The organism is Ruminiclostridium hungatei (assembly GCF_002051585.1).
GTDB classification, from domain to species: domain Bacteria; phylum Bacillota; class Clostridia; order Acetivibrionales; family DSM-1351; genus Ruminiclostridium; species Ruminiclostridium hungatei.
The window spans coordinates 57,672-115,342 of the sequence record NZ_MZGX01000016.1 but is presented as its reverse complement, the minus strand read 5'-3'; the positions used below and the strand labels follow the sequence as shown (position 1 = coordinate 115,342).

Below are 57,671 nucleotides of genomic sequence, written 5' to 3'. Positions count from 1 at the left end.
TGGCACTGCCAGTCAGTCAGGCTATAATGACATGCTCAGAGAAGCCTCAATATTTAAAACCTCAATGAACTTTAAAGAAATCATAGATGAATATATCCTGAAAATAGAGCAGGACTTTATACCAAAAAAGGATCTTATGCTGGGTACTAAAGTAATCTATACCTATGAAGAAATCAATGATATTTTTCTGACACAGTATGGAATGTGGCCTATTGCCCAGAGGATGAATGAGATAAAAAAGAGCCTGAATTCCAGGCTGAAAACGGCCAAGCAGCAGTTTATCGCTCAGATTGAGGCCGAATGTGATAAGAAGGTTGCTATGGCCAGAATAAAAGCAGCCAATGAGGAAGAACGGCAAAAGGCTGTAAGGGAGGCCTTTGAAAAGAGGGACAGAGTTTTAGGCAAAATTGAAAAGGTCTCAAAGACGCTTGTTAAGGAATACCTGGAAGAGCTGCCGAAACTCAGCCCTTATCAGTATTATGTTGAATTGATGGAGGACGGTGAGGGTTTTAACCTCCTGGCAGGCAGGTATGCCGGCAGGGAGGTGTGTGAGTTCACCAGGAAATACACCCTTGGAATACTGGGCAGCAAGCAATTGGAACTGGAGGACCTGGCGCCCATAATATATCTGAAATATAAAATATACGGAATTGACGAGAAAGTGCCTGTAAAGCACATTGTCATTGATGAAGCCCAGGATTTTAGTGCTTTTCAGTTCTTTGTGCTGAAAAGGATTGTTAAGGACAGTTCCTTTACCATATTGGGAGACTTGTGCCAGGGCATACATTCCTACCGGGGTGTACGGCAGTGGGAGGAGATAGTCCATGAGGTTTTTGACGGCAGGAAGTGCGAATTTCTGACTCTGGAGCAAAGCTACAGAACTACGGTTGAAATAATGGAAGCTGCCAATGGTGTTATGGGCAAGCTGAAGGAACTGGCAAAGTTCAGAGGGACCCCTGTCATACGGCATGGTGAAGAGGTGGAGTATATTCAAGGGGATTCTTTTGAAAGCGTTGCAGGGAACATTTCCAAGAGGCTCACAGCTTTTAAAAATAAAGGTCTTAAGACAATGGCGGTAATCTGCAAAACCATGGAGGAATGCCGGCAGCTATTGCCGTTATTGAAGAAGAAGCATAAGGATATTAATCTGATTACCGGAAATGAAATGGAGTACAGGACAGGTATGGTTATTGTGCCATCTTATTTGTCAAAGGGTCTGGAGTTCGATGCAGTGCTGCTGTCAAATGCCAGCAGCGAAAATTATTCTGAAAATGCTCTGGATACCAAACTTCTGTATGTTGCAATGACCCGTCCCCTGCACAAGTTGTGTATATACTATATAGGGGAAAAGTCGAAGCTGCTTGAATGATATTTGAGTGGTTTAATATGAGCTTGGAGCCGTATATGCAGGTTTTGCCAAAAGAAAAAATATGAAATTGCCCATGCAATTTCATATTTTTTAGTATCTGCAGGACTATCACAGCACAGCAATACTAATAAAAACAGGTATGCTATATTGTGAATGCCTAGGCTTCATCAGTGTTTTTACTGTTGCGGGCCGCAATTTTGGCGGCGCGAGCCTCTTTCTTAGTCATTTTCGGTGCCTTCTTTGCACTGCCTTTGTCACCCATTAAAATTCTCCTTTCAAATATCTGATTGTGCTAGTAGGTAATTTCCGGTTACAACTATTATTTCCAGACATTACTATTAAAATACACAATTTATGTAATATTCATCATTGAATATAATAAGTGTTTACCGCCTTGTCATAGCGGCATGTCAAACCCAACTGTCCCACAAGGGCGTCCAGCTTCAAATATGGAAGCCCTTTGAGAGAAATCCGGGAGGCACTGAGTTCTTCTTGTATAGCTTTGTCCAAACTGGCGAAATCAAGGGCTTGCGCGTCTTTTAAGGAAATATAGCTGGTGCCGTCCACAGAAACAATATTCTGACTCAAAACCACAAGGGATTTATTAAAAATCAAAGCGGTTTTCTTATCGTCGTTAAATTTTGTCTGCTTCAGCAATTGTGTTGCAGTTCTTACAGGAACAAGCCTGTTTTTGTCCCATACCGAATTGTACCACGACCACTCCACCGGCTTGGATAATCCTCGTTTTCCTCCAATCTCCAGGGTAAAGGATGGAATTTTCAGCTTCATAACACACCAGTCCTTAAAACCAGAGGTAGAGGATTTATAATTTGCCGGACTGACAAGTGTATAGCCTGTTAGATTTTTAAGCATATTTGCATATGCAAGGTCTCTTTCCTTGTCGGCCCCCTGCTGCCCGAAATACCAGTAAATAATATCGCCTGCCGCGTGATACGCCATAGTCAGGTCAAATTCAATATTTTCACACAGAGCCTTGACGGCCTGAGTTTCAGGCTCCGAGAAGGGCTTTTCACCAGTGGAATAGGTGCTTGTAATTTCCTTGAACCAAAGGGCATCATAATTATGGTTCAGATCAACCTTATTGGCATTGAAGTAATATGAAGGCGTACCGCTGACACAGATCTGCACACCGTCTGGATTGACGAGAGGCTGAAAATAAAAGGATACCTCCTTGTCCAGAAGTTTTTTTATGTTATAGTTATCAATGGTCTTATTGGCTGCGTATGCCTCAAGTATGTACTGGATCTGGTTCAGGGTAAGAATGGTGCCCATATATTCCCTGGGATGGTGAGAGGCATTGATAAAAAGCTTTTTTGGACCGTTTCCTACTTTTAGCACAGTCAAATTGCGGTTCTGAACGGATTGTCCGATTTTAAACAAGTATGTAATACTGCTGTAGTTTCTGCTCAGTTCGTTTAATCTGGTTTCTGTGTCTTTATACACGTCCTTGCTTTTATATATCTGCTCCAGTGTTTTTGAGTAAGCAGGTTTTGCAGTGACTGAAGTATATGCTGTGAAGGAGGTGAACATAAAAATAACAGCCAGGAGAAAAAACTTTATCTGTTTCGACATAAAAGCCCCCAATAGATTGAATAAATAAGTAAATTTTATCGAAAAAGTACATTTTTAATTTTACAGGAAAACTTCCGAAATGAATAGATGGTTACGGCAATATATGGCTTTCTTGCCGCATAATAAAAATAGAGCCGGCAGTAACTCCGGCTCTTGAATATATCAGACTTTGGTTTTCAGGTAAGTTATAAAATGCTGGGCAGTTCTGCCGGATAAGCCGCCATGGCGCATTTCCCACCTGTTGGCTTCCAGCAGCAATTGGTCTTCAGGAAGTGAAATGCTGTTTTTCCGGGCTAAGACATTTACAATATTATTGAATTCCTTTTTGTTTGGAGAGATATATAGGATGGACAGCCCAAACCTCGCAGCCAGTGACAGCTTCTCCTGCACGGTATCATTGGTGTGGAGGTCGTCATCCCTGTCAGCCTTATCGCTCCATTTTTCACGTATGAGATGTCTCCGGTTGGAGGTGGCATAGAGCAGGACATTCTGCGGGTGTATTTCAAGTCCTCCTTCAATTATGGCCTTGAGATACTTATATTCGGTTTCATATTCTTCAAAGGAAAGGTCATCCATATATATTATAAACTTATAATTACGGTCTTTGACCTGTTGAATTATCTCCTGCAGATGCCCGAACTGATGCTTGTATACCTCTATCATTCTGAGCCCGCGGCTGCTGTACCGGTTGAGGATAGCCTTGATGCTTGTGGACTTTCCGGTACCGCTGTCACCATATAACAAAACATTGTTTGCCCTGTGGCCGTTTATGAAATCCTCGGTATTTTTTATAAGTTCTTTCTTTTGAAGTTCGTAGCCTACCAGGTCCTCAAGAGTAATGGGCTCAGTATTGGTTATTGGTGCAATATCTGCCGGTTGCCCTGACGAGGGTCCGCCGGAAATTACCTTGAAGGCCCTGTATATTGCAAACTTACCCACTCCAAACTGGCGGTAGAAGCTGCTTATTTGATTATAAAATTCCTGGCTGTCGGATGCGGAGCCAAGTAATCCTGTAAGCTCTTTCAAAGCCCATACTGTCTGCTGATCTATTATAGCCTTTGAACTGTCGGAATTGACAAAGTCAGAGATAAAGCAAAGGCATTTGATTCCAAGAACCTTATCAATTAAACTCAGGTCAAAATCGTAAAGCCTTTTGAACAACGAAAAGTCATTTATGGCTAGCTGTGAAATGGTGCCCCCCGCTGAACCCTCAATCTCCAGAGACTTTGAAAAAGAATTTTCATTATTGACCAGGGAATACGTCAGAAAACCATGCCATAAGTTTCCTTCAAAGCCGTAGCGGACACCAAATTCAACCAACTCATTGGCACATTGATAAATATTCTTTTTGATTTCTTCATAGTTTATACTTTCGTAATGATTGATTATACCTGCAAAATTTTCGAAAAGGGACTGATCTTCAAAATTCCGGTACAAAAACAGTTCATTTATATCTGCATACATATAGTTTCCTCTACCCCATACTGCCTGATTATATTCAAGCAGGTTTTTTATTATTTTATAACATTTGAGGCACAGGATGTCAATCTTTCTGCCTGTTTACTTTTCTGAAAATATTTTTTGGGCCTGGATGCTGTCCAGTGTGAAGCCATATATCAAATTTCTGCTGTTATAGGCCTGCTTCTGTTTGTACAGGATGTCTACAATGTCTCTACGGGTATACTGGCCGTCTTTTGACTCTAATGACTTTAGCCTTGCAATCTCAGGAGTGGTGGTATAGGATAGCCCTCCCAGGTGGTAGATATCCAGGGTTATTGCATCTGGGCTGCTGATATATCTGTCAATATTATACCGGGCTATTATCCGTTCTGTATTAGTAAGGCTTAAGATGCATACACCTGCCACAACAGTGATGCCTATCAGTTTTATTACATCTACGGACGGAATGAAGCATTTGATCATCATCCACACCAGGCACAGTCCTATAATACACATGAACCAGAGGGTCAGGACACGTTTTACGCTCAATCCATAGACATCAACATAAAGGAGCATTCTTTTCATGCCCGATACAAGCAGGACTCCATTGCACAGGCATAGAGAAACCGTACAGAGCTTAACCCACAAGGGCAGCCGGGAATCCTTCTTCTTTGTCATTACCGTAACGAAAAGAGCGATTGAAAATATCAGGCCTGAAGCTGCAGTGAGCTCAAAGAAGCCCCTTCTGGCATATTCTGCATAAGTCATATTTGTCAGATTGATATTGCTGGTGCCTCCGAACAGGTATGCAAATTGAAAGCCTACGAAGGCAATCAGAAGAATATTTATTATGGTCAAAAAGGTTCCTACAACCAGACTGTCAAGACAATTGCCCACCGTACCGGCAGGTTTTTTCTTTAGCTCTTCATATTTAAGGCCAAGCAGAGCAGCGGATAAAAGAATTCCCCCGAAGAAACCCACAAAGATGTCAGCAAAGGTATTTCCGAAATCTACTCCCATATAGTCGATCAAGCTGTTGACTGCATTTTCAAATACGGCATCGGCACTCATAAACAGCCCAAGCAGGATTAATGCAACGGGAAGTGAGACTGCCAGGCCAATAAAAATCAAAATAGCATTTTTAGAGGTTTTGCTTTTTTTGCCCCTCAGGTACTCCAATGAGATAAAGGGCATGGCAAGATTGGTAAAAGGTCTGCCTATTACATTTGCCAGGACTTTCAACAGCATGTCAAAGGAGAAAAGCTTTTCACCCGGATTGTTTCCAAGCATTACAAGCTGTATGCACACCAGACTGATAAGAGTAAGCCAGGTTATAAACTGGGTGCTGGGGTTATAATGGAGAAAAAAGCTGAAGGCCAGCAAGAACACCGGAAAAGTCAAATATATTGCAGGCCTGTTAAAGGGTTTGCCGCTTTCCTTGAAATAATAGAAGAGGGAGGAATAAAAAGCAAGGGCAAATACAGGAACGGAAATTCCGGCAGCGCCAAGAAAAATGGTTTCAGTAAAGAGGATTGCAAGCAGTATGCTCAGTACTGTAATAGTAACACCCTTGGACGAAATTACCCTGGCCTTGAAGGCCTGGTATTCAGGAGTCTTGTCACGGGGAATATAGGGGCTGTAATAGGTTACTCCGGGGGAAACTGATGTTAAGGCCGGATTATTCTCCCGGTTGTCAGGCGTTTGTTTTGTCAAGTCCTCATGCTGAGGGTTTTTCTGATCTTCCATGGGTTATCGCTCCTTTTATGGTTTCACCGACTTAAATGGACGGCATAATTTAAGACTGGGTTTGAAAGCTGATTATTTTTTTAAAGCAGCGTCCTTTTCCGGTACGTATTCCAGAATATCAGCAGGCTGACAGTTCAGCGCCTTGCAAATTTCTTCCAGGGTGGAAAATCTGATGGCCTTTGCTTTATTGGTCTTAAGTATTGAAAGATTTGCAGTTGTAATTCCTATTTTTTCGGCCAGTTCGGTTGAACTCATCTTCCGCTTGGCCAGCATTACATCAACATTTACAATGATGGGCATCTTCCGTCTCTCCTTTACGCTAGATAGTCAGGTCGTTTTCCTGCTTGTAGTTGACTGCCTGGTAGAATAGCTGCGATATTATGAATATGCAGGCAGAGAGAAATAAGAAGGTAAGTCCAACAAGAAGAACAAAGGCTGAGGGTATAAAATATATGGCAACAAGGTAGGCCACAGCAATGGGCAGACACCAGTAGGCTATATATTTGATCCGCTTTGCCGTATCAAAGGTAAACGGGTCCTTTTTATTGATGTCGTGAAGTATTTTTTTTGCCTGTACGAGTATTGAAAAGGCACATACACCGGACAGAAATAAAAGAACCAGCATTGAATAGTACACATTTCCGGATACGTAGCTGTTTTTAAAGAGGAGATAATTGTTAAGCGTCCATGGCAAGGATGCTACGGTGATTACTCCCAATATCTGAAAGACAGTGCACAGAACCTCTACCACATAGCTGAGATTTTTTTGCCCGGGCAGGTGAAGCTTCATATAAACCTCCGTAAGTTACTTTGATGTTAGTGGTTAGATGTTACAGACCACTAATGATATAATAATATATTATCAACCTAAATGAAATATAACCCAAAAATTATTGTTTGTCAATAAAAAAATAATAATAAATGATAATATTTAATTGAGATACGATTATTTATAATGAATTACGGACAGTGGAAAGAGATTCTCAAAACAGAAAGGCAATATGAAAAAAAATATTTGATTAAATGTGATAAAATAGTATAATTTAAACAAACGCTTTTGGACATTTTATTAGATATATTTGCTGGTTGACATAAAAAAATCTCTATAGTAAAATACGCATACAAAGGCTTTTAATCCTGTAAAAATTCATATTAAAAAGGTCATGATCAAGAACCAGTAGCAGTGTGCAATCCTTTAGAGAGCCTTCGGTTGGTGAAAGAAGGCGGATAAAAATGCTGTGAATTCATCTTGGGAGCTGTACACTCAAAGGCGCTGGCCCTGTAGGTGTTTTCGGGATTCGCCCGTTATAGTGTGGGAACAAGACAGTTTGTTCGCTGAGGTTGTGGAAACAATGAAACAAGGTGGTACCGCGAAGCTAATTCGCCCCTGTATATTAACGGGAGGCGTTTTTTTATTGTCCGTAAAAGGATATGTGTTTTGAGAGTTCAAAATTGTCCCCTGGGGATGGTTTGAATAAATAAATATTAATATGTAGAACGGAGGAACGGGTATGAAAAAAATTAATAGGGGTTTATTAGTAGTACTGTCTGTGGCAATGCTGGCAGGCGCAGCAGGCTGTGGAACCGACAGCCAGAATGCTGGTTCAAAAAAGCTGAACATAGGTATTATTCAAGGTATGGAGCATGTTGCTCTTGATTCGGCGCGGGAAGGCTTTGTCGAGGCGCTGAAGGATAATGGCTATACTGAGGGACAGAATATTTCAATTGATTTGCAGAATGCACAGGGTGATCAAAACAATCTTTCAACCATAAGCGACCGCTTTGTAAGCAACAAGGCAGATCTGGTGCTTGCAATAGGAACTCAGGCAACACAGTCAATTGCAGGAAAAACTACAGAAATACCAATTGTCGCTACAGCCGTCACCGATTTTGAATCAGCAAAGCTTGTGGATTCAAATGAAGCTCCCGGAGGAAATGTGACAGGAACATCAGACATGAATCCTATAAAGGAGCAGATGGATCTCCTGGTGAAGCTGGTACCTGACGCCAAGAAGGTCGGTGTAATGTACAACTCCAGTGAAGTTAACTCAATAGTGCAGGCAAAGGTTGCCAAAGAGGCTATTGAAAAACTTGGGCTCACATATGTTGAAGCAACAGTTACCAACTCAAATGATGTTCAACAGGCAGCTCAATCCATAGTGACCGAATGTGACGTAATATACATTCCTACAGACAATACCTTTGCATCTGTAATGCCTCTCGTCAGTGGTGTTACCACAAAAGCAAAAATACCGGTTATTTGCGGTGAGGCAAACATGGTGGTCAGCGGGGGAACAGCAACTCTTGGCATAAATTATAAGGATTTGGGCTACCAGGCCGGCCTTATGGCTGTCAAGATACTGAAGGGAGAAGCTAAGCCTGCTTCCATGCCTATAGAAGGCTCCAAGAACTTTGACTATGCAATTAACGGCACTGCGGCAAATGAGATCGGACTGAAGATACCGGCTGATTTGGAACAGTATATTTTGAAGGAAAAATAAAACTGGTTGGACGCCTGACCGGCAGGTCGGGATTTAAATCTATGAAAACGGGTGAATTGAATGTTGGATATAATTCTTGGTGCAATATCCCTTGGCCTGCTTTGGGCTGTAATGACCATAGGCGTATATATTACCTATCGTATCCTGGATATTGCGGATCTGACTGTTGAGGGCAGCATCGCAATGGGTGCGGCCATTGCCGCGAAGGCAATAAGTGCCGGCATAAATCCATTTGCTGCAACGGCTTTGGCTCTGGTGGGAGGATTGGCAGCGGGCCTGATAACAGGGCTCCTGCACACAAAGCTTAAAATACCGGCTCTCTTGTCGGGAATTTTGACTATGATTGCTCTGTATTCTGTAAATTTGCATATAATGGGAAAGGCCAATATAGCACTTTTAAGGATGGATACGGTCTATACACCTTTTATCAGGCTTGGTATGGATAATACTGCCGCCGTGATTTCACTGGGACTTGTTTGTGTTTCGGTGGTGGTGGGATTACTGTACTGGTTTTTCGGGACAGAACTGGGCTCTGCAATCCGGGCAACCGGAGACAATCCAAACATGGTTCGTGCCCAGGGCATCAATACCAACGTAATGAAGATAGTAGGCCTGATTATCAGCAATGGCCTTGTAGCTGTGAGCGGAGCCCTGATTTCTCAAAGTCAGAGCTTCGCAGATGTACAAATGGGTACAGGGTCTATTGTAATCGGTCTGGCATCTGTAATTATAGGCGAAGTGCTCTTTGGAAAGAGGAACTTTTTCAACAGGCTTATTGCCCTGGTTTTAGGCGCCATTACCTACCGTATAATTATAGCCCTGGTATTGAAACTGGGTATGCCGGCCAATGACTTGAAGCTGTTTACTGCAATTACTGTTGCAATTGCTTTGGCATTGCCCGAACTAAAAAAATATTTCCGCCCTGCAAAAATATCCATCAAGGAGGGTGAGTAAATGCTTAAAGTAAATGGAATATACAAGGTGTTTTATCCCGGAACTGTAAATGAAAAGATTGCTCTTAAAAATTTAAGCCTGGAGCTTGAGGAGGGTGATTTTGTCACCTTGATTGGTGGAAACGGTGCCGGCAAGTCGACTTTGCTGAACAGTGTGGCAGGAGTTTATCCCGTAGACAAGGGCTCCATTTTCATAGATAATACCGAGGTTACAAAATATTCGGAGCACAGGCGTGCAGCGTTGCTGGGCAGAGTATTTCAAGACCCCATGATGGGCACTGCTGCAAATATGGGTATTGAAGAGAATCTGGCTTTGGCATACCGGAGAGGGCAAAGCCGAGGATTAAGCTGGGGTATAAAAAACAAGGAAAGAGCTTTATACAGAGAATTGCTCAGCCATCTGGACCTGGGTCTTGAAAACAGGCTGGATGCAAAAGTCGGGCTGCTTTCAGGGGGACAGCGGCAGGCTTTAACCCTTTTGATGGCAACACTAAGGAAGCCTAGAATTCTGCTCCTGGATGAGCACACAGCCGCACTTGATCCCAAAACTGCCGACAAGGTATTGAAATTAAGCGACAAATTCATTGAGGATGATAAACTGACGGCTTTAATGGTAACCCATAACATGCGTGATGCCATTAAGCACGGCAACCGGTTGATAATGATGCATGAGGGCAAGGTTATTCTCGATATAAAGGGTGAAGAAAAAAAGAAGCTTACGGTGGAAGACTTGCTCAAGCGGTTTGGGAAAGCCAGCGGAGAGGAATTTGCCAATGACAGGGCACTTCTTTCGTAGTATAAGGAAACGCATAGGATAAAAACGTATAACGTATAGAAAAAAACCCATCCGGTTCAGATACCGGATGGGTTTTTTTCTGGAAATAATTCCAGCTTGCTTTTTATTATTTAGCTATAACTGCCTTTGCTTTTGCTGCTATGTTCTCAGCAGTGAAGCCATAATGCTTGAAAAGCAGTTCGGCAGGGCCGGAGGCTCCAAAAGTGTCTATTGTTACAGTTTCACCCTTCAAGCCCGCATATTTGTGCCAGCCGAAAGAGGTTGCCGCTTCCACTGCAACTCTGTTTGCCACCGAGGAAGGCAGAACGCTTTCCTTGTATTCCGCGGACTGTTTCTCAAAGAGGGCCATTGAAGGCATGCTTACCACTCTTGCATCTATCCCTTCTGCCTGGAGCTGTTTTCCTGCTTCAAGGGTTGCATGCACCTCTGAACCGGATGCTATAAGAATAACCTGCGGAGCAGCATTCTTGGAATCCAAGAGTGTGTAGGCACCTTTTAAAGCTATTTTTCCGTCGATATCAAGGACAGGAAGATTCTGTCTGGTCAAAACAAGACAGGTAGGTGCAGATGTACTTGTAACGGCTGTAAACCAGCCAGCAGCGGTTTCATTTGCGTCAGCAGGTCTGAAATCAACGAAGTTCGGTATGCTTCTGATTGAAGCGAGCTGCTCTATTGGCTGATGGGTTGGTCCGTCTTCTCCAACTCCGATGCTGTCATGCGTCATTACATAGGTAACAGGATTTTTCATAAGGGCTGACAATCTCATAGCGCCCTTCATGTAATCTGTGAAAACAAAGAAGGTGGAGCAGTAAGTCTTCAAGCCCCCGTATATTGCCATGGCATTGGCTATGGCCGCCATTCCGTGCTCTCTTACGCCAAAGTGAAGGTTTCTTCCGCTGTAATCGGCAGCCGAGAAATCTCCCATATCCTTCATATATGTCTTATTTGAAGGAGCCAGGTCGGCGGAACCTCCAACAAAGTTTGGAAGCTTTCCTGCAAGATAGTTTATAAGGTTGCCGGATATAGCTCTGGTAGCATTTGGCTTGCTGTCAAATTTCCAGAAGTTTTCATCATTTAAGAGAAGCTCTTCATAGTTGCTGTTCTGCCATAATTCCCATTCCTTTGCAAGGCCGGGAAACTCAGCGGCATACTTTTTAAACATTTCATTCCAGGCTTCTTCAGCTTTGATGCCCGCCTGTATAAAATCCTTTGTAAAACCTGCAACCTCATCCGTTACGTTGAAGCAGTCATCCTTGCACATTCCCAGGTATTCCTTGGTTTTACCCAGAGCTTCCGCTCCAAGGGGTTCTCCGTGAACTCCGGAGGTACCTGCTTTTGGTGAACCGTAACCGATCTGGGTATTAACTATTATAATGGAAGGCATGCCTGTTTCAGCTTTTGCCTTTTCTATTGCAGCACTGATATCATCAGCACTGTTGCCATCCTCAACTCTGAGAACCTGCCAGCCATACGCATCAAAACGCTTAGCCACGTCCTCGGTAAATGCTATGCTGGTATCTCCTTCAATAGTGATCTTGTTGCTGTCATATAAAAGAATTAACCTGCCAAGCTTCAAGGTACCTGCCAAAGAAGCTGCTTCAGATGCGACACCTTCCATAAGGCAGCCGTCACCTGACAATACATAAGTATAGTTGTCAACTACATTATAGCCTTCCTTGTTGAACTTGGAAGCCATCAATCTTTCTGCCATTGCAAAACCCACACCGTTTGCAACACCCTGTCCAAGAGGACCGGTGGTGATTTCAACACCTTCTGTGTGACCGAACTCAGGATGTCCCGGAGTTTTGCTTCCGAATTGTCTGAAGTTTTTAAGGTCTTCAAGTGAAACATTGTAGCCGAAAACGTGCAGAAGTGAATATAACATTGCTGAACCGTGACCTGCTGAAAGAACGAATCTGTCCCTTCCTGCCCAATTTGGATTCTTTGGGTTGTGCTTCATGTGCTTGGCCCAAACAGAATATGCAATTGGCGCAGCGCCCAGCGGCAGGCCCGGATGTCCGGAATTAGCTGACTGAACTGCTTCGGCAGCCAAAATCCTTATGGTATTTATACATGCTGTGTCTAACTTACTCATTACTAAGTCCTCCCCAATAATCTATTTTTACAACAGCCATCGCAGCCCCTGAACTGAAATGTACCGGATTTTACGATAGATGTTATAACTGTTATTGATAAATGTTTTTAAAAAGGTTTTGAAAAACTTTAAATCACTAATATATTAACACAAACACAAATAAAAAATAAATATAAAATAGCTACTTGTTAAAAAAATATCTATTAATTCTAAAAAACATACAAAAAATACATGCAAAATCATAAGCATTATACAAACAGTCTCTGTCAGTGAAAGCCTATTTATTCCGCAAGCTGAAATAAAGCGCAGAAAAATATTTTTTTTAAGAAAAATCCTTAGCTATTTTTGGTATAATATTTAAATGGGGTTTAATTTGCAAAAGATACTTTGCGGCTGAAGTACTGACGAGCCGGGTTGAAAGGACTTACGACATGGCACAGATAAATGCAAGACACAGGGAGAACTGTGATACCAACAGGATATGCAGCGGGTACTGTTGCACACAGATAAAGAATTTCTCCGTCAGGGTTGGAAGGACGGAGATTTTGAAGGACGTAAATCTGCATTTGCACTGTGGGGAGCTTACGGCACTCATAGGACCCAACGGGGCGGGGAAAAGCACGCTGCTGAAAGCAATCCTGGGGGAAATAAAACACGAAGGTTCTATAATATTTGCCGGCTCAAATGGAGAGAATTCAGTCAAACCAAAGGTTGGCTATGTACCTCAGCAACTGGAATTTGATACGGCGGCGCCGGTCAGCGTGAAAAATCTGTTCTCGGCCTGTATGGGTAAAAGACCTGCCTTCATGAAAACTTCCGGACAAATTACACAAAAGGTAACGGAGTGCCTTGCAAGGGTACAGGGAGAAGGGCTTATTGACAAGAGGCTGGGTGCCCTGTCGGGAGGAGAGCTGCAAAGAGTTCTTCTGGCTCTGGCCCTGGAGCCGGTTCCACAACTGCTGTTGATGGATGAACCGGTATCAGGCGTTGACAGGAAAGGGCTGGAGGTATTTTATGAAATAGTCTCACAGATCAGGGAAAAGTATGACCTTACAATAATACTTGTCTCCCACGATCTTGACCTGGTAAAGAAGCATGCCGACAGAGTTGTTCTTCTGAATAAGACCGTAATATTGAACGGCCCGCCGGAGAAGGTGTATAACGACAGGAAGCTGCATGAGACCTTCGGATTGTCAGGAATTATCGGTGATAGCGGAAATAAAGGACCCAGCTAGCGGCAAGGACTGGTGCCGGCTGTGGAATACCTGGCGCGAAAGTGCGACGGCGATATAAAAAGCCTGAAGGTAAGAAAAAAGGTGAAGAGGGGTAGTAAATTTGAACCAGATATACGGTATATTAAATACAATTCTGCCATTTGGATGGCTTGAGTACGATTTCATGAAAAACGCACTGCTGGCTGTTTTACTGATAACACCTGTATTTGGGATTCTGGGAACAATCATTGTTAACAACAGAATGGCATTTTTCTCAGATGCGCTTGGCCATGGCGCCTTTACAGGCATTGCCATAGGAAGTGTAATAGGACTTGTACGTCCTGCCTGGTCTGCAGTCATTTTTTCCATTGGCTTCTCTGTACTTATAACAATAATAAAGAACAGAACAAAGACTTCTACAGACACGGTTATTGGTGTATTTTCTTCCGCGGCAATAGCAGTAGGTCTTGTATTGGTGACCTCGGGAGGCTACAGTTACAATTCCTACCTTGTGGGCGATCTGCTCAGCATAGCACCCGCCGAGATTGGCGCACTGTTTTTACTGGCTGTGCTGATTATCCTCCTATGGCTTGTATTCTACAACAAGGTACTGATGGTCAGCGTGAACATTTCGTTGGCAAAAAGCCGGGGAATCAATACTCTGGCGGTTGAACTTGCATTTACTGCAATAATTGCGGTTGCCGTAACCATAGTCATCCAATGGGTGGGCCTGCTCATAGTAAACTCTCTGCTAGTCCTGCCTGCCGCCGCTGCCAGAAATGTCTCAAACAACGCAAGGCAATATAATGCAAGTGCCATAATGATTTCTGTGTTCTCCGGTGTCCTGGGGCTTGTACTGTCCTATTACATGGACACAGCAACGGGAGCTACCATAGTTATCATATCTGCGGTTATATATTTTATAACATTGGCAATGAGGAAAAGATTTGCCTGAATTGCCGGTTTCTATCCCATTACAACCAGGATGCTGTTCCTCTCAGCAAGCTCCGAATAGTCCACATAGCAGCCGGCAATGGTTTTGCCGTTGACAATCAGGTGCTTGACTCCTTTTTCCATGCCGGCGGAATTATCCACCTGAATATCAAGAAGCTTTCCACGGAAGATCTTTTTTATTGTAAATGAGCTCCAGGATGAGGGTATGCAGGGGTTGATATTTATTCCCTCATATTGAGGCTGAAGACCCAGAATGCCGTTGACTATGGAGACCATTACCGTGGAAGCCGTTCCTGTGAGCCAATGTACATGCGAACGCCCGTGGTTAAGGGTATCCACGCCCTCGGTGGCCTGCCCGTGAACATAGGGTTCCAGGTATCTTATTTCTGCATGCTCATTCATTGCTGCCGGATTTATTTCATTAAAGTACTCGTAGGCCCGGTTACCGTTACCCACCATAGTCTCTGCCAAAATCAGCCAGCCCTGGGGCTGGGAAAAAATACCTGCATTTTCCTTTGTGCCTTCATTGAACAGAATCATTCTTGCCACCGGCAGGCCGAACTCTTTGAAAGCAGGATAGAAGAGCATGGCTCCATATTTGGTGTTCAGCTTGTTATATACCTGATCAAGAGCAAGTCTGGCTTTTTCACCCCCGGCTGCACCGCTGATTACGGACCAGGTCTGGGGATTGAGCCATATATTGGCCTCCTTGTTGTTCTTAGAGCCTATGGTGTATCCAGCCTCTGTAAAGCCGCGTACATACTGGTCATCCTCCCAGGCATAATTCTCAAAGGCATTATCCAGCCTGCTCATGTGGCTGCCGGCCCATGCAGCATCCTCCGGCTCGTCTTTTCTTTGAGCAAAATCCTTGAAAATAGAAAGTGCGTAATACAACTGAAAGGCAACGAACATGGATTCGCCCTTGGTTCCCAGCCGCAGGCAGTCATTCCAGTCTGCAAACAGACCTGCAGGGAAGCCGTGGGAGCCTTGACGGTCCAAATTAAATTGAATTGCCTGCTTAAGATGTGCATATACGGATGCCTCACCTTTGTCGGCATATGGAATAACTTCATCAATAAAGTTCCACTGTCCGCTCTCCTTTATATAGGTCATAACAGTGGGGAAGAGCCACAGAGCGTCATCTGCCCGGTAGAAGGACTGGCCGGTCTTTTTTGAATACTCCGACTCGTCGGGAGTAACTTCCTTTCCGGGTATATGGTTGAATTTAACCAGAGGAAGCCCTCCTCCGTTTGATACCTGGGCCGAAAGCATCAGAGACAGCCTTTCCCTTGCCAGATTACAGTCCAGGTGGATTATACCCTGAATATCCTGAACCGTATCTCTGTAGCCCAAGCCGTTTCTGAGGCCACAATATTGAAAGGAGGCGGCTCTGGACCAGAGGAAGGTAATAAAGCACTGATAGGCATTCCACATATTGACCATATTGTCAAAATTGCGGTCGGGAGTGGATATCTGAAGGTTTTCCAGCCTTGAGTGCCATAATGTCTTGAGTTCGTTCAGTTGCAGGCCTGCCAGGTCGCTGCCGCCTGAGAGCGCTGCTTTATAGCTATTGATAACCTGACTGGCAACTTCCTCATTTCCCGCCCCCAGCAGAAAAACTATTTCTCTCTCTTCACCGGGCTTCAGGGTAAGGTCTATCTGAAGGGCACCGCAGGAGTTACAGTTGTAGGCAGGGGTATTTGAGCATTTGCCTTTTTCCACGGCTTTAGGGTTGCCGTAAGTTCTATAGGCACCTAAAAAAGCATCCCGCTCTCCGTCAAAGGCCGATACTTCTGCTCCGGCCACGCCAAAAAACCGGCAGCCCGGCTCACCCATCACATCACAGCTTCCCTCAACATCGGAGGAGGCTTCGCTGCCATTTTCATTTATAACCTGCAGTATATGATCCCCCTTAAAATAGGTTTTGCTTATAAACTGCGAGTATTGAAGGTTTACGGTATCATTTTCATAATGGTCATGATTGGTGAACTCCACCATGCCGAACAGGGAAAGCTCACGTGCAGAAAGGCCCGTATTTTTTATCTTGAGCTGCCACACCTCATAATACTTGTCCATTGGGACAAAATATGCAGTCGAAGTTTCAATATTCCTGTATTGTGATTTTATTACGGTATATGCGGTACCATGCCTGCACTCGCTGCCATATGTATCCAAATCCTTGCATACAGGCTGCCAGGAGCCGGACCAGTAGTCGCCGTCCGAATTGTCACGCAAATATATATAACGTCCCGGCTGATCATTGGATGCAGAATTAAACCTGAACCTTATGATCCTGCCCGAGGCACCGGATTTAACAAAGCTGTAGCCTGCAGCATTATTTGATATGATAGCGCCGTATTCCACAGAACCCAGGTAATTGCACCAGGGCGCCGGTGTATCGGGACGTGTTACCACATACTCTTTATTTGATTCATCAAAATGTCCATATCTCACTGGATATCGCACCTCCAAATTATGAAACCGTGTTCATAAATATAAAAAATAATAAAGTTCGAGACTTATGAAAAAAATAATATCACAACTTATGGAAAATCTCTACAATTTTATAATTATTACGATAAAAATTTAAAAAAAATCACTATAATAATACTTTGAAATTTATGCAAAAAATGGTAATATAGATATAAAATATTTTGTAAAAATGCACTGCTGAAAATAGTCTTATTTTAACAAAATACGGCTAAATCAAATGAGAGATGGGAGATAATGAAATGGATGAAAAACAGGTAAAACAATTAACGAACAAAGTAGTACTGATAATTAACTGTTTATTAAGCCTCTTCCTGGTAGTAGGCTATGTAGGGGAGTACATCAAAGGTGTTCGTACGCTATTGTATATTGTTGTCTTTGTTACAGTTGTCGTTGTTCCTATTACGGCTGCCATAGTTGTCTACAACAGAAATAAGCACAGCGGGATACTTAAATATATCACGCTTATAGGTTATCTGGTTATATACACTATTGCACTGACCACTTCACATTCCGCCCTGTCTTTCGTGTACATCTTTCCGATTATTGTCATGTACATACTGTATTTTGATTTAAGGCTCACGGTAGTAAGCATAATATACGTTTTTGCAGTTAACACGGGAGTTATAGCCTACAAGATAATTTCCGGCGTGGTAACTACAAAGACCTCAACTGACATCACAATACAGTTTGCAGCAGTAACACTCTTCGGAATAGCTCTTATTTTATCAACAAAGCTCTCAAACCTGTTCAACTATACCAAGATAAAAAGTCTTAAGGATCAGCAGCACAAGCAGGAGGAGATACTGTCCAATACCATGAAGGCCGCTCATATAATGGAAGCTAATGCAAAGGAACTGCAAAATTTTATGAACAAATTGAATTTGTCCATGAACCAGGTGACGGGAGCCATCGACGAAATTTCCAAGGGTGCTCAGGAAACCTCTGAAAATATGACACAGCAGTCAATTTATTCACAAAAAATCAGCGAGCTGATTGACGTCACATCAAAGTTATCCCAGCAGATGGGGGAGCTTTCCAAAAACTCTGCCGAGGATGTGGGAAAGGGCCTGGATATAGTCAATCAGTTGAATGAAAGGGCAGTTATAGTAAACGACCAAAGCCAGAGAGTTGAGGCCCTGATGCTGGAGCTCAAGGAAAAAACCAATGAGATTCTTGGAATCACTTCCATAATATCCGGAATAAGTGCCCAGACTAATCTCCTGTCCTTAAACGCTTCTATTGAAGCCGCAAGGGCGGGTGAGAGCGGGAAGGGCTTTGCGGTGGTTGCCGATGAAATCAGGCAGTTGGCTGACCAGAGCAAACAATCCACCTCAGAAATCTCAAAAATAATAAATGATTTAAGTACAAAGGTAATTGAATGCTTTAACCAAATTGAGAATACCAAGACTGCAAATATAGAGCAAAACGATAATATCAAGGTTACCAAGGAAGTATACGATAACATAAGCAATAACACAAATAAGCTTTTTGGCAACATAGAGGAAGTCAATTATAAGATAAACACCATTGTGGAGTCCAACGACCAGATAAAGGAAAGTATCAATAAAATTGCAGCAGTAAGCCAGCAGACAGCCGCCAGCTCTCAGGAGGCAAATTCCATGGCCTATGAAAACATGAACAGCGCAGAGGAATTAATGAAAAAGATAAATGAAATAATAGCTGTAGCTGATGAAATGAAGAAATATGCCATATAATTGACTTAGGGGAATACATTATGAGAAAGAATCGTCCTCGGGAGGAGATTCTTTCTCATAATGTGAAAATTCAGCTTATATCTGTTCTTTACCGATGCTTTTAAACTTTGGGCCTACTTATGGTCCAACAGGTGGTTCATTAAGGTGCGAAGCTTTGGAACAGTTGCACCGGGAAGGTACTCATGTCCAAAATACCTGAAGACTGCTATTTCCTTGGAGCAGGTGAGATGATTATAGGCAGAGAAAACTGTGGAGGGAGGAGTAATATCATCTACCAGCCCGGAGCTTATCCAGGTATGACACCTGATTTTTGGAGCCAGGTTCATAACATCAAAGTAGGAAAGAGTTTTCTTGGCCTGCATTTCTATTTGGGGTGACGGATTTTTTCTGAAATAGTCGTTGAATTCATTATATGGTCCGTTAGGCGTAATATTTATGGCTCTCTCAAAATTTGACAGATAAGGGAAGTCGGCTACAGCAACCACCGGAATGCTGCTGAGCGCCGCCGCTGCCAGCGTGAGCCCTCCGCCTTGGCTTCCACCGTGGACACCGATTCTTGCGGTATCCACACCTTCAATAGCTGACAGAACTTCCAGGGCTCGGACAGCATCAAGATATACGGCCCTGTAATAATATTCCTTGGGGTCGAGGATTCCCTTGGTCATCCAGCCTGAGACCCCGCCGGTTGTTGAGGGTACATTGTCGCAACTGAAGCCCTGTTGTCCGCGGACAAGCATTTGAAAGGCTGCATAGCCGTGCAGTGCCCAATTGACGGTATCGTCGATTTTTCCATCCATGGCCCAGTTATAGCCATGATAGAGCATAAGGCCGGGATGTGGGCCTGTTCCGTCCGGAATAGCAAGATAGCCCTGGATATTGGCATTATTAAAGCTTAAAAAGTTAAGTGTATATACCTTAACGCCTCTTACCGGATAGTCATAAGGGGTTAGTGTATATGTAAGAGGAACTTTGGACAGCTCTTCAAGCGAACTGCTCCAGAATTCCTCAAAGTCGGGCTGCCTGGTCAAATCCGGCTTAAATACTTGTAACTGCTCCAGAGGTAAATCATATGGTTGAAGCATACTGGTCACTCCTTATTTTAGTATATTAATACAATTATACCTTTGCCGCTTTAATGTAACAAGTAGTATGGAAAGACCTTCATAAAGCCTTTCATTTCTTATTTTATTGCTAAATTTTTCAATATTTTGTACTATATAGTTATAAATATAAATATAGATCAGGAGGCTAAATCGTGTTTAATAAAAAAGCAACTATACTGATGCTAGTGATAACTATTGCTATGTTAGTCGGAAGCTGCAGTGAGACAGGTAAAACCGAGACTGGAAAAACTGAAGTGCAGGCTGTAACCTCTTACAATTTGAACGATGAGTTAGAATCCTTATATGATGCAAGTAAACCTATTTCAGAAAATATTTCAAAGCTTCTTAACGAAATGACACTTGAAGAAAAAGCCGGTCAAATGATTCAGGTGGAACGCCAGGCTATTTCCTTCAGAGATGTTCAGAATTTCTTTATAGGGTCTGTTTTTGCCCAGGGAGGCTCGGCGCCTGGTATTAATTCGATTGATGAATGGTGCAAGATGACGGAGCAATTCAAGGCTGCCGCCCGGCAGACAAGATTGGGCATTCCGCTTGTCTTTGCAGTAGACGCCGTCCATGGGAACAATAATCTCCAGGATACCGTTATTTACCCGCATAATATTGGTATAGGAGCCAGCGGAGACAGTGAGCTGGTTGGAAAGGTCGCCGGAGCAATCGCACAGGAACTAAAGGCGGTGGGAATCGACTGGAATTTCTCTCCGTGCGTTGCCGTGAGTAACGATATCCGGTGGGGAAGGACTTACGAAAGCTTCAGTGAAAATCCCGATCTGGTAAGCATTCTGTCCATACCGTATATAACAACACTTCAAAAACGGGGGATAATTGCCTGTGCAAAGCATTATGTGGCTGACGGTGCGGCAAAATACGGTACAGGAGACAGCGGTTATCTCATGGATCAGGGCAATGCAAACCTGAACCAGAAGGACCTGAATGACAATTATCTGTCTGTATACGAGGAAGCGGTGAATGCCGGAGTAAAAAGTATAATGGTATCTTACAGCAGCATAAATAATGAAAAGAATCACAGCAACAAGTACCTTATCCAGGATATACTCAAGGACGATATGAAATTTACAGGCATTGTAATAAGTGACTTTGAGGGGATTCATCAGCTAAAGGGCGACAGCCTGTATGACAAGGTTGTCCTGGCTGTGAACGCAGGACTTGATGTGCTTATGGAAGCATCTCAGTGGAGAGAGTGCTATGAGGCAATTGTGGATGCTGTGAGCAATGGAGATGTGCGGATGGAACGCATAAATGACGCTGTAGCAAGAGTACTCAGAGTCAAGATGGAGATGGGTAAGTTCGGAGCAATTACTGCGGCACCCCAGGGCAGCTATACCATCAGGAACGAAGAGCACAGGAAAATAGCGGAGGAAGCGGTTAACAAGTCGCTGGTGCTTTTAAAAAATAAAAACAATATAATACCTTTCAGCAACAAGCAGAACCTTGCTGTAATAGGTCCTGCTGCCGATAATATTGGCGTACAGTGCGGAGGCTGGACTAAAACCTGGCAGGGGGGACAGGACGACGCCAGTGGACGCTGGATGAGCGGGACAACTGTTTTGGATGGATTCAAGGAATATGCCATAAAGAATGGAACCAATATAATTACGGATATGTCCAGACTGAACGAGGCTGATGTCATATTAGCGGTCATAGGAGAACATCCCTATGCAGAGGGAAAAGGCGATGACGGCAGTTTGAGCCTCTATGATGACACTGCCCTGGAAGAGAATAAACAGGCCCTGAAAGCGGCATATGCAGCTCATAAGCCCATCGTCGTCATACAAATTTCAGGCAGGCCGAGGCTTGTAACTGAAGAATTGGATAAATGGGATGGTTTTGTGGAAGCGTGGCTGCCGGGAACAGAAGGCGGGGCTATTGCCCGAATGTTTTACGGAGAAGTGGATTTTACTGCAAGACTTCCCGTCACCTGGCCAAGAAGCCTGAAGCAGCTTCCTATAACCTTCAACAATCAGTCTGACGGATATAATGCTCTCTTCCCATACGGGTTTGGATTAAGCACAAGAGATTAAATTGTCCACAGGGCTGAAGAATGCTTTTTTACGTTATTCACAGACTTATGCACATTATCCACAAACGGAATCCTGCAAATCAAAGGAAATGGGACACCAGGGCAAACGCCTTGTTTTATAGTGGTTCCAGAGAATAAGTCCATATTCAATAACAGGGTATTTCACATATCCACACCTGCCTGTTTAGGCAGTTATCCAAAAGTTATTAACAATAAAAGGCGAGGAACAATCCTCGCCTTTTATTTATCTTTAACTGATATTCTCTATAAATCTTCATCTTTATCCGGATCATCGTCATCATCAAGCAGCGCATCTCCTACCGCAAGCTTTTTCTCGCTATCGTCAAGTCTTTCAAGGTAGTCGTCAATAAGGTCTACCGCCTCTGACTTACTCATAACTTCAAAATTTACTTCGCTGATATCTTCTCCCAACTGTTCTGCCAGTTCTTTAATATATTCGATCTGCTGAGTGGTTGCTAATTCAACCATGGATTTAACATGCTGATCGCACTTTTTGTTTGTACAGCTGCCGTTAATCTTTAAAGAACCACATTTGTTACAAAATTCCATAAATAAATCACCCCGCAATTATTAACTATAGCATATTACCTGATAACCGGGCCAAAAGTGCCCCCGTGCCGGGCCGCTCAAGCACCTGTCAGCTAAAACAATTGATATTATATATTATAATACGTGCTAATGAATTCAATGTAAATATATAATTTTGTTTTTTGATAAGCAACTATCACAATATTATGCATTGCAGCAATAAATTACAAGCGTTTATTGAAAATTTCCCTACTTTTGGGCTATACGGAGCAGTATGTTTCCCGCAGACTTGAATATCAGCAGAAATACTATGGAATTTATACCTGCTTTCATAAGATTGAAGGGCAAAATTGCAGGAAAAACAAGCTTTACCACAGCATCAAGAGTCATGCCGTAAAAGATTGGATCAAGTGCCAGATTCAAAACAACCATAACTGCGGTCATGGCAAGGCTTCCAATTACCACACCTGTAATGGCACGCGTAAAGGTTTTTTTCCTGTAGTAAATGACAGAAGAAACCCCAACCAGGGCGGAAGTGGCTAAAATGTGCATTATACAGCCAAAGACACCATCCTTGCCAACAGTTAATGACTGTACTATTGATGTGATTACGGTCAGCAGAACTCCTGCTACAGGTCCAAATACAAAGCCCCCCACAAGAATTGGCACGTCACCCGGTTCATATACCAGAAACGGTGCGGTCGGAAACGGGAATCTCAATGGAGAAACCACGAGAATAATTGATATTGCTATTAAAATTCCCATTATTGTTATTTTCTTTATTTTACTGCTTGCCATACAAAAATACCTCCCCAGGATTTGTGTATGCGTTCTTTCAGAAGACTGATAAAAAGAAATAAGTAAAGCTCTGTGATTATACATCAACAGAGCTAGGTAACAGCATATAAAAACGCCAATTCTTCTTTCATCCAGACTGTACTGTCGGCCACGGAATCTCACCATGTCTGCTTTCGCTCGCGGGCTAATGCATTTCCTGCATATTACCGCCGGTAGGGATTTTCACCCTGCCCTGAAGATACGCAATATTAAATTACAGTTTATAATATTATGAGAACCGATTAATTATTCCCATATGTATTGTTAAATTATATCATTTCGGGAGAAGGAGCGTCAAGTATTTTTGTGTACCGGTAATGTTTTTGTTTCAGAATAGAGTAAATACATAATATTGTAATAGAATACATAATATTAAAAATTTTAGGGGGTAATAATAGACAGAAGGTTGTTTGACTGATAGTAAATGTGCTAAAATTGGAAATAGAAAAGCAGAGAAAATAAAGTATTTTGGAGGAGTTATGAAGGTAAGAAAAGCGATTATACCGGCTGCAGGCCTCGGAACAAGGTTTTTACCTGCTACAAAAGCTACACCCAAGGAAATGATTCCAATTGTGGACAAGCCCACAATACAATACATAGTTGAAGAAGCCGCGGCGGCTGGTATTGAGGATATTCTGATTATTTCCGGCAGAAACAAGAGGGCAATTGAGGATCATTTTGACAAGTCCTATGAGTTGGAAGAGGAACTTCGAAGAAAGAGCAAACACGATCTGCTGAGCTGTGTTGAGGAGATATCAAGCATAGCAAATATTCATTATATCAGGCAAAAGGAGGCTAAGGGGCTGGGACATGCCATATACTGCGCCAAATCCTTTATTGGAGATGAGCCTTTTGCAGTATTGCTGGGAGATGATATAGTTGATTCCGGAACTCCGTGCATCAAACAACTGATGGATGTTTACAACGAGTACAGAACAACCATTCTTGGAGTCCAGAAGGTGCCCCTCCACGATGTATCCAAATACGGTATAATTGCAGGAAATCAGATAGACGAAAAGGTATACAAGGTAAAAGGCCTGGTTGAAAAGCCCGAGGTCGACCAGACGCCTTCAAATATTGCAATACTGGGAAGATATATTATTTCTCCGAGAATATTTGAGTTCCTTGAAAAGGCATCCCCGGGAAAAGGAGGAGAAATCTGGCTTACAGATGCACTTCAGAAGCTCATGGAATGTGAGGCCATGTACGCATATGACTTTGAAGGAGACCGGTTTGACGTGGGGGACAGAATCGGATTTTTAAAGGCTACTGTGGAATTCGCCTTGAAGAGGGAAGACCTTAGCTCGGAGTTTACAAACTTCCTTAGAGAAAGAGTGGAAAGATTGCCATAGAAAACCACACAGAGATTCAAAAAGACAAGCTGTCCGAAACTTAAACAAAATTCAAATAAAAAAGAGCCATACTCGATGAAATGTACGGCTCTTTTTTTGTTTAGATATGCTTCTTCAGTTTAGTGTTTTGAATTGATATGTAACGGTATTTCCCTGAACTTTTACAAGTACATATTTTGCGGCGGTTTTATTCTGGGCACTGAACCCAACCGCATCAAAGCCCGCTGTGGTTATGTACTTAACGCCCTTGTCCATATAGCTTTCGTTTGCCGAGCCCTTGTAAAACACCCAGACATTTTTGCCGGGATTCTGCTTTTTATAATCCGAGAGCATATCCTTTAAAACCTGCCCTTCCTTTGGATCATTAAAGTTTGAGGGAGCATCGGCCAGGAATACGAACAAATTGTTGCCGGTAAAGGAGCTGAGCTGGTTTTTGAACCAGAACCACTCATTGTAGTCAGTTGCCCTTAGTCCGCCCTTTGTGGTGTTGAGCTGGATGAGCCTGCTGCCGTTTTTATCCAGGGATTTGTAGCTGGCTGTCGTAGACAACGCCGGTACTTTGAGTGAAGGCCACAGGCTGTCATATTTGCCGACGACAGCCGATACCTGTATGTATTTATTTATTTTTCCCACCAGTGAATTTACTAGGCTAAGCTGGGTTTTGTCCTTATTCTTGTCAAGTGCTGCGGACTGTCCGAAAACTGAAAAACTTAAGGAGTCGTTTCCTGAGACTGAGCGATCCTTATAGGCATCATCCTTTGGAACTGTATTAACTGCTGCTTTTGACGCGGGTACTTCAGGATAGCCGGAATACACCATGGTAAGGTTATCAAAATATAAGGTGCCGGAGGTTTTCTGTTTGGTGGTCTGAACTGCATAAAGCTTTGTAACCTTTGACGGGCCGTTTATATCTTCCAGTGAGACCTCAAGATATTTCCAGCCTGTCCAGTTGACATCCTTGGCAAAATATTTGTAATTCTGGGTACCTTTTTTGTCGGTAACGATTGCACCAATCCAAAGGGGACGTTTTGAGGAACTGTATACCCACACTCCAAGCTTGGTGGCAGTACTGTCCAATGCCTTTCCGCCGTCGGGAAGGTTTATGTAGGCGGCCCTGTTGGCTTCAAGTCCTTTTGTGAAATCGTAGGTGAGTTTTGCCGAATACGGACCGGATTTATAAACATTTGTGGCAGCATTGTATTTGCCGGTAACTGTTTTTGCAGACACGTCCACTGTCAATGCCGTACTTCCGTTAAAGTCCTCAATTACCTTCTTAAGCCCTGGCTGGCTGATGGAAACAGGGCAATATACCGAGACGCCTGCAAAGGAGGCCGATACATAGCCGGTTCCGGACTTTCCGGCGGTAAATGTATTGGAAACTAACGTCCCAACATTGTTAAGCACTCCCCATTTTATGTTCGAGGGGTGAATGCTTGCACTGAAGCCGTTTTTATCCCAGCCCCTCACTGCAAAGGTAGTAGTGCCTCCCGGAGAGGTGTTCAGGGCAGCTACATTTAAATCCAGCTTTACCGGAGCACTTAACACCGTCAGTGGGCAGGTGCCCACTACGGTATCTCCTATTTTGGCTGTTATTACTGCATTTCCGGCTGTAGTTGGAGTAAATACGTTGTCGGCAAAGGTGCCATTGACTCCCGAGACAGACCATTTTATATCTGCACTGCTAATATCAACAGGGTTCAGGTATTTATCCACACCTTTTACGGTGAAGGCTCTGGCGGTATTTACGAAGGCGTAATCCTCATAAGCACTGACCATCAGTGAATCAACCGGGCCCTGCGGTGCGATGGAGAAAACCCCAAGTGAAGCAGAAACTCCTCTTTCAAATCCGTCGGAAGGAGTGTTTATGGTGGATATGGCTGTGTCTCCCTGCTGCCTTGCCACCATTGTAGTGGAACCGCCGCCGTCAAAATTAATGGCGTTGGCACAGCCCAATTCCTTCATGTATTCTGCCAGTTCCGCCTGTGTCATGCCTATGCTGACACTGGAATCCTTTCTGCCGTCCACGGTTACTATCAATAGTGTTTTACCGTCGACAGTGGTGCCTGCTGCAGTTCTTGGCTGCCTGGAACTGCCTGCAGCCGAATGGGTAAAGGAGGCAATCTTACCGCCCTGAACCAGCATGGTCCCTCCGGTAAGTCCCATCTGAAGCTGACTTTGGTCTACATTGAGCTTTATATCATAGGACACAGGGTCTCCAACCTTGAAGTTATCCGTAAGAAATTTCTGATGCCCCATGGTGGCCAGAACCACATAACCGTTTTTAGGTATGTCAATCCCGGGACTGTCTACGCTGAAGCCTTTAACTATCCCGTCCTCTACAACCATTTCAAGCCAGGAGGGATATGTCTTTGAGACACCCGGTGTCTTGCTGCCCCATTTGGAGTCAACTATGTACATGTTATAATTGTAGTAGCCGTTATAGTTGTTGTAGGCTGCCACGCTTTTTCTTGTACCGTTGGGAGTTATGAGCTCTATAGCTGTTTTCCAGTACTGAAAAAAGGCACGGCTCAGCTTGTCAATGGCAAGTGTGGCTATGTGATCGGTATTGTCTCCGGCAGACGCCATGGCAAACTCTCCGTTTGCAGCAACGGGACCGTAGGGAGACCCTGAGGCAGGGTCAAAGAAGCTGGCGTTTACGGCAGCTACCGCCCCTCCGGTTTTTGCCAGGTTCTTGACAGTTGTGATACTGGAAACGGAATTGTTGTTAACCAGTCCGTCAACCTTTACATTCTCATTGGATAAATCCACTCTGAGTACGTTGGTCCTGATCCAGCCGCTGGTGGTAAAACGGTTATATTTTTCCAGCACAACTCCCGAGGTTATATTCTGTTTTTCCACGGTCTGATTTATAACCAGAGGTGCCGCGAAAGTATATGTACTTAGCGAAACGAGTAATAATGCCGGCATTAGCAATAATGCCAGACTTTTTCTTATGTACTTGATCATCCTTATCTCCATTTCCTTATGACTATTAAACTTTAGCTGGTTTCTCCCATTACAGATATAAAAGCAATAAAGACAGGCCATGTATAAAGGACTAGAGCCTATTCATGCCAGCCGTCTATTTGTGCACGTTTTATTGCTCCAAACAGATTGCTCTTAATATCCCGGTTTTCCTTTTGAAGCTGATAAATCAACTCCTTTACATATTGACGCTTGGTATATCCATCTACATGACAGGGGCTTTTTACAACTGGAAACTGTTCTGACTTTACAGAGGCCTTTATTTGCTTTTCTTCCGTATAGATCAGCGGCCGGATAAGATACAAATCTTTTCTGTCCAGATATGTAACCGGAGAAAATGTATGTAAATTACCTTCGAAAAAAGTGCTGAGCAAAAGGGTCTCTATGGCATCATCCCTGTGGTGCCCAAGTGCCACCTTGTTGCAGCCAAGCTTTTTTGATACATTGTGCAGAGCGCCTCTGCGAAGATTTGCACACATTGAACAGGGGTTCTTTTCCTGACGTATCTCAAATATGATTTTACCTATCTGAGTTTCCTCAATGGTGTAATTGACTCCTATATTGCGGCAATACTGGGAAACCGGAGTATAATCGGCATTTCCAATACCCATGGTAAGGGTAATTGCCTCTATTTCAAATTTCTTGGGGTAAAAGCCCTGTAACAGTTTCATAGCAGTAAGTAGTGTCATACTATCTTTTCCGCCGCTTACGCCTATAGCAATCTTGTCACCGTCGTCTATCATGGCGTAGTCCTGAATAGCCCTTCTGACCTGCCCTAGAATACGTTGTATAAGCACCACCCCTTTATGCTTTGAAGCTACATAGTGTTTTTTGATAAAAGTTGAAAAAACCCAAGGTGTTTTTAACTTTTATTAGAATAAATTAAACTTTGTATAATCATGATTAATTGTTTAATTATTCCTTATTATAGAAAAAGTCGTATGACGGTTCAAGTCATATTACATTTCAATTGTATTACATATGAAAATTGAGCGAGCTGTACGGCAGAAGGGGACAGCTCGCTTGGTTCCGATTTGTGTCCGACATATAAAACTGACGAAAAATAAAGAATGAGAAAGAAACATAGCGATAAACCGGCATATATGGTTACAATCGACATTGATTATATGGCATGGCTATAGTACAATACTTTTGCGCTTGAGAAAGTCAGGCATATGTTTTACGGGGTGTAGCGCAATTGGCAGCGCGCTTGGTTTGGGACCAAGATGCTGGAGGTTCAAGTCCTCTCACTCCGACCAAGGTAAAACCTCCACAGATTTCTGTGGAGGTTTTTTGTGCAAAAATATTAGGACTTGAACCTGGGAAGGCACGAGGCGTAAAGAAAATGCGAAGCATTTTTAGCCGAGTGTGCCGAGACTAAAGTCGAGGCGGTAGGCTGCGAACAAAGTGAAGCGGACGTCAAGTCCTCTCACTCCGACCAGTTAGGCACTTGTGTTTTCTGCGGAAAACACAGGTGCCTTTCACTATGTTCAAGGCACGAAGTGCCTTACGGGCGAGACCAGTCTCCCCGTATGCCCCACTGGCCTCCCGGCGGGGTTAAAGGCGTAAAAGCGATAATAGTACATTTTGGAGAGGAATTTGAACCTGGGAAGGCACGAGGCGTAAAGAAAATGCGAAGCATTTTTAGCCGAGTGTGCCGAGACTAAAGTCGAGGCGGTAGGCTGCGAACAAAGTGAAGCGGACGTCAAGTCCTCTCACTCCGACCAGTTAGGCACTTGTGTTTTCTGCGGAAAACACAGGTGCCTTTCACTATGTTCAAGGCACGAAGTGCCTTACGGGCGAGACCAGTCTCCCCGTATGCCCCACTGGCCTCCCGGCGGGGTTAAAGGCGTAAAAGCGATAATAGTACATTTTGGAGAGGAATTTGAACCTGAGAAGGCACGAGGCGTAAAGAAAATGCGAAGCATTTTTAGCCGAGTGTGCCGAGACTAAAGTCAAGGTGGCAGGCTGCGAACGAAGTGAAGCGGACGTCAAGTCCTCGGGAGAATTTAATCATCCGGGGGCAATGTAATCCTATATATAATAAAAGGCTAGGTTGTGAAAGCTGAAAGTTCCAACTGTTAATACAAATATTCTATCCAAGTATTTTATACTGTAAAACCTATATATTATTTTTTCACTTTCATCTGGTGTCTTGTCAATAAATTCAGTAAGAGCTCTTTTTGTATACTCCTCTGACGCTTTTCTCCAGAACATCTGAGTTGGAGTATTCCTATCTGTTGCGTTTGTATGAGTTTGAAAGTGAAACTAATAAACAGCAAAATTCATAAATGATACCTTATGCTTATACTGGATTCTACTTAAATTCATATAAGTAGCTGGATAAGTGGAGGATTTATTCTCTTATGTTTTAAAATTCTATCATATTTTGAGATATTTAAAGGATATTTGCTATAAAGGTAGAATATTATGCAGTATTTGGTAAACGGGCATGTTAAAATATTTAACCCAATTACATATTTCCATGTAATTACTTTTTCTGGAGGAGTATATGCCAAAACCTATTTTCAAAACAGATCAGGGCAATAACTTACAACTAAACTTAAGCGTTCATTCTACAACAAAAGCGAAATTAGATCCAATGTTGCAAGAAAGGAGATTAAGGCAAAAACGTTCTAGTAATTACATAAATACAATTAAAAAATTAGATATTGCAGGTCATAATTTAGATAGATCTCAATTTGATAATTTTATAAATGCCATTAAACAAGAATTCCCGGATGTTCCATTTGAAGGGCACCTTATTGGTATAGTTGCTCAATGCCATCTTGGAACGCCATATGATGTACATACTTTAGATATTGCCGGAGAAATTGTTACTCATTTTAAGTTATCAGAGAGTATGCCTCCTCTGCTGGAAAGAGCACGGGGGCTGGCTCTTTATGGTGGATATGAATTCATTGAGGTTTATGTAGACTCACTAAGAGCTGTAAAGGCAGATGGAACGGTATCAGTAACGAAATAAGACTTGGAGGTTAAATTATGGCAGATTATTCAATTAGTAGTGCGAATTTGAGTGCAATTGAAAGTAACTTGGGTGTACTGGCCAGAAATATCAATGTTATCGCACAAAATGTTGATGTTGTTTCTGGGCAAGTGCAGGCTGTGGATTCTAAGGTTGATTTTGTAACAAATGAAGTAAATGCTTTAGCTGAGGAATTTAGAGCATTCGTAAATGAATCAAGAAGGATAGCTGCATTAGCAGATGCGAAACAGACGGTTGTAATGTTAGAACAAGAGCTTGCCAAAGAATTCGGGCACTACGATACGATTCGAAAACATACGGTTGGAATTTTACAGGCGACGGATGTGAGTGTAGTAAGAAAAGAAACAATTTCTACAGCTACAGAAGAGTTAATGCTGTCAGCTCCCAGATATTGGCTGGCACCTGCACTTATCGCTTTATCTGCGTGGATAAGCGATAATAAAGAATTAGCTGAAAAAGCGCTAAAGGAAGCGATGCGAAGAGATGATGAAAAAACGTCGCTTTTATTTTGTCTCATCAGTAGAAGAGCAGGAAGGCTTGACGGCTCATTATTATGGTTGGAAAGATATTTTGGTATGCAGGATCCGGCTAAAATGGAAAGTAGAGTGATCGTAGTTTTGGATGCTTTTGCAAGCGGACTTTTTGGTGCAGATGCCAAAGGTATATGCGCCAGCAAGATTAAGGGGTGGCTTGATGAACTATCTGCCCGTGCCGGCTTCATTGAAACACAGAAACAACAATGGAGCACAGCAATATGTGGAAAAAAGGTCTTTATTAATGACACGTCCTTCCCATATTTAAAGGACAATAGCTCTACCTGGCCAGAACTGAAAGAAGTTCTTTCCTGGGCAGAAACTCATGAGAATATATATCAATATTTTAATGCTATTTTTAATACACCGATTAATAATTCTGTTTCGGTGGAATCAAAGATTGATGAGATTTTAGATAATTTGGTAACAAATTACGATAATGAGGAATTACCTTTACGTAAAGAACTCAGAAGAAATCACTTGATAATTGAAGAAAACGGTGTACTTGACAGAGCAATGAGTAGATTTAACGCTGAGGAAAATGCATATCAACAGTATGGGAATTTTTCCCAACACTTGACTGACGCGGCATTAAGTCCGGAAAAAACGGGAGCTCTGATTGCAACTCAAAAGCTGGCAATATCCTTATCAAAAGATTGGATTACAGATGCATATGAAGACTTGACTGTTAAAAGCAGAGCGAGTATTCCGGTTGAAATTGATGTAAAAGTTTCAAACTGGATTGGAAAAACACGGGATGGGAGTAATGAAGCTGAATTACAGGCAGCATTAAATACCTACGTAGATAATTTGAAGGAGGAAGCTCTAGCTAAGATAAAGTGGTTTTCTTCGAAAGTGGTTATAGCAATTATTATCGGGCTTATTGTTGGGGTTATCGGCATTGCTACCGTAATAGTTCCAATATTAGCTGCTGCTGGCGTAGCTGTGTTCATTTTCATGGAGCGTAAAAAGGCTAAAAAGACCAAAGAATTAACAAGCAACCAAATGGAAGAATTCAGAAACAGTGCTCAGGTTACGCTTAAGGCTACTTTGGCAGAAGTTGTCGATTTTAGACGATTATATGCTGTAAAAGATGCTGATTATACAAAAGTAATAGATTTTTTAAATAAACTATCTCCGGAGCAATATGTATTAATCATTGATTCCCAAAAGACTCGTCAAATACTTTAAAGGAGGAAATTATGGATAACGGAAATTTAATTAATAAAGAAAATGAGAAATATACGAATGGTAACATGCAGAATGGCTTGAACAATGATAAAAAGAATGGTCAATACATTGATGAATTTGCTTCAACTCTTCCCCAATGGAATCTTGTACCGCCTACTACGGTAATAAAGAGGGTGAAGAGAGTTATATGAAAAACCCGACTACATACTCAGAATGGTTGGATTGTTTTGATGCAGTTAAAGAGGGAACAAGGGATTCAGAAGTAATCGAAAGTGTACAAAAAGGATCATTGGTTTTATCAGCGGGAGTTGCAGGACGTTTTGCAACACACCTAAGTGATGTTATTCAATTTAGAATAAAGAAGGCGTCTGATAAATTTTCCAGAGCAATGCAAACCTGTGGGGGTGACTTAAATTTATTATCAACTACATTGCTGGCATTGAGGAAGGAATTTAAGTTTTTAATTAAATTTGTACAATTACCGGTATTGCCTAAGGGCGATATAGATATCCTTGTAAAGGCAATTAAAGAACAAGCTGATCAAATGCAAAAGTCATTGGAAGATACTTGCGCAAAGAATGATAGAACCGGAACATTGGTAAGTATTATCAAACGGAATAAGGTTAATAGTTTGGAGGATCTATAGATGGATTTTAATAATTGTGTGAGTACTTTGAAAAGATACTCAATGGCACGCATTCCTTTTATTGCACTAAACTCAATTGAGAAAATCAGAGCTTTAGAGGTCATAAGACTTGTAGCAACAGATCTTAGTCTGCCGTTTTATGCACATACACTTTCAAAAGGTATGTTTGACATAGCAACTGGCAAAACAGTAAATGACGACAAGTCCGTTATGGGAGCGTTAGATTTTATTTGTGAACAAATAAAGATTAAGCAAAACTTAACCTTTGTATTTACTGAAGTATCAGATATTGAGAATGATTCAATGACATCAAGATACTTTTTAGATGTGGTATCACTGGCAGAGGAGAATGGAGCAGTCATCATTGTTATAACTGCAAACCCTGTTTGGAGTCAGCTACAGAGATTGGGCATGACTGCTTCATTAAATTTGCCCAATGAACAGGAAATGTTGCAGATAATATATGAAAATGTTGAACCGTATCGCAGCAATATTTCAATTGAGTGGGACAATAGTGACTTTCGTGAAGCTGCGACTACTTTAGCAGGTGTCACACGTGTAGAGGCACAAAATGTTATTGCTTCACTAGTTGCAAACCGTGCTATAAAGAAAAGCGATTTAACAGAAATAAAGTTTGCAAAAGATCGTCTTTTTTCGAATATTCAAGGGTTAGAAAAAATTGAAGTGTCTCATAATATACTTGATGTTGGAGGACTCAACGGATTAAAAAGTTGGTTGAACGACAAGAAAAAACTTCAAAATCCGGAAAAAAGAGACGAATTAAGAAAAAGGGGATTGCAGCCACCACGTGGTGTTTTGCTAGTTGGGGTTCCGGGGTGTGGTAAATCTTTATCTGCAAAGGCAATTGCTGCTTTCTGGGAACTGCCTTTATACAGACTCGACTTTGCAACAGTTCAGGGACAATATGTTGGTCAAAGTGAGCAGCAGTTAAAGGAAGCGTTCCAGACTGCTGAACATGTTTCTCCATGCATTTTATGGATTGATGAAATTGAAAAAGGTTTGGGCAGCTCCGGCTCAGACTCATCGGGTGTAACAACCAGAATGGTTGGACAGTTTTTGTTTTGGATGCAGGAATGCAAAAAGCTGGTGTTTGTTGTTGCAACGGCAAATGATGTATCAATGCTGCCATCAGAGTTGTTAAGACGAGGAAGATTTGATGAACTATTTTTTGTAGATTTACCTACTGAAGAAGAAAGAAAAGAAATAATCACCTTATACTCAGAAAAGTATTTAAAAACAGTTTTGTCAGATATAACTCTCTATGAATTGGTAAGAATCACAGATGGTTTTACCGGAGCGGACTTGGAATCCTCGCTCCGAGATATTTCATACAGGCTTATTGCCAATGATGAGTTGCAGTTGACAGATGATCTACTAATAACATCATTAAAGAATGTAGTTCCACTTTCAAAAACAAGTCCAGAAAAAATAGAGGCTATTAGAGATTGGGGGCGTGAAAGAGCAGTACCGGCATCGGGGAAACCAATTGGTGGGAATGTTACAGAAAGTAAGCCGGCAAGAAGAGTATTAGTTTAAAATAGGGTAAACTATTAGTAATTTGGATTATTAGATTAGTGGGAGGTTAGAAAAGTAATTGTATCTGATGCTGCCATAATTTCCAACGTATCCAGGTGTCCTTAAAATAAACTAGCTGGAAGCCATTGTATTCTCAAAGAATGTCATAATATCTCAACTTGTGGACAGTAATTTTCTCCGAGAATTTGGCGTTGTTCAGGACATCGCTGGGATGAATTTCTGACTCTATAAAGTATGAGGATTTGCTTTGATGAACAGGTTAAAATCAGGCTACGGGCCGGAGATTCATCCAGCCTCGATTCGCTCTTCCCGTAAAGGGAAAAATTGCCGTATCCCTTATTTTTGTATAAAATAATAAAGATACAACTATATAATGGCAGAAAAGAGGGATTTGCTTGATTGCTGACAGCTTGAACAATTCGGGGAAATACTATGGCCTTCATAAGAACTTGAGAAAAGGCTTTGAATTCATAGCTGACTATTTAAAGGACAATAAGCCGGTTGGACGCTATGAAATTGAAGCCGGAGAGGTGTTTGCCCTGGTGCAGGCCTATGAGACTGTGGAAGAGGCGCAAAAGCAATGGGAGAGTCATGAGAAGTATATGGACATTCAGTATGTGGCAGGTGGTGTGGAAGCAATGGGCTGGGGGCTCAAGGCCGGGTTTAAGCCCAGTTCGGAATATGATCCTCAGAAGGATATTGTTTTTTATCACGGAGGCAAGGCCGCCTTCATAAACGTTTCAGCCGGGAATTTCGCAATTTTCTATCCCGACGATGTGCATAAGCCTGGCTGCACCTGGGACTGCTCTTCACAGGTAAATAAAATCGTAGTTAAAATCAAGATCTAGCATAAAAGGCCCGGTTTGGCAGACTGCCAATCCGGGCCTTTATGGCAATACACAGTGCCGCCGGTCTTAAGGCTCATGCGGTAGCTCCGGATACTGCCGCGGCGCTGGTATTTCAAACATTATTGTATTGTTTTATATTATGTAGTAAAATTCAATTGACGAATTGCTGCAATGTTTGAACAACGTGTTTTTCATGTTAACAAATACTTGCGGGACGGGTTTAACAACATAGACTGGAGATAGTATGAAGAACTTTTTAAAGGTACTTGGGCTCAGTTTGCTGGATTCTGCCATAATAATCATTTTGCTCATATGCATAGTAAGGATTGATACTATGGCGGGCATATATATTGTATACGGGGTATCTGCCGTTCTGCTTCCACTGCTGCTGCTGATTTTGTACAAAAGGTTTTTCGGCAGGGAAACTCTTGTGGTGGTGCCTGTGAGTATGATACTTGCAGCCGCATATTCCCTGGGGGTCTCCTTATACAGCTTTTATGGGACGGGCAGTTTTTCCAGGATGTTTAAGGAATTGATGTACTTCATATACTTTTTGCCTTCTGTAATTTATTGCGGCGTAGCTTGGATCATTTTTGCCATTATCATTAAATTTTCCAAAGAACCCCGGAGAAGGGAAATATAAGGGTATAATTTAGGTATGCCGGCTCTGCTTCAAAAAAATGCAAAATAAATGCAGACACAGGAGGGGTTGAATTTGTTCTATGGGAACAGATAGTATCGGCTTTTTGGATTCGGGTTTTGGTGGAATAACAGTACTGAGTGAAGCTCTCAGGCAGCTTCCCGGTGAAAACTATATATATTATGCCGACAATGAGCATGTGCCCTATGGCACCAAGTCAAAGGAAGAGGTGCATAATTATGTTTTCAGTGCCGTGGACTTTTTGGTCAGGCAGGGTGTAAAAGCCCTGGTGGTGGCTTGCAATACTGCAACCAGCATTGCAGTCAGAGACCTGAGAAACAGCTATTCCTTTCCCATAGTAGGGATGGAACCGGCAGTAAAGCCTGCTGTTGAAAACGGCAACGGAAAAAGGGTTCTTGTTTTGGCCACTCAGTTGACACTAAAGGAAGAAAAATTTCACAACCTGGTACAGAGAGTGGATCAGGAGCATGTTGTGGACTATCTGGCCTTTCCTGAACTGGTGGAATTGGCGGAGGCCATGATTTTTGACACTGACCGGGTCGTACCGGTTATTAAGGAAAAACTGCAGGATTATGATTTCTATAATTACAAAACTTTTGTTTTGGGCTGTACCCATTTTCCCATTTACAAAAATGTGTTCAGGCAGGTATTGCCGGAACATATTGATATAATAGACGGAAGCATTGGAACCGTAAGATATCTGAAGCATCTTATGGAGGAAAGCGGAATAGTCAATACCCGCCCCGGTGGAGGAAAGGTAAGGTTCTTTGACTCGGGAAGGGAAATCCTGAGCAAGGAGCGGCTGGAAACCTTTAAATGGCTTTTATCCCAATGTTAACCCAAATAGTGTAACAAACTCCCCTCCGTTGACATAAAATGTAATAAACGCTAATAAGCAGATGCAGTATCCGAAAGGAAGGCTCTCAGGCATGACTGGCGGGTATGATGCATTTTATGTTGTGGAAGGAGAGGAGTATATGTCGGAAGGTTTTAACAATAACTTCGGCGGTTTGTCTATAAATGGTGATATCGTAAATGCCCTTTGTAAAAGAATTGGAGAAACGGTTACAATATTCACAAAGAGCGGAGGCATGTCAGGCTGCGGTTTTACAGGTGTACTGCTGGCAGTTAATGAATGCTATGTAAAGCTTTTAAGCCAGATCGGACCTGCGCCCGGCTGTGCACTGGGAAACGCTTGCAGCGGAACCCCTTATGCAAATGGAGCCGGCTGCATGGGAAACATGGGAGACAATATGGACAATGGTTTTTCACACGGATACCCCATCAGATCGGTGGGCTCGGTGACAGACATACCTGTTGACAGTATTGCTGCATTTGTTCATAACGCAGTGTGACCTTTTTCAGGTATTCTGGCATTATTGTACTTTATTGTACGGTTATATAGGAAAGTATAGAAAGAATATTTGCCGGTGAGTGTGAAATAGCCGAGCCGGTACACAGCAAAAAACCCCCGCGGCACCTGCCTCTTGGAAGCAGATGCCGCGGGGGTTTTTTACCGATGTGGTGGAGAATTCCAAAAAATTATATTTGGAATCTTAAAAGGAATATTAGCGATTAATGTAGAATTAATAATGATGCAAATATCTTTAAATATGCAGCTTAGTTAGATAAAATGGATTACCGGGAGTTGATGCAAATGATTAAAAGAGAGATGATAGCGTTACTACTTGCCGGAGGACAGGGCAGCAGGCTGGGCGTCCTCACTAAAAATGTCGCTAAACCCGCAGTTTTATATGGTGGTAAGTACAGGATTATTGATTTTTCACTGAGTAATTGTATTAATTCGGGGATAGATACAGTTGGTGTTCTGACTCAATATCAGCCCCTCAAACTTAATTCCCACATCGGTATTGGAAAGCCCTGGGATATGGATAGGATAGATGGCGGTGTAACCATACTTTCTCCCTATTTGAAGGCTGAACTTGGTGAATGGTTCAAAGGAACTGCAAATGCGGTTTATCAGAACATTCACTATATTGATAAATACTCTCCAAGACACGTTATAATTTTGTCAGGAGACCATATTTATAAAATGAATTATTCAAAGATGCTGGATTTTCATAAGGAGAACAATGCTGATGCAACTATTTCGGTAATAAATGTTCCCCTTGAAGAGGCGGACCGCTATGGAATAATGAACTGCCATGAGAACGGCAAAATCTATGAGTTCGAGGAGAAGCCTAAAAACCCCAAGAGCACGCTGGCTTCAATGGGCGTTTATATTTTTAATTGGGAGACTCTTAGAAAGTATCTTATTAAGGATAATGAAACACCTGGCTCTGATAACGATTTTGGCAAGAATATAATACCTGCCATGTTGGGCGACGGCAAGAACATGTGGGCGTATCAGTTCTCGGGTTATTGGAGGGATGTGGGCACTGTTCAGGCCTTCTGGGAGTCAAACATGGATCTGGTCAGCAGGGTTCCGGAATTCAATCTTTTCGATCCTGAGTGGAAGATATATACTCCCAACCCTGTAAAGTCAGCACATTATATAGGGCCTGCAGCCCGTGTGAAGAAATCCATAGTCGCTGAGGGCTGCCAGGTGCTGGGAACTGTAATAAATTCTGTTCTGTTCCCCGGTGCCGTGATTGAAGAGGGTGCTGTGGTACAGGACTCCATAGTCATGTCAAACTCAGTGATTCGAAAGAATACGTCGGTTAACAGATGCATCATAAGTGAATTTGTAACTGTTGGGGAGAACTCCAGTCTGGGTGAGGGAGACGATATACAAAATGAGTACAAGCCCGGGATATATAATTCCGGAATTACCGTGGTAGGTGAGGAAGCCAGCATACCTGACGGTGCTGTTATAGGCAAAAATGTAATGATAGATTCGGAGGCAGACGCCGAAGACTTTCCTTCTCTGGTTGTTGAGTCGGGAAAAAGTATTTTCAGAGGAGGTGTCAGAGAATGAAAAATGTTATGGGTATAATTTTGTCTGGGGGCAAAAGCACCAAATTAAAGGAGCTTTCTACTATGAGAACTGCTCCCGCCGTGCCGGTGGGGGGGAAATACCGGGCTGTTGATTTTGTACTTTCAAATATGGTAAATTCGGGAATAACAAATGTGGGAGTAATTACTCAGTACAGTTTCAGATCTCTGATGGATCATCTGGGTTCGGGTAAGGAATGGGATCTGGACAGAAAAAATGACGGATTGTTCATCTTCCCGCCGTTTTTGTCAGATGAGAGCACAGGTTGGTACAGGGGTACTGCCGATGCAATGTACAATAACCTGACATTCTTGAAAAGAAGCAACGAGGAGTATGTGATTATATCCCAGGGCAATTGCATATATACTACCACCTTTGATGACCTTCTGCAGGTGCATAAGGATACCGATGCCGACATAACCATCATGTACAGGGAGATGAAGGACGTTCCTCTGGAAGAACTGTCAAACATGGGAATTCTTCAGGTAGACAACACCCAAAGAGTTATAGATTTCCAGGAGAAGCCCATGAATCCCAATACTCTTCTGAGCTCTCTGGGCACGTATATGATAAGGAGAGAGCTTCTGATATCTCTTCTGGAAGAGAGTGTCGCCCACGGCTATTATGATTTCGTCATGGACATTATTATAAAGATGCTCCATAAGTTGAAAATATGCGGCTACAAATACAGTGGATACTGGAGGAGTATTTCCTCGGTTCAGATGTACTACAAATGCAATATGGAATTGCTGAATCCTGAAATCAACAGGGAACTGCTGGGGAAGGCCAAAATATTTACAAAGGTAAAGGATGAAGCTCCGGCCAAATATAACGAAGAGGCGGAAGTCAGGAATTCAATAATTGCTGATGGCTGTATAATAGAAGGTACGGTTGAAAACAGTGTGCTCTTCAGAGGAGTTACCGTCAAAAAGGGAGCGGTTGTAAAGGACAGTATTATAATGCAGGGCAGTGTCGTAGAAGAAAACTCAACCTTAAATTATGCAATTCTTGATAAAAGCGTTACACTGTCCAAAAACAGGTGCTTAAAGGGAGAGGAAACCTGGCCCATTATTATCGGTAAGAATGTAATTGTATAAAATGAAATATAAAAGACAGGGCAGCCGTGTGATTCATGGCTGCCCTGTTTTCTGTGTGCGATGGTGGCGCATCCCTGCATTATCAATAACTGTAGCTTATTCGCCGTATTTATCGGTTTCCGACATAATTCCACTGCCAAACATTATCAACAGCGGCATTATCGGCAAGTGGTACCTGGACTGTACTTCAAGCAGCAGATAGGATAGGAATATGGCTCCGAAGATCATTAAGATAATCAGTGCATCATACCGTCTTTCTCTGAGATGATAGAGGCAACTGCATATGGCCATCAGCACTATGGTTACATAGAAGGCCTGAGACAGCCCGTAAAATACACGGGGATGCGATTTTACAATGCTTTCAATCCGTGTTTCTCCGACGGGGGAGGTGCTCCAGTAGTAGCCGTAGTTTTCGTTGCCCCACAGGATTTCCGTTTTCTTTAAAAAGAGGGAGGGCAGCTTTAACGGTTGGGAGGTAATGCGTTCCAGAGCAATTTTTTTTGCCTCACTGTGAACCTTGTCAATATCGTAGTTGAATTTTTCTATAATACCGAAATCCTCATAGTTAAACATTCCTTTTGCCTGGTAGTTTGTACCCACCAGCAGGTTGAAACCCGAATCAGACCTTGTTACATCCACACCGGTAGCCATTTCTACAGGAATATTGATTAAATTAATTACAACCAGATAGCTCATAACCACAAGCAACACTGACTTAAGCTTTAGCCACAATCCGGCGCTTAGGTCTGCCTTGTACTTTTTAAAAAACAGTACATACACCGAAAAGACGGGCAGAAGCAGCATGGCCATGGGCCGTATAAGCTGCGCAAGAGCTGTAAGACTGCCGATGGCCAGCAAGATGAGATTGCCGTTGGTTATTTCATAATTCTTAAAAGTGTACTTATTAAAGAATTTCAGCATCAATACTGCTGCAGCCGTGAACAATACCAGAAAAAGATGCTCTGAAGCAATCACAGAGTTATACATTATATCCGCAGGCCATACTGCAAGCAGCAAGCCGGATACTTTTGCAGCCTTATGGCCGTATATGTACCTGGTTCCAAAGTAGACTATCATAACCAGGGCAACAGACATTAACACATTAAACAGCTTGGCCGCAAGCAGGCCGGGCCCAAAAACAGAGAAGAGCCCTGCCAGCACCAGACCGAAACTCATTTTAAAAGGAAACACCGAATAGAAGTCAACAAAGCCTTTAAAATCACCATGACCGGCGTTAACACCGTAGTTGTACAGGTGAAGGAAATCCGAATAGGGCTGGGTTTGTATAAAATGTACCCACAGAAGCCTTGGAACAAGGGAAATGATTATTATTGCAACTAAGAAAGGCCTGGGGCTTATTTTATCGAGCAGGTTGATTTTCAGGCACAGAAATATAAATAAGACTGCCAAGGCTACAAATAGTATTCCTGTGAAAAAAGGCAGCTTAAGAGCAAGCGGCCCGGATTTAAAGGCGCTTAGAATGAGAATGGCCCCCATAAGCACTACTGCTCCCCAGATGATAGCATGAAAAATAAAGCTCTTCAGTTTATTCAATTCGTCTATTCCTCCCTTAACAGTTTGTTCAGGTTACAGGCATATGCAGTGCCCGGCACAATCCTTAAATAACTTTCAGATTTGTGTTCACTATAATTTTACCATAATAATGCATAATGCATCTGAGGAAAATCAAAAAAGGTGTGGTTAAGTACTCCTTAAGTGTTTAATTACAATTAAATTACAGCAATTCCAGCACGGAACATATATAAAATGTACTTACCGACACAACCGGCTTATTCTGATGGGTACTTCTAAGGCAGCATTGGCAAGGGGTTTGGCCAAATAGGGTTGGAAGCAATCGAAATAAGTTTACCATAATAAGCCTCGAGGTGAAACAAACCCCATTACAGTAAGCTTACAGTTAGTTTACATGATGGTACATTATGTTGACCTATGAAAAAAATCGGTGCTATAATGAGTTCAGAAATCAGGTAGGCAATGTCTGCAAACGCTTGATTTTAAATCGTTGCAGCCGGGATACATTAATAAAAATCGTCTATTATTCCGGCATAACCAAAGCTACTAAAAATCTAAGGAGGATTTGGTAATGAGAAATCTAAAAAAGATATCTGCTGTAGTAGTTGCCGGTGCTATAATGCTAACAACAATCGTACCAGCATTTGCGGCATACTCTCCAGTAAATGGTACTAAAGCATCAGTACTTAACAAGCTAGAACTTTATGCAGGAACAAACCCATCAACATTTGATCCGTCTCTCGGAACGAAGTTGACAAGAGAACAGGGTTCAGTGCTTATAGCAAAGTTGTTCAACATGGACACTGCCGCTAACGCATTAACCGCTGAAGAAACCAATGCGATTCTTAAGGATTTCGCGGATGGAAGCAAAGTAAAAGATTATGCAAAAAAGAGATTTGCATATCTGGTGAAGAATGACATCATGTCTGGTTCATTGGATACTACCACCGGTAAACTTTATATTAACGCAGACAAGGATCTTATCGGAGGACAGTTTGCTACATTATTGCTCAAACAGTTGGGCTATGATGTTTCCGATTGGAAAGAAGCAATTGCTCAGTTATCAAAAGTAGAAGGTGCAAAGGACATAGCTGATTACCTTTCATATGCCACATCTTCTATCTTAAGAGACCAGGCGGTTGGATTGATCTATGGTGCATTGACTGCTGATTATGCAGCAGCAGGTACTGAAACAATCATAGACAAAATTGTTGCTGCCAACCCAGACATAAAGGCAGTGGCTGAAGAAGCCGGCCTTATCAACAAGGTTCCTGCAACACTTGCGGTTGAGAGCATAAAGGCTTTAAATGCAAAACAGATTGAAGTAAAATTCAATCAGGCAATGGATAAGGAATCCGCAGAAGACGAAGCTTTCTATGAAATAAAGGATAAGGGAACTACAATAATAGCTCTTGGTTCTAACAGCGCACAGTTGGTGGATTCCAAGACAGTAGTTATTACTTTGGACGGAGCAGCAGCCGATAAGCTTACAAACTCAACAGATGCAAAAGTAACAGTTAAGAAGGATATAAAAGCTGTTGCCGGAGTCAAGCTTGCAGCCGATTTTGCCAATTCAGCAGTTCAGGTAGCCGACGGAGTTATACCTTCAGTTTCAAAAGTAGAAGCAATTGGAGATACTACATTAAGAATTACGTTCTCCGAACCTGTTTATAACGGCACCAACTTAACAATTGCAAATCAGTATATTACCGTTAAGAGCGGAAGCTACACCTACTATGTACAAGGTGCAACTGCTGACGCAGCTAAGAAAACAATCACAGTAACAGTAGGAACCAAACTTATTGAAGGTCCGATTACAGTTACCGTAAATGCAGCAGGTCTTGATGCAAATGCAATACAGGATTATGCCGGATACAAAGTATTCAAGGGTGAAACAACCTTCACTTATGTTAAGGATACCACTGTACCAGCAGTTACTGTAAAAGAGGCTAAACAGGAATCAATCACTCTTGCTTTCTCAAAGCCGGTAAAGGCAGCAGATCTTAAGCTGTTCCACTCAATCAAGGACGTAGCTGCTTATCAGGCAACTGCAGTAACCACTGGCGGCTTTGTAGATGAAATAACCTTCAACTTTGCAAACAAGATACCTGCAGGTAATGTTAAACTGTTCCTGGTTAACAGCACAGTTTCAGGTAACGAATTGGTTGACGGTTTCGGTATAAAGGTTCCTGACCAGACAATCAACACTAATATAGTTGTGGATGTTACAGGTCCTGTAGTATCGTCAACAAAACTTAACACAAATGCATCATTTGAAATAGTATTTGATGAAGCAATAAGTGCAACAGAAGCTATCAAGGCAAGCAACTATTCCTTCAAATCAGTAGCAGACGGCAAGGATGTAACATTCAATATCTCTTACAATGCAGGCACTGATGCAAAGAAGGTTACTCTGGTTGTTCCCGGAAACCTTTCTGACAACACTCAGTACCAGGTAGTTGTAAAGGCTATGAAAGACCTGGCCGATAACAGCATGGCAGCAGAAGCGGCTTACACATTTACAGTAGGCGATCACACTAACCCATATGTTAACGATGCTTACGCAGTAAACGCAGACGGAAAGATATACGTAGTATTCAACGAGCCTATGAATCAAGCCCAGATGCTTGACAAGACAAATTATGCGGTTAAAACTACAACCGGCGGAGTATTCGCAGCCCTGGGAACTAATGATACAGTAACTGCATTGTCAAATAAGAGCGTTGTAATTGACCTGGCAGATGTAACAGTTAACCAGCCTTCACTTAAGATTGCAGGAATAACCGATTTGGCAGGCAAGAAATTAGGAACAGATATTGACTTTGTATACACTGCTCCAATCATAACAAATATTGGACAGGAACAGGTACAGATTGCTGATGCATACCTGATAGCCAAGAACAAGATCAAATTAGTGTTCAACAAGGAACTGGCAAACTTCGACAATACTGAATTCGCAGTATATGACAATGCAACACATACCGACTTTACACCTGCAGCAATCAAAATACAGTCGGTTGAGTCAATGACCAAGAATGCAGATGGCAACACCGAAGTAATACTCGTACTTGACAGGGAAATAAATACTGATGCCAAATTTACAGCATCTGCAGTTGATATTGAAACAGTTGCAGCACCTGCAAACACAAAATCAGTATCCGGAACAGTACTGACAGGTAGCATAGCTGAAACAGTAGTTGACAAGCTGGCTCCTGAAGTTGCTAAGTACGACCACGATACAGATGCAGGCACAGCAGATGTAGCAAAGGTTATAGCTTCCAACTACTCGGTAGCTCCTGTAAACGGTAAGGTGGCCAAGGATGTTACAGCCAAGATATCTGTTTACTTCTCAGAAAATATGAATCTTGCAAGTATGTCAACACTGACATTCAGCGTTGAAGGCTACACCGTAACAAATATAGCTCTTGACGCAGGAAACAGTTCAATAGTTGAACTGACAGTCAAGGCAAATGCAAGTGACACCAGCGCTACAACAACAGTAACACAGAACTACAACATAACTGATGCAAACAGCAACGTATTTGCTGCCGGCTCAGTATGGACAGTAAGATAAGACGGTAAGATAAGGATTTACGGGAAATAAAATAATAAGCTCGGAAATAAAGAAGGCAGAGTGTATACTCGGCCTTCTTTATTTCAGTTCTATTACAAATTCTTTACACTTAAAATGGCGTTGTTGACTGCAAAATTTGCCAGTGATATAATACATATGAAATCAAGATAGGTAAATTTAGCCATAATGCGGCTAGAGGTATTCAATCTTGAAAAATTGGTTTTACGAGTTGGGCTATAAACGGGATGAGGCGTAGCCTGCTCCGCAATTACATAGCCCACCCGCTACAAAATACACAAGGAGGATTTGAGAACATGAGAAATCTCAGAAAGTTAACTGCAGTTGTTGTAGCAATAGCGTTAGTGCTTACATCTATGGCTACTGCATTTGCTGCTTCAACTACTTACGAATTTGAAGCGCAAGCAACAGTTCTTAAAGATCTTGGCATTTGGACCGGTAATACATCTGGTGACTTAATGCTCGGAAAAGAATTAACAAGGGCTGAAGGTGCAGTTTTAGTTCTTAAGACTGTATTAGGCAAGACAGAAGCTGACATGGAAGCTGCGGACGTTACAAGCATCGACACTTTTGATGATGCTGCTAAAGTTCCATCATGGGCAGAAGGTTGGGTAGCACTTGCTGTTGAAGCTGGTGTTGTAAAGGGTTCAGACAACAAATTAAATGCTGCTGCTCCTTTGCTTGCTAAAGACCTTGCTTCAATGTTCATGAATGCACTTGGTTTTTCAGCTGAAAATGACTATGCTAAGGCTGTTGAATTATTAGCTGCTAAAGCTACTATTACTTCAATATCAGCTAAGATACCTGCTGGCGACGCATTATTAAGAGATGCTGCAACTGCAATCGTTACTGATGCTTTAACTGCTAAAGCTAAGGACGCTACAGAAACAGTTATCGTTAAGTATGTTGGTTCAGATGCAAGCTTGAAGGCTATAGCTGAAAAAGCTGGTTTGATAGCTGCTCCGGCTGTTGATTTGGTTGTTGAGTCAATCAAAGCTTTGAATGCAAAGCAGATTGAAGTTAAGTTCAACAAGGATATGGATAAAGATTCTGCTGAAACAGAAAGCTTCTACTCAGTAAAAGACAAGGGTGGATCTACAGAAACTACTCTTGCTTCTGACAGTGCTTCTTTAGTTGATTCAAAGACTGTTGTTATAACATTGAATAATGATATAGCTGACAAGCTCACCAACTCAAGTACTGCAAAGGTAAAAGTTAAAAAGGATATCAAGGCTGCTGATGGTAAAAAATTGGCTGCAGATAAGGAACTTGACGTAGTTGTTCAGGATGGTATACTCCCAACAGTAACTAAGGTAGAAGCTACTGGAGAAAAATCCATAAAGCTTACATTCTCAGAGCCAATTTATGGTGGAGATACAGCTACTTATACACAGGGTGGTACATTTGATTCCAATTTTGTAGTTAAGAGCGGAACATATACATACTTTGTACAGAATACCACAATTTCAGGTGTAACAGTTACCTTAACACTTGGAACAAGCCTTATAGAAGGACCTATTGTTGTAACTGTAAACAAGGATGGTTCAACTGCAACTGCTGTTCAGGACTACGCTGGCTACAAGGTATTTAAGGGTGAATCAACATTTGATTATGTGAAAGATACATCCGTTGCAGTTGTATCAATTTCTTCTGCTAAGCCAAACGAAGTAAAAGTTAAGTTCAGCAAACCTGTAAAGGCTGCTGATTTAAGATTATTCCACTCAATCAAGAGTGTAGGTGCATATTGTGCAGATATTGCAACAACAAGTGGAAACTATGTTGACGAAATAGCATTTACATTCCAGAATGCAGTACCACCTGGAGACATCACTTTCTTCCTGGTAAACAGTTCAACTGCAGGCAGTGAATTAGTTGACGGTTATGGTGTAAAGGTTCCTGATCAGACATTAACAGCAAAGGTTGTTGCTGATGTAACAGGTCCAGTAGTATCATCAACTGAATTAGATACAAATGTTGCCTATAAGATTACATTTGATGAAGCTTTAACTTCCTCATCAATTGACAAGAAGAATATTACTTTCAAATCAGTATCTGATGGAAAAGATGTATTCTACAACCTGACAAATGATGCTGCAAGAAAAGTCCTTACATTGTCTGTACCTGGTAACCTCGCTGATAACACTCAGTATCAGGTAGTTGTTAAGAATGCAGAAGATATGTATGGAAATAAGATGGCTGCTGAAGCTACATTCACATTCACAACTGGTGACAATACTCCTCCTTCTGTAAAAAATGATGATTGTTATGCAGTAGGTTCAGAAGGAAGAATTTATGTATTCTTCAGTGAGCCTATGAATGAAGCTCAGATGCTTGACAAGAACAACTATGCTGTTGCCACAAGTGTTGGTATATCTGTACTGGCTTCATTAGGATCTGATGACACAGTTACTAAGCTTTCTGAAAAAGCTGTTGTAATTGATATGGCGTCAACTGTAAGTCAGCCAGTGGTTAAAATAGCTCCTATCATGGATTTGGCAGGTAAGAGATTAGGAAATTCTTTGGATCCAGTTCTTGTGAAGAACAACATTTATGAAGATCAGGCTAATTCAACCTACATTAAGGCTGAGTCAGTATTGATTGAAAGTGCAAAGTTAATTGCAAAGAACAAAGTAAAGGTTACATTTGATAAGGAATTATCATCATTTGCTAACACAGATATCACATTTACAACTGACGGTAGCGTATTTGATGCTATAAGAGTCCAGGCTGTTGAATCACAGGTGAAGAACACTGATGGTAAGACAGAAGTTGTATTGGTTCTTGATAAGGATATGGCTACAAATGCCACATACACCAGTGCAAATATTACTTGTGGATCTATAACTACTCCTAATTCTGTTTCAGTTTCTGGAACTAAGTTACAGGGAGGTCAGGGAAAACAAGTAGCTGACTTAGTTGCTCCAGAAGTAGCTAAGACTACCATAAACGGTTCTGATGTACCAAGTGTCATATTTACAACAACAGCTGCCCTGAATGTCAGCGGTAAAGTTGCAAAGAATGATAATCTTCTCATTAATATTACATTCAGCGAAGGTATTAAGTCTGCTACATTGTCTACATTGACATTCAAAGTAGAAGGCTATACTGTAATTGGTATCAGCAATGGTTCAGATAGTAATGTTGTAACAATTACTGCTAAGGCTAATGATGCTGTAACTCCATATACTACAGTTACTCAGGTATACAATATAACTGATGCGTCACCAGATGCTAATGTATTGGCTTCCGGTACTGTTTGGAATGTAACTAAGTAATTTAAGTCATTAAAAGAGCTAAGACATTGTCTTAGCTCTTTTTTTAGTCATTTTTATTACAACTAAGTGCGGAATATGTAATTACTTCAATATATATGGTATTATTTACTTAGTAAGGTAAATAAGCTATATATATCAGGAGGCGGAAAATGTACAGAGGAAGAATAATTGCGTTATTACTTATAGTGTGTATATTTATTTCTTTTATGCCCACAGCAAGCGCACAAGAGAATCTGGATGCCAATGCGAAGGCAGCAGCGTTAAATAGGCTTGGCTTAATAGATGGGGACGGCAAGGGAAATTACGGCCTGGATAAAAATCTGAAAAAGTATGAATCCATAGTATTTATCATAAAGCTGCTTGGAAAGACAAAAGATTTTGAAGCAAATAAGGGGGAGTTATCTCCATCTTCATTCACAGATGTCAAGTCTTCAGCGTGGTATGCTCCATATATCTCATATAGCGAGCAATACCAAATAACAACTGGAATTGGTAACAATAAATTTGGAGTAGACCAAAATCTTTCAGAACAGGCATTTTTGATAATGGTAATGAAGGTACTGGGATATACGGGACCGGAGGATTTTAGCTGGAATAAAACTGTTTTTAAGAAAGCATATGAAATTGGCCTTGTACAAGATTCAGCATATCTTGATAAGACAACTGATAATTCGAGCTATACAAGAAGTGAGGTTGTAAAAGTTATGTATACTGCGCTGGGTTTAAAGCCAAAAGGCAGCAGTATGACATTAATCCAGCAGCTTGTTAATTCTGGTGCCATTGACAGAGAAACTGCCGCTTCCACTGGAATTCTGAAAGATACTGTGGTGACAAAAGTAAATCAGGTGGTATCCCTGAATGCTAAAAAGGTCAGGGTAGAGCTGTCGGAAGTTATTAATTCAATTGACTCAAATAGCATAAGTATTTATGAGACTAATAATAAAAATAATACATTGAATGTGTCAATAAACTCACATTCCGGAAATGCTTTAGTTTTGGATACATCAACTCAAATTGAGAATCTTAGTTATACTATTGAGATAAATAATGCTGTTGATATGGAAGGAAACACAATTCCTGTTATCTCAGGCCAATTTAATGGATATAAGATTGTCGCTATCAAATCTGATCTATTTAAAATAAGTATGGCTGAACAAATATCGCGTTCAGAAATGGTTGTATATTTTACACAGCCGGTCAATGAAAACATTGAGTTTTCACCAAATTATGAGATTGAATGCAACGGTGAGGTATTTGCCAAGGGTGATGACTTAAAGGTGAGTTTAGCAGGGGACAGCTATAGTGCCGCAGTAGCATTAAAGTCAAAGGTATTTACTCCTGGTACGGAGTACGTAATAAAGCTATCCGGTGGGCTGATTGGCTCTTATGGAGTAGCACTGGGAGATGGTAATGGAGATCAGTATTCGTTTATATCAAAAGATATGGGAGATTCAAAACTTATACTTAACAGTATAAATGCCATAAACAGTAAAGCCATAAAACTGAATTTTAATAGGAAAATAAACAACACTTTAGCACAGCAAGTTTATAATTATAGTATTACAGATAGTGAAAACAATCCTATCCAGATAGAGAAGGCATTTGTAATTAATGACTCTGGGTCAGAGGGAAAGAGTGTGGTTTTAAGACTTAAGACACTTTTGGACAAAAATAAGTCATATGGCATGATGATTAATAGAATTAATGACATATCAAAGCAATATAGTATTGAGGAGCAAAGCTTCACATTTAGCGGAATGTATACGAATCAAAGTTCATTAACGGTAACCGATGTCAGCGTTGATGATGCATACTCGATCTCAATAGCATTCGACAGGCCAGTAGATACGAAATCGGCATTGGATATTAATAACTATTCAATGACCGACATTACATACAGCAACAAGTTTGCTCCTTCTGCAGTCCGTTTCACGTCTATAGACCAGAAGACAGTGAAGTTGTTTTTTAAAGAAGTTAACAAGCTAGTAGTAAATCGGCCATATACCATAAAGATACCAAGTACATTCCAGGATTACAGTGGAGAAACTTTAAGCGGTACAATTGAAAAGACTTTCCTGGTAAGAGCGGCAGATGATATAAAACCCAGTATTAAAGAGGCTGAAATAATTGGTTCAAATGCTGTTAAAGTTACCTTTAGCAAAGAAATATCAGTAGATGTGCCTAATGCATCACCTCAAAATTATATGCTCGATTACATTGATAAAGATAGTTCTTACAAAAAGTATCCAATAGCAATAACTTATATAGATAGTTTTAATGTGATTTTACTGTTTGATAAGCTGGACAAAACCGTTCAATATAATCTCTATTGTAAGAGTGTTAAAGATTTCGGCGGCAATGAGACTACTTTGGATGAAGGGAAGAGATTTACGGTTATATTAGGAGAATAATCGAGGAATTGATTCATCAATAAAAAATTTAAAGCCAGTAAAACGGCACTGTGAGAAACATCCACAGTGCCGTTTTTATATAAGTCATGAAGAAACTAAACCTTTAAATTAATATTGCTTAAGTGCGATCTATAGAGCCTGTTAGAGGCTATGCCCACTCCTAAAATAATCCAGAACACGGGACTGACACTTATAACACTATCGTTGGCCAATGCTGAAACCATAAATCCAATAACAGCAACTAAGCAACTGACACCTGATATAAAATATATGTTATCGGATCTGTTCATAATATATAATTTTATAGATACTATTGCATACCAGATAATAAATACCAGGAAAGCGAATAATGATAATAGTCCAGTATTAACCGAAATTTGTAAAAACATATTGTGAGGTTTATCAACAATCATATATGGAGTACTGAGCCCTTTCACCTTTCCCAGAAAGTCATTCTGAGGAAAGACAAAGGCGTAAGTGTCAGGGCCATGTCCCCAGAAAATTGTATCCTTGAGCAGGGGTATAGTCCTTGACCATATATAACCCCTGGAGGAAGCAAAGGTCTCCTTGCCTTCGAAGCCAAATTTTTCAACATCTACAATATCAACTTGATTGCCTCTATAGTCCATAAATTTAAAATAACCAGAGTCTTTATTGACGCAAATATTAAAAACGGTATTGCTTGTAGTGATATTAAATATTGCACCATCAACTATTACCTTGATACCTTCATATCTTGGATCATTGAAGATCAGGGTCTTATTGTCAGTTTCATCAATTTTAAAATCTAAACTATTACCTGCCTTATCGGAGAAAATACATTGATAAGTGGAATTGTCGAATTGTATATTTAAAACATTATCAACTGTTATTATGCTTGCACTATTTTTAACCAGTTTAATATCTTTAAGGCTATTATCAGGTTTGGTGGTAGCGGCAATTTCAGCATTAGGTGAATTATTTTCACTTTGGGTAATAGACTTTGTAAATCCTGCCAGCAATGTGCCTTCAGCAGTTATGTTCATGAAAAATAAAATGCCAACCAAGCACAAAAAGAGAGGGATAACAGACTTCCATGATTTAATAATCTTTTTATAAAGAATAAGTAGTATAAATAGAATGGCAATAAATGAGGCAATATAACCTGTAGAGGATAAACAGCCCACCAGAGTAATAAATGTAAGGCAGCTAAAAATCCCAGAAAGAATTTTATATTTTAAACTGTTTGAGAACAGGAAGAAGACCAGACTTATTGGAAAAAGCATTGAGAAATAGCTTCCCACATAGTTTGGGTTGTATAATGTGGCATATATGTATCTGGTAGGGAATTTAAACTCCAAGGATTCGCCTATTTCTTTATAATCATTGGCTGACAGCATCAGATGTTTTCCAAAATCAGACTGAAGTATATCAAATCCCCAAAATTGACTTATTCCAAGTAGAGAAATGATAACTGCTGAAAGTACCAATGCGCCAAAAAGTATTTTAACATCCTTTTCATAAGTGATAAAATGTGCTGCAAGAAAGCAGGTTACCAAATAGCAGGTTAAAATTAAAAAGCCTTCGAATCTGTCATTAAAACCAAATAATGACTGATGCTTATAGTCAGAGAGTACTGTGGAGGTTATCACACCCAAATAATATATCCCTAAAGGAATAAATAATTTGGAAATCTTAAAGGTGAATTTTTTAAAATAGAAATACCATAAACAGACCAAAAAGCTTATTACAGTCAGCGTCCCTAACCATATTGCTTTAAAATAGTTAAAAAAATCCGGATAACTGTCACTGTTTGGACTAAATAATAGAGAAGCTCCTGTAAGTGTTACAGTTTTTAGATGAACAATAAGAGGAACTATCAATAAAATCAAAGCTAATGGAATTATCTTGACATAACTATCATTACTAAGAACTTTTTTTTTACTCATAATCTTAACCACCTTCCTTTTCAGAATTCATTTTAGCATAATAGAAATAAAAGGTAAACATTTGTGTAGGGCAGTTTACAAATATAATGAATTAATTAAGAAATTTTGTAAATTTGTAATACAAAAAATTAATATTTACGTATATACTTAAGTAGGAACGAAAGGAGGGAAATAATGCTGGCAAATATCAATAGGCAACATAATACCATTTTAAAATTGTTAGTGTTAATAACTGTCATATTTGTAACAGTAAGTACAAGCGTAGCCAATGCCATGACGAATGATAATAAAGATTATGGCATTAATTTGAAAAACGCTCAAAAAGCAGCTATAGCAAATACGCTTAGCCTAAAAGAGCTGGACCAAAAAATAAATCATCTTCTCAGCGGAAAGGATTATAATCCATTAATATATAAGGGATTAGAAGATAATGTTCAGAGGGATATAGCGGATTTGTATTCCAAAGCCTCCAGCTCAAATAATATAACCAGTATGGAAATGGGTATATTATATGGATATTATGCTATGTATGGGGAGACTGCATATTTTAATAATAAAGATATCTCCCATATTTTTAATCCGGAGAATTATCCCAATTATTCATTGTGGAGTAGTCTTTTGAGATACGAATTTAATAAGAAATCAAGCATTAATAATATTTCTTTAAGCACAAGGAAAATGTTTGATAGCATCCTTATTCTCAATGACCAGATAAGTATTTCTGATGCGTCTCTACAGACAGCTCAGAAGGCACTAGTTCAGGAAAGAAAGAGATTTGAACTGGGAGAGATATCAAAAAGTTCTCTTGAAAAAAGTGAACTGAATATTGAAATTCAAAAAAAAGAGCTGGGCAAATTACGCAGAAATGTTGAAAATATTAAGTTTGACTTAAAAAAACTATTAGGTATTTCTTTGAAAGATAACATTGTTCCAGAGGACTATGATTATACAAATTTAACTGAATTAATGGACTATCATGAATACCTTGACAAGGCCGTGACTAACAGAAATGAAATATCCTTCGCATGGCTTAATTACTGGGATGGCAAAAATGCATATGGGCTTGTGAATAATTCATATATGGACAATATGCAGAGCGTAGGGCTTCAGCTCCAGCGGGAAAACTCCTTAAACCAGATAAGAGAGGCGGAGGAGAGTATAAAAGAAGCTAACATTAAAGTAAAACAGGAGATTCTCAGTTTATATATAGCTGCAAATGGCAAATATTCAGTGGTTAAAGCTGCCGAGAACTCTGTTGCCTTGAAAGAAAAGAATTATAAAGCTGCTAAAACTAAATACAGTCAAAAAGGAATTTCCAAAACAGATTTGGATAAAAGCCTGCTGGATTTAAATACTGAAAAAGTAAAATATAGAAAAGCCGTTATTGAGTACAATACTGCAAAAGAAACCTTGGAGGTATCCTGCAGTGTTGGTATAGGGTTAACTTGAATAAACGAGGTGAAATAATGAGAAAATTGGGAAAAAAAGCTATATTTCTGGTATTGAGTTTAATATTTACTATTTCGGCCAATATTACATTTGCAGAAAGTCCTGATAAAATAAGTTATAAATATGCTTTAGATTTAATGATAAGTGTAAATGAAAATTTAAAAACTCAGGATGCAAAAATAAAAACAGCACAAGATAGGTACTATAATGTTTGCAGCATCGCTGTGGATGCGAAATACAATGTTGGAAGAAGTGATGTTGAACAGATTGAATATAGAAATCAGGAGTTATTATATCCGGTGCAAAGCTTCAATTCTCTTACATACATGAAAAGTAGCAAGGAAGAAACAATTCGGAACCTGAAATCGGATTTAACTGAAAAATATTTTACCTTACTTATCTTAAACAAACAATTTGACTTGAAGCTTAAGACTGTCAATAATACAAAGAAGGAATTGGAAACTGCGGCGCTTAAGCTTAAGTCGGGAAAAATAACAAGTTCTGCGTATGAAAGTATTAAAGATAATCTGGATATTGAGAATTTTAATCTGGAACAGTTAAGAAGAGAACGGCAAAATTCATTATTAGGTCTGAACGCACTTTTAGGAAATAAGCTGGACAATGAAATAGTTTTGACCGAACTTGACATACCCGGAGTTAATTACAATATAATATTTGACAGCCAACAGATAGACACCTTTATATTAAATAATCAAAAAACAGACATGTCAGTAAAGAGACTGAAAAATGAGCTGGAAGAAGCCAAAATAGGGCTGAAAAACATAAATGATAATACAAACAATAAGAATTATCCTGGCAAGGAGGCATTAGAGGATACTATTGCCAATAGTTCATACAAAATAAACAATGCACTTTCAGACGTTGAAAGTAATATAAGAAAAGATTACAACACCCTGTTGAATAGTAGTGATGACGTGTCAATCAACAGTATAAAGTATGATTTAGCTAAAAAAGACGCGGATATCGCCCAGAAAAAGTATAAACTTGGGACTATCGATTACACGAGTATGACAGAGTATATTTCACAAAGAGACAACGCTGAAATATTATTGTTAAAAGCCAAGCTAAACTTATATATGCAGAGCCTGGAATTTTCCAAGTATTTGAGTAAGTAGAAATAAAACACCAGAGGTTAAATCTGGTGTTTATTTATTTGACAAGGCTTTTCAATTGGAATATAATTAGTGTGTTCAATATTTGAACACAGGAGAGATTTTGGGTGGACAAAGAATATATTTTACTTAATGAAATAGAAAAAAATGAAAATATAACTCAGCGGGAACTGTCAAAGAAAGCGGAACTTTCTTTAGGCAGCGTTAATTTGCTAATAAACAAAATGGTGCATGAGGGTCTTATTAAGATTAGACAGATACCTATGAACAGGGTTGCCTATATGCTCACTCCGGCAGGAGTCGCTGAAAAGGTAAAAAAGACAAGAGTTTATATAAAATTACATTATGATTTCATAATTGAAACAACAAAGAAAATAAAAAGTTTGTTAATAGATATGTTAGAGCAGAACTACAGTATATATATAGTTCTCGAACATGACGAAATAAGCGAGTTGGTTAAAATGGCAGTTATGCAGATTAAAAATAATAAAATAAAACTTATTGATAGACATTGTTCTGATTTTGACATCCATGATTCTTTTAAAAATACTCAGGATAAGATAGTTATTATTGTACTTAGTAATGAAGAATATAGTCAACTGTCACAGAAAAATACATCAGTAATAAATTTGCTTCAACTAATTTAAGTGTAGAAAAAACCAAGGAGACATAAACATGTTTAAAGATAAAACCATACTTATAACAGGTGGTACAGGATCTTTCGGAAATGCTGTACTTAAGAGATTCTTGAACACTGACATAGGTCAAATACGCATATTCTCCCGAGACGAAAAAAAACAAGATGATATGAGAAAAGAATATAGAAGCGAACAGATAAAGTATTATATTGGCGATGTACGTGATATTGCAAGCGTAAAAAATGCTATGTATGGTGTTGACTATATCTTTCATGCGGCTGCACTAAAACAGGTGCCATCTTGTGAATTTTTCCCCTTAGAGGCAGTAAAAACGAATGTGCTAGGAACAGATAATGTACTAACTGCTGCTATTGAAGCAGGCGTCAAAAAAGTAATATGTCTTTCAACAGATAAAGCCGCTTATCCAGTAAATGCAATGGGTACATCAAAGGCAATGATGGAAAAGGTTTTTGTTGCAAAGTCACGAACGGTGGATTCACAAAAAACTTCAATTTGCGGTACGCGTTATGGTAATGTTATGTGTTCCAGGGGAAGTGTGATTCCTTTGTTCATAGATCAGATAAAGTCCGGACAAGCTATGACAATTACAGAACCGGAAATGACAAGATTTATAATGAGCCTTGAAGAGGCGGTTGAATTAGTACTCTTTGCATTTAAAAATGCTGAAAGTGGAGATATAATGGTTCAAAAAGCTCCTGCATGCACAATTGGAGTACTGGCACAAGCAGTGCGGGAGTTATTTGACTACGAGAAAGATGTTAAGATCATTGGTATAAGGCACGGAGAAAAGATGTATGAAACCTTGCTTACAAATGAAGAATGTGAAAATGCAATTGATCTAGGCGGATTTTATAAGGTACCGGCAGATAATAGAGATTTAAATTATGATAAATATTTCATTGACGGGAATAAGGAAAGGTCGAAATTGACAGAGTATAACTCTAATAACACCAGGTTGCTTAATGTAGCAGAAGTAAAAGAAAAGCTTTTGACACTCCAGTACATTAGGGAGGAAATCGATGCTTGGAGATTAATAAAATGAAAATATTAGTTACTGGAGCTAGAGGGTTTATAGGTAAAAATCTTGTTACTCAGCTAAAAAATGAAGGGTTTTTAGAAATATATGAATATGATAAAGACTCCTGTAATGAATTTTTAGATGAATATACAACAAGGTGTGATTTTGTTTTTCATCTTGCAGGCATAAATAGGACACAAAGAGAAAAGGATTTTATTGAGGGAAATTGTGAGTTTACCTCTCAGTTATTGGAACTGCTTAAGAAAAATAAAAATAATTGTCCGATTGTAGTAACCTCATCTATTCAGGCAGAGCTTGATAATCCGTATGGAATAAGCAAAAAGGCTGCAGAAGAGATTTTATTGCAATATAGCAATGATAGGTGCATAAAAGTGTTTATTTATAGATTGCAAAATGTTTTTG

At 40.8% G+C, this 57,671-nt stretch carries 42 protein-coding genes, 1 tRNA gene, 1 riboswitch and 1 other annotated feature (2 of these 45 cut by a window edge); of the genes, 29 read left to right on the top strand and 14 right to left on the bottom strand.

Annotated elements, in window-relative coordinates; translation table 11 throughout:
- Positions 1-1,369 carry the 3' portion of an RNA polymerase recycling motor HelD gene (helD, locus tag CLHUN_RS12770; RefSeq protein ID WP_080065004.1) on the top strand. 914 nt of this gene lie to the left of the window's left edge, so the window shows 1,369 of its 2,283 coding nt (coding positions 915-2,283); the start codon falls outside the window, past its left edge; its stop codon occupies positions 1,367-1,369.
- Between the two features lie 366 nt (positions 1,370-1,735).
- On the opposite strand, the gene CLHUN_RS12765 is transcribed toward helD, so the two are convergent.
- The 5 genes from CLHUN_RS12765 to CLHUN_RS12745 all read right to left on the bottom strand — a co-directional run bounded on the left by CLHUN_RS12765 (position 1,736) and on the right by CLHUN_RS12745 (position 6,938).
- Positions 1,736-2,962: a M14 family zinc carboxypeptidase gene (locus CLHUN_RS12765; protein ID WP_080065002.1), complete on the bottom strand. Its 1,227-nt coding sequence runs from the start codon at positions 2,960-2,962 to the stop codon at positions 1,736-1,738.
- A gap of 162 nt (positions 2,963-3,124) precedes the next feature.
- Positions 3,125-4,426 carry an ATP-binding protein gene (locus CLHUN_RS12760; RefSeq protein WP_080065000.1) on the bottom strand — a complete coding sequence of 434 codons (1,302 nt, stop codon included), beginning with the start codon at positions 4,424-4,426 and terminating at the stop codon, positions 3,125-3,127.
- Between the two features lie 96 nt (positions 4,427-4,522).
- The gene (locus CLHUN_RS12755; protein ID WP_080064999.1) at positions 4,523-6,148 is read right to left on the bottom strand and encodes a DUF4153 domain-containing protein; all 1,626 of its coding nucleotides are present in this window, start codon (positions 6,146-6,148) and stop codon (positions 4,523-4,525) included.
- A gap of 72 nt (positions 6,149-6,220) precedes the next feature.
- Positions 6,221-6,448 (bottom strand): helix-turn-helix domain-containing protein, encoded by a 228-nt coding sequence (locus CLHUN_RS12750; RefSeq protein ID WP_080064996.1) that lies wholly within the window; start codon positions 6,446-6,448, stop codon positions 6,221-6,223.
- 19 nt (positions 6,449-6,467) lie between these two features.
- On the bottom strand, positions 6,468-6,938 hold the full coding sequence (locus CLHUN_RS12745; RefSeq protein ID WP_080064994.1) for a DUF2975 domain-containing protein: 471 nt from the start codon (positions 6,936-6,938) through the stop codon (positions 6,468-6,470).
- Positions 6,939-7,302: 364 nt separating this feature from the next.
- Positions 7,303-7,540, top strand: a binding site (T-box leader).
- 119 nt (positions 7,541-7,659) lie between these two features.
- Here CLHUN_RS12745 and CLHUN_RS12740 point away from each other — a divergent pair.
- Genes CLHUN_RS12740 through CLHUN_RS12730 form a run of 3 tightly spaced genes read left to right on the top strand, consistent with a single transcriptional unit; the run spans position 7,660 to position 10,398 of the window.
- The gene (locus tag CLHUN_RS12740; protein ID WP_080064993.1) at positions 7,660-8,649 is read left to right on the top strand and encodes an ABC transporter substrate-binding protein; all 990 of its coding nucleotides are present in this window, start codon (positions 7,660-7,662) and stop codon (positions 8,647-8,649) included.
- Positions 8,650-8,709: 60 nt separating this feature from the next.
- The gene (locus CLHUN_RS12735; protein WP_080064991.1) at positions 8,710-9,603 is read left to right on the top strand and encodes an ABC transporter permease; all 894 of its coding nucleotides are present in this window, start codon (positions 8,710-8,712) and stop codon (positions 9,601-9,603) included.
- Entirely contained in the window at positions 9,604-10,398 is a 795-nt protein-coding gene (locus CLHUN_RS12730; RefSeq protein ID WP_080064989.1) for an ABC transporter ATP-binding protein, read from the top strand.
- 106 nt (positions 10,399-10,504) lie between these two features.
- Here the strand turns inward: CLHUN_RS12730 and tkt are convergent, their stop codons facing one another.
- Complete coding sequence (gene tkt / locus CLHUN_RS12725) at positions 10,505-12,493, bottom strand: transketolase (RefSeq protein ID WP_080064987.1); 1,989 nt, start codon at positions 12,491-12,493, stop codon at positions 10,505-10,507.
- A 431-nt stretch (positions 12,494-12,924) separates the two neighbouring features.
- On the opposite strand from tkt, the gene CLHUN_RS12720 reads away from it, so the two are divergent.
- Together CLHUN_RS12720 and CLHUN_RS12715 are read left to right on the top strand one after the other, a co-directional pair.
- Positions 12,925-13,728, top strand: a complete 804-nt coding sequence (locus CLHUN_RS12720; protein WP_080064985.1) for a metal ABC transporter ATP-binding protein — start codon at positions 12,925-12,927, stop codon at positions 13,726-13,728.
- Positions 13,729-13,828: 100 nt separating this feature from the next.
- Positions 13,829-14,662, top strand: a complete 834-nt coding sequence (locus CLHUN_RS12715; protein WP_080064983.1) for a metal ABC transporter permease — start codon at positions 13,829-13,831, stop codon at positions 14,660-14,662.
- Positions 14,663-14,673: 11 nt separating this feature from the next.
- Here CLHUN_RS12715 and CLHUN_RS12710 read toward each other — a convergent pair whose 3' ends face one another.
- Positions 14,674-17,115, bottom strand: coding sequence for a glycoside hydrolase family 94 protein (locus CLHUN_RS12710; protein WP_080064981.1), 2,442 nt, complete (start codon positions 17,113-17,115; stop codon positions 14,674-14,676).
- 278 nt (positions 17,116-17,393) lie between these two features.
- Between CLHUN_RS12710 and CLHUN_RS12705 the strand changes: the two genes are divergently transcribed.
- Entirely contained in the window at positions 17,394-18,869 is a 1,476-nt protein-coding gene (locus CLHUN_RS12705) for a methyl-accepting chemotaxis protein (protein WP_165755745.1), read from the top strand.
- A 113-nt stretch (positions 18,870-18,982) separates the two neighbouring features.
- Here CLHUN_RS12705 and CLHUN_RS12700 read toward each other — a convergent pair whose 3' ends face one another.
- Entirely contained in the window at positions 18,983-19,951 is a 969-nt protein-coding gene (locus tag CLHUN_RS12700) for an acetylxylan esterase (protein WP_080064977.1), read from the bottom strand.
- A 173-nt stretch (positions 19,952-20,124) separates the two neighbouring features.
- On the opposite strand from CLHUN_RS12700, the gene CLHUN_RS12695 reads away from it, so the two are divergent.
- A complete protein-coding gene (locus CLHUN_RS12695; protein WP_080064974.1) occupies positions 20,125-22,032 on the top strand; it encodes a glycoside hydrolase family 3 protein in 1,908 nt (635 codons plus the stop codon).
- A gap of 263 nt (positions 22,033-22,295) precedes the next feature.
- Here the strand turns inward: CLHUN_RS12695 and CLHUN_RS12690 are convergent, their stop codons facing one another.
- On the bottom strand, positions 22,296-22,601 hold the full coding sequence (locus CLHUN_RS12690; RefSeq protein ID WP_080064972.1) for a hypothetical protein: 306 nt from the start codon (positions 22,599-22,601) through the stop codon (positions 22,296-22,298).
- Positions 22,602-22,829: 228 nt separating this feature from the next.
- Positions 22,830-23,378, bottom strand: a complete 549-nt coding sequence (locus CLHUN_RS12685) for an ECF transporter S component (protein ID WP_080064969.1) — start codon at positions 23,376-23,378, stop codon at positions 22,830-22,832.
- A gap of 115 nt (positions 23,379-23,493) precedes the next feature.
- Positions 23,494-23,622, bottom strand: a riboswitch (FMN riboswitch).
- Positions 23,623-23,896: 274 nt separating this feature from the next.
- Here CLHUN_RS12685 and galU point away from each other — a divergent pair.
- Complete coding sequence (gene galU, locus CLHUN_RS12680) at positions 23,897-24,769, top strand: UTP--glucose-1-phosphate uridylyltransferase GalU (RefSeq protein WP_080064966.1); 873 nt, start codon at positions 23,897-23,899, stop codon at positions 24,767-24,769.
- 114 nt (positions 24,770-24,883) lie between these two features.
- Here the strand turns inward: galU and CLHUN_RS12675 are convergent, their stop codons facing one another.
- Positions 24,884-27,736, bottom strand: coding sequence for a phosphodiester glycosidase family protein (locus tag CLHUN_RS12675; protein ID WP_080064963.1), 2,853 nt, complete (start codon positions 27,734-27,736; stop codon positions 24,884-24,886).
- Positions 27,737-27,834: 98 nt separating this feature from the next.
- The gene (locus tag CLHUN_RS12670) at positions 27,835-28,554 is read right to left on the bottom strand and encodes a tRNA 2-thiocytidine biosynthesis TtcA family protein (RefSeq protein ID WP_080064962.1); all 720 of its coding nucleotides are present in this window, start codon (positions 28,552-28,554) and stop codon (positions 27,835-27,837) included.
- Between the two features lie 383 nt (positions 28,555-28,937).
- Between CLHUN_RS12670 and CLHUN_RS12665 the strand changes: the two genes are divergently transcribed.
- The 12 genes from CLHUN_RS12665 to glgD all read left to right on the top strand — a co-directional run bounded on the left by CLHUN_RS12665 (position 28,938) and on the right by glgD (position 40,250).
- Positions 28,938-29,013, top strand: a tRNA-Pro gene (locus CLHUN_RS12665).
- A gap of 1,253 nt (positions 29,014-30,266) precedes the next feature.
- Positions 30,267-30,740 carry a hypothetical protein gene (locus CLHUN_RS12655; RefSeq protein WP_080064960.1) on the top strand — a complete coding sequence of 158 codons (474 nt, stop codon included), beginning with the start codon at positions 30,267-30,269 and terminating at the stop codon, positions 30,738-30,740.
- A 17-nt stretch (positions 30,741-30,757) separates the two neighbouring features.
- Positions 30,758-32,485 carry a hypothetical protein gene (locus tag CLHUN_RS12650; protein ID WP_080064959.1) on the top strand — a complete coding sequence of 576 codons (1,728 nt, stop codon included), beginning with the start codon at positions 30,758-30,760 and terminating at the stop codon, positions 32,483-32,485.
- A gap of 11 nt (positions 32,486-32,496) precedes the next feature.
- Positions 32,497-32,676: a hypothetical protein gene (locus tag CLHUN_RS12645; RefSeq protein ID WP_080064958.1), complete on the top strand. Its 180-nt coding sequence runs from the start codon at positions 32,497-32,499 to the stop codon at positions 32,674-32,676.
- Positions 32,673-33,131: a hypothetical protein gene (locus CLHUN_RS12640; RefSeq protein WP_080064957.1), complete on the top strand. Its 459-nt coding sequence runs from the start codon at positions 32,673-32,675 to the stop codon at positions 33,129-33,131. Before CLHUN_RS12645 ends, CLHUN_RS12640 begins: the two co-directional genes overlap by 4 nt.
- Complete coding sequence (locus CLHUN_RS12635) at positions 33,132-34,688, top strand: AAA family ATPase (RefSeq protein WP_080064956.1); 1,557 nt, start codon at positions 33,132-33,134, stop codon at positions 34,686-34,688.
- A 395-nt stretch (positions 34,689-35,083) separates the two neighbouring features.
- The gene (locus CLHUN_RS12630; RefSeq protein ID WP_165755744.1) at positions 35,084-35,536 is read left to right on the top strand and encodes a NanQ anomerase/TabA/YiaL family protein; all 453 of its coding nucleotides are present in this window, start codon (positions 35,084-35,086) and stop codon (positions 35,534-35,536) included.
- Between the two features lie 244 nt (positions 35,537-35,780).
- Positions 35,781-36,179: a hypothetical protein gene (locus tag CLHUN_RS12625; protein WP_080064954.1), complete on the top strand. Its 399-nt coding sequence runs from the start codon at positions 35,781-35,783 to the stop codon at positions 36,177-36,179.
- Between the two features lie 79 nt (positions 36,180-36,258).
- Positions 36,259-37,035: a glutamate racemase gene (gene murI, locus CLHUN_RS12620; RefSeq protein WP_080064953.1), complete on the top strand. Its 777-nt coding sequence runs from the start codon at positions 36,259-36,261 to the stop codon at positions 37,033-37,035.
- 139 nt (positions 37,036-37,174) lie between these two features.
- Positions 37,175-37,552: a hypothetical protein gene (locus CLHUN_RS12615; protein ID WP_080065025.1), complete on the top strand. Its 378-nt coding sequence runs from the start codon at positions 37,175-37,177 to the stop codon at positions 37,550-37,552.
- A gap of 302 nt (positions 37,553-37,854) precedes the next feature.
- The gene (locus CLHUN_RS12610; protein WP_080064952.1) at positions 37,855-39,135 is read left to right on the top strand and encodes a glucose-1-phosphate adenylyltransferase; all 1,281 of its coding nucleotides are present in this window, start codon (positions 37,855-37,857) and stop codon (positions 39,133-39,135) included.
- Entirely contained in the window at positions 39,132-40,250 is a 1,119-nt protein-coding gene (glgD, locus tag CLHUN_RS12605) for a glucose-1-phosphate adenylyltransferase subunit GlgD (protein WP_080064951.1), read from the top strand. Before CLHUN_RS12610 ends, glgD begins: the two co-directional genes overlap by 4 nt.
- 96 nt (positions 40,251-40,346) lie before the next feature.
- On the opposite strand, the gene CLHUN_RS12600 is transcribed toward glgD, so the two are convergent.
- A complete protein-coding gene (locus tag CLHUN_RS12600; protein WP_080064950.1) occupies positions 40,347-41,804 on the bottom strand; it encodes an ArnT family glycosyltransferase in 1,458 nt (485 codons plus the stop codon).
- A 550-nt stretch (positions 41,805-42,354) separates the two neighbouring features.
- Here CLHUN_RS12600 and CLHUN_RS12595 point away from each other — a divergent pair.
- The 3 genes from CLHUN_RS12595 (at position 42,355) to CLHUN_RS12585 (ending at position 51,061) form a co-directional block, all read left to right on the top strand.
- Entirely contained in the window at positions 42,355-45,357 is a 3,003-nt protein-coding gene (locus CLHUN_RS12595; RefSeq protein WP_080064949.1) for an Ig-like domain-containing domain, read from the top strand.
- A gap of 314 nt (positions 45,358-45,671) precedes the next feature.
- On the top strand, positions 45,672-48,650 hold the full coding sequence (locus tag CLHUN_RS12590; RefSeq protein ID WP_165755743.1) for an Ig-like domain-containing domain: 2,979 nt from the start codon (positions 45,672-45,674) through the stop codon (positions 48,648-48,650).
- 149 nt (positions 48,651-48,799) lie between these two features.
- A complete protein-coding gene (locus CLHUN_RS12585; protein ID WP_080064947.1) occupies positions 48,800-51,061 on the top strand; it encodes an Ig-like domain-containing protein in 2,262 nt (753 codons plus the stop codon).
- Positions 51,062-51,156: 95 nt separating this feature from the next.
- On the opposite strand, the gene CLHUN_RS12580 is transcribed toward CLHUN_RS12585, so the two are convergent.
- On the bottom strand, positions 51,157-52,989 hold the full coding sequence (locus CLHUN_RS12580) for an O-antigen ligase family protein (protein WP_080064946.1): 1,833 nt from the start codon (positions 52,987-52,989) through the stop codon (positions 51,157-51,159).
- 174 nt (positions 52,990-53,163) lie between these two features.
- On the opposite strand from CLHUN_RS12580, the gene CLHUN_RS12575 reads away from it, so the two are divergent.
- From CLHUN_RS12575 to CLHUN_RS12555, 5 genes are all read left to right on the top strand, one after another.
- Positions 53,164-54,438: a TolC family protein gene (locus CLHUN_RS12575; protein WP_080064945.1), complete on the top strand. Its 1,275-nt coding sequence runs from the start codon at positions 53,164-53,166 to the stop codon at positions 54,436-54,438.
- A gap of 17 nt (positions 54,439-54,455) precedes the next feature.
- Positions 54,456-55,574: a TolC family protein gene (locus CLHUN_RS12570; protein ID WP_080064944.1), complete on the top strand. Its 1,119-nt coding sequence runs from the start codon at positions 54,456-54,458 to the stop codon at positions 55,572-55,574.
- A gap of 104 nt (positions 55,575-55,678) precedes the next feature.
- Complete coding sequence (locus CLHUN_RS12565) at positions 55,679-56,218, top strand: winged helix-turn-helix transcriptional regulator (RefSeq protein ID WP_080064943.1); 540 nt, start codon at positions 55,679-55,681, stop codon at positions 56,216-56,218.
- Between the two features lie 28 nt (positions 56,219-56,246).
- Positions 56,247-57,272, top strand: coding sequence for a polysaccharide biosynthesis protein (locus CLHUN_RS12560; protein WP_080064942.1), 1,026 nt, complete (start codon positions 56,247-56,249; stop codon positions 57,270-57,272).
- Positions 57,254-57,671, top strand: partial view of a polysaccharide biosynthesis C-terminal domain-containing protein gene (locus CLHUN_RS12555; RefSeq protein ID WP_340148336.1) — the 5' end (the start) only. It continues 707 nt past the right edge of the window; only the first 418 of its 1,125 coding nucleotides appear in the window; its start codon is at positions 57,254-57,256; its stop codon lies beyond the right edge, outside the window. The genes CLHUN_RS12560 and CLHUN_RS12555 overlap by 19 nt, the downstream gene beginning before the upstream one ends.

Coding starts and splice junctions, on each gene's coding strand:
- CLHUN_RS12765 (WP_080065002.1), bottom strand. CDS start 2,962: ATGTCGAAACAGATAAAGTTTTTTCTCCTGGCTGTTATTTTTATGTTC.
- CLHUN_RS12760 (WP_080065000.1), bottom strand. CDS start 4,426: ATGTATGCAGATATAAATGAACTGTTTTTGTACCGGAATTTTGAAGAT.
- CLHUN_RS12755 (WP_080064999.1), bottom strand. CDS start 6,148: ATGGAAGATCAGAAAAACCCTCAGCATGAGGACTTGACAAAACAAACG.
- CLHUN_RS12750 (WP_080064996.1), bottom strand. CDS start 6,448: ATGCCCATCATTGTAAATGTTGATGTAATGCTGGCCAAGCGGAAGATG.
- CLHUN_RS12745 (WP_080064994.1), bottom strand. CDS start 6,938: ATGAAGCTTCACCTGCCCGGGCAAAAAAATCTCAGCTATGTGGTAGAG.
- CLHUN_RS12740 (WP_080064993.1), top strand. CDS start 7,660: ATGAAAAAAATTAATAGGGGTTTATTAGTAGTACTGTCTGTGGCAATG.
- CLHUN_RS12735 (WP_080064991.1), top strand. CDS start 8,710: ATGTTGGATATAATTCTTGGTGCAATATCCCTTGGCCTGCTTTGGGCT.
- CLHUN_RS12730 (WP_080064989.1), top strand. CDS start 9,604: ATGCTTAAAGTAAATGGAATATACAAGGTGTTTTATCCCGGAACTGTA.
- tkt (WP_080064987.1), bottom strand. CDS start 12,493: ATGAGTAAGTTAGACACAGCATGTATAAATACCATAAGGATTTTGGCT.
- CLHUN_RS12720 (WP_080064985.1), top strand. CDS start 12,925: ATGGCACAGATAAATGCAAGACACAGGGAGAACTGTGATACCAACAGG.
- CLHUN_RS12705 (WP_165755745.1), top strand. CDS start 17,394: ATGGATGAAAAACAGGTAAAACAATTAACGAACAAAGTAGTACTGATA.
- CLHUN_RS12700 (WP_080064977.1), bottom strand. CDS start 19,951: ATGCTTCAACCATATGATTTACCTCTGGAGCAGTTACAAGTATTTAAG.
- CLHUN_RS12690 (WP_080064972.1), bottom strand. CDS start 22,601: ATGGAATTTTGTAACAAATGTGGTTCTTTAAAGATTAACGGCAGCTGT.
- CLHUN_RS12685 (WP_080064969.1), bottom strand. CDS start 23,378: ATGGCAAGCAGTAAAATAAAGAAAATAACAATAATGGGAATTTTAATA.
- galU (WP_080064966.1), top strand. CDS start 23,897: ATGAAGGTAAGAAAAGCGATTATACCGGCTGCAGGCCTCGGAACAAGG.
- CLHUN_RS12675 (WP_080064963.1), bottom strand. CDS start 27,736: ATGATCAAGTACATAAGAAAAAGTCTGGCATTATTGCTAATGCCGGCA.
- CLHUN_RS12655 (WP_080064960.1), top strand. CDS start 30,267: ATGCCAAAACCTATTTTCAAAACAGATCAGGGCAATAACTTACAACTA.
- CLHUN_RS12650 (WP_080064959.1), top strand. CDS start 30,758: ATGGCAGATTATTCAATTAGTAGTGCGAATTTGAGTGCAATTGAAAGT.
- CLHUN_RS12645 (WP_080064958.1), top strand. CDS start 32,497: ATGGATAACGGAAATTTAATTAATAAAGAAAATGAGAAATATACGAAT.
- CLHUN_RS12640 (WP_080064957.1), top strand. CDS start 32,673: ATGAAAAACCCGACTACATACTCAGAATGGTTGGATTGTTTTGATGCA.
- CLHUN_RS12635 (WP_080064956.1), top strand. CDS start 33,132: ATGGATTTTAATAATTGTGTGAGTACTTTGAAAAGATACTCAATGGCA.
- CLHUN_RS12625 (WP_080064954.1), top strand. CDS start 35,781: ATGAAGAACTTTTTAAAGGTACTTGGGCTCAGTTTGCTGGATTCTGCC.
- murI (WP_080064953.1), top strand. CDS start 36,259: ATGGGAACAGATAGTATCGGCTTTTTGGATTCGGGTTTTGGTGGAATA.
- CLHUN_RS12615 (WP_080065025.1), top strand. CDS start 37,175: ATGTCGGAAGGTTTTAACAATAACTTCGGCGGTTTGTCTATAAATGGT.
- CLHUN_RS12610 (WP_080064952.1), top strand. CDS start 37,855: ATGATTAAAAGAGAGATGATAGCGTTACTACTTGCCGGAGGACAGGGC.
- glgD (WP_080064951.1), top strand. CDS start 39,132: ATGAAAAATGTTATGGGTATAATTTTGTCTGGGGGCAAAAGCACCAAA.
- CLHUN_RS12595 (WP_080064949.1), top strand. CDS start 42,355: ATGAGAAATCTAAAAAAGATATCTGCTGTAGTAGTTGCCGGTGCTATA.
- CLHUN_RS12590 (WP_165755743.1), top strand. CDS start 45,672: ATGAGAAATCTCAGAAAGTTAACTGCAGTTGTTGTAGCAATAGCGTTA.
- CLHUN_RS12585 (WP_080064947.1), top strand. CDS start 48,800: ATGTACAGAGGAAGAATAATTGCGTTATTACTTATAGTGTGTATATTT.
- CLHUN_RS12580 (WP_080064946.1), bottom strand. CDS start 52,989: ATGAGTAAAAAAAAAGTTCTTAGTAATGATAGTTATGTCAAGATAATT.
- CLHUN_RS12575 (WP_080064945.1), top strand. CDS start 53,164: ATGCTGGCAAATATCAATAGGCAACATAATACCATTTTAAAATTGTTA.
- CLHUN_RS12570 (WP_080064944.1), top strand. CDS start 54,456: ATGAGAAAATTGGGAAAAAAAGCTATATTTCTGGTATTGAGTTTAATA.
- CLHUN_RS12560 (WP_080064942.1), top strand. CDS start 56,247: ATGTTTAAAGATAAAACCATACTTATAACAGGTGGTACAGGATCTTTC.